Source organism: Streptomyces sp. NPDC002566 (assembly GCF_042889585.1).
GTDB lineage: Bacteria > Actinomycetota > Actinomycetes > Streptomycetales > Streptomycetaceae > Streptomyces.
In genome coordinates this window covers 934,166-977,203 of the sequence record NZ_JBIARD010000003.1, presented here as the reverse complement: position 1 = coordinate 977,203, position 43,038 = coordinate 934,166, and the positions used below count along the sequence as shown (strand labels likewise).

The 43,038-nt window shown below is 72.1% G+C and carries 42 protein-coding genes, 1 tRNA gene and 2 pseudogenes (1 of these 45 running past the window's edge); 24 read left to right on the top strand and 21 right to left on the bottom strand.

The window, feature by feature from the left end:
- Positions 1–133: 133 nt before the first annotated feature.
- Positions 134–277 (bottom strand): annotated as a pseudogene (locus ACFYXA_RS17180) (NUDIX hydrolase); the annotation flags it as partial.
- A 93-nt stretch (positions 278–370) separates the two neighbouring features.
- Here ACFYXA_RS17180 and ACFYXA_RS17175 point away from each other — a divergent pair.
- The 11 genes from ACFYXA_RS17175 to ACFYXA_RS17125 all read left to right on the top strand — a co-directional run bounded on the left by ACFYXA_RS17175 (position 371) and on the right by ACFYXA_RS17125 (position 6,665).
- Positions 371–1,711 (top strand): FtsK/SpoIIIE domain-containing protein, encoded by a 1,341-nt coding sequence (locus tag ACFYXA_RS17175; RefSeq protein ID WP_389033365.1) that lies wholly within the window; start codon positions 371–373, stop codon positions 1,709–1,711.
- A gap of 87 nt (positions 1,712–1,798) precedes the next feature.
- Positions 1,799–1,957 (top strand): hypothetical protein, encoded by a 159-nt coding sequence (locus ACFYXA_RS17170; RefSeq protein WP_351090885.1) that lies wholly within the window; start codon positions 1,799–1,801, stop codon positions 1,955–1,957.
- The gene (locus ACFYXA_RS17165; protein ID WP_389033361.1) at positions 1,957–2,613 is read left to right on the top strand and encodes a DUF2637 domain-containing protein; all 657 of its coding nucleotides are present in this window, start codon (positions 1,957–1,959) and stop codon (positions 2,611–2,613) included. Before ACFYXA_RS17170 ends, ACFYXA_RS17165 begins: the two co-directional genes overlap by 1 nt.
- A complete protein-coding gene (locus ACFYXA_RS17160; RefSeq protein ID WP_389033358.1) occupies positions 2,610–2,825 on the top strand; it encodes a hypothetical protein in 216 nt (71 codons plus the stop codon). The genes ACFYXA_RS17165 and ACFYXA_RS17160 overlap by 4 nt, the downstream gene beginning before the upstream one ends.
- Position 2,826: 1 nt before the next feature.
- Positions 2,827–3,018: a mobile element transfer protein gene (locus tag ACFYXA_RS17155; protein WP_389033355.1), complete on the top strand. Its 192-nt coding sequence runs from the start codon at positions 2,827–2,829 to the stop codon at positions 3,016–3,018.
- Between the two features lie 11 nt (positions 3,019–3,029).
- Positions 3,030–3,188: a hypothetical protein gene (locus ACFYXA_RS17150; RefSeq protein WP_190154412.1), complete on the top strand. Its 159-nt coding sequence runs from the start codon at positions 3,030–3,032 to the stop codon at positions 3,186–3,188.
- 11 nt (positions 3,189–3,199) lie between these two features.
- Entirely contained in the window at positions 3,200–3,517 is a 318-nt protein-coding gene (locus ACFYXA_RS17145; RefSeq protein WP_389033352.1) for a SpdD-like protein, read from the top strand.
- A 91-nt stretch (positions 3,518–3,608) separates the two neighbouring features.
- Complete coding sequence (repSA, locus tag ACFYXA_RS17140) at positions 3,609–5,018, top strand: replication initiator protein RepSA (protein WP_389033349.1); 1,410 nt, start codon at positions 3,609–3,611, stop codon at positions 5,016–5,018.
- Positions 5,015–5,212 (top strand): helix-turn-helix transcriptional regulator, encoded by a 198-nt coding sequence (locus ACFYXA_RS17135; protein WP_389033346.1) that lies wholly within the window; start codon positions 5,015–5,017, stop codon positions 5,210–5,212. Before repSA ends, ACFYXA_RS17135 begins: the two co-directional genes overlap by 4 nt.
- Entirely contained in the window at positions 5,212–5,571 is a 360-nt protein-coding gene (locus ACFYXA_RS17130) for a hypothetical protein (protein WP_389033343.1), read from the top strand. Before ACFYXA_RS17135 ends, ACFYXA_RS17130 begins: the two co-directional genes overlap by 1 nt.
- Positions 5,572–6,110: 539 nt before the next feature.
- Positions 6,111–6,665, top strand: a complete 555-nt coding sequence (locus ACFYXA_RS17125) for a hypothetical protein (RefSeq protein WP_389033340.1) — start codon at positions 6,111–6,113, stop codon at positions 6,663–6,665.
- Positions 6,666–6,843: 178 nt separating this feature from the next.
- On the opposite strand, the gene ACFYXA_RS17120 is transcribed toward ACFYXA_RS17125, so the two are convergent.
- A tRNA-Arg gene (locus tag ACFYXA_RS17120) sits at positions 6,844–6,916 on the bottom strand.
- Between the two features lie 321 nt (positions 6,917–7,237).
- On the opposite strand from ACFYXA_RS17120, the gene ACFYXA_RS17115 reads away from it, so the two are divergent.
- From ACFYXA_RS17115 to ACFYXA_RS17100, 4 genes are all read left to right on the top strand, one after another.
- Positions 7,238–8,848 (top strand): dynamin family protein, encoded by a 1,611-nt coding sequence (locus tag ACFYXA_RS17115; RefSeq protein ID WP_389033337.1) that lies wholly within the window; start codon positions 7,238–7,240, stop codon positions 8,846–8,848.
- 3 nt (positions 8,849–8,851) lie between these two features.
- The gene (locus tag ACFYXA_RS17110; protein ID WP_389033334.1) at positions 8,852–11,305 is read left to right on the top strand and encodes a GTPase; all 2,454 of its coding nucleotides are present in this window, start codon (positions 8,852–8,854) and stop codon (positions 11,303–11,305) included.
- 266 nt (positions 11,306–11,571) lie between these two features.
- Positions 11,572–12,066, top strand: a complete 495-nt coding sequence (locus tag ACFYXA_RS17105; protein ID WP_389033331.1) for a single-stranded DNA-binding protein — start codon at positions 11,572–11,574, stop codon at positions 12,064–12,066.
- A 365-nt stretch (positions 12,067–12,431) separates the two neighbouring features.
- Positions 12,432–13,838 (top strand): Cys-Gln thioester bond-forming surface protein, encoded by a 1,407-nt coding sequence (locus ACFYXA_RS17100; protein ID WP_389033327.1) that lies wholly within the window; start codon positions 12,432–12,434, stop codon positions 13,836–13,838.
- A 21-nt stretch (positions 13,839–13,859) separates the two neighbouring features.
- Here ACFYXA_RS17100 and ACFYXA_RS17095 read toward each other — a convergent pair whose 3' ends face one another.
- The 3 genes from ACFYXA_RS17095 to ACFYXA_RS17085 all read right to left on the bottom strand — a co-directional run bounded on the left by ACFYXA_RS17095 (position 13,860) and on the right by ACFYXA_RS17085 (position 15,746).
- Positions 13,860–14,462, bottom strand: coding sequence for a hypothetical protein (locus ACFYXA_RS17095; RefSeq protein ID WP_389033324.1), 603 nt, complete (start codon positions 14,460–14,462; stop codon positions 13,860–13,862).
- 188 nt (positions 14,463–14,650) lie between these two features.
- The gene (locus tag ACFYXA_RS17090; protein ID WP_352249102.1) at positions 14,651–14,908 is read right to left on the bottom strand and encodes a hypothetical protein; all 258 of its coding nucleotides are present in this window, start codon (positions 14,906–14,908) and stop codon (positions 14,651–14,653) included.
- 229 nt (positions 14,909–15,137) lie between these two features.
- On the bottom strand, positions 15,138–15,746 hold the full coding sequence (locus ACFYXA_RS17085) for a TetR/AcrR family transcriptional regulator (RefSeq protein ID WP_389033321.1): 609 nt from the start codon (positions 15,744–15,746) through the stop codon (positions 15,138–15,140).
- Positions 15,747–15,827: 81 nt separating this feature from the next.
- Between ACFYXA_RS17085 and ACFYXA_RS17080 the strand changes: the two genes are divergently transcribed.
- Positions 15,828–16,604: an SDR family oxidoreductase gene (locus ACFYXA_RS17080; RefSeq protein WP_389033318.1), complete on the top strand. Its 777-nt coding sequence runs from the start codon at positions 15,828–15,830 to the stop codon at positions 16,602–16,604.
- Between the two features lie 186 nt (positions 16,605–16,790).
- On the opposite strand, the gene ACFYXA_RS17075 is transcribed toward ACFYXA_RS17080, so the two are convergent.
- Positions 16,791–17,315, bottom strand: coding sequence for an SMI1/KNR4 family protein (locus tag ACFYXA_RS17075; protein WP_389033315.1), 525 nt, complete (start codon positions 17,313–17,315; stop codon positions 16,791–16,793).
- A gap of 140 nt (positions 17,316–17,455) precedes the next feature.
- Entirely contained in the window at positions 17,456–17,860 is a 405-nt protein-coding gene (locus tag ACFYXA_RS17070) for a helix-turn-helix domain-containing protein (protein ID WP_067253666.1), read from the bottom strand.
- A gap of 144 nt (positions 17,861–18,004) precedes the next feature.
- Between ACFYXA_RS17070 and ACFYXA_RS17065 the strand changes: the two genes are divergently transcribed.
- Positions 18,005–18,877: an SDR family oxidoreductase gene (locus tag ACFYXA_RS17065; protein ID WP_389033311.1), complete on the top strand. Its 873-nt coding sequence runs from the start codon at positions 18,005–18,007 to the stop codon at positions 18,875–18,877.
- A gap of 28 nt (positions 18,878–18,905) precedes the next feature.
- On the opposite strand, the pseudogene ACFYXA_RS17060 reads toward ACFYXA_RS17065, so the two are convergent.
- A pseudogene (locus ACFYXA_RS17060) lies at positions 18,906–19,010 on the bottom strand (IS630 family transposase); the annotation flags it as partial.
- A gap of 320 nt (positions 19,011–19,330) precedes the next feature.
- Between ACFYXA_RS17060 and ettA the strand changes: the two are divergent.
- From ettA to ACFYXA_RS17045, 3 genes are read left to right on the top strand one after another with little or no spacing between them, the layout of a single operon-like run.
- The gene (ettA, locus tag ACFYXA_RS17055) at positions 19,331–20,995 is read left to right on the top strand and encodes an energy-dependent translational throttle protein EttA (protein WP_352249107.1); all 1,665 of its coding nucleotides are present in this window, start codon (positions 19,331–19,333) and stop codon (positions 20,993–20,995) included.
- A gap of 6 nt (positions 20,996–21,001) precedes the next feature.
- Complete coding sequence (locus ACFYXA_RS17050) at positions 21,002–21,412, top strand: thioesterase family protein (protein WP_352249109.1); 411 nt, start codon at positions 21,002–21,004, stop codon at positions 21,410–21,412.
- On the top strand, positions 21,409–22,116 hold the full coding sequence (locus ACFYXA_RS17045) for a hypothetical protein (RefSeq protein WP_389033307.1): 708 nt from the start codon (positions 21,409–21,411) through the stop codon (positions 22,114–22,116). The genes ACFYXA_RS17050 and ACFYXA_RS17045 overlap by 4 nt, the downstream gene beginning before the upstream one ends.
- Before the next feature lie 87 nt (positions 22,117–22,203).
- On the opposite strand, the gene ACFYXA_RS17040 is transcribed toward ACFYXA_RS17045, so the two are convergent.
- Complete coding sequence (locus ACFYXA_RS17040; protein ID WP_389033305.1) at positions 22,204–22,617, bottom strand: globin; 414 nt, start codon at positions 22,615–22,617, stop codon at positions 22,204–22,206.
- 101 nt (positions 22,618–22,718) lie between these two features.
- Between ACFYXA_RS17040 and ACFYXA_RS17035 the strand changes: the two genes are divergently transcribed.
- A complete protein-coding gene (locus ACFYXA_RS17035) occupies positions 22,719–23,813 on the top strand; it encodes a methyltransferase domain-containing protein (RefSeq protein ID WP_389033303.1) in 1,095 nt (364 codons plus the stop codon).
- Here ACFYXA_RS17035 and ACFYXA_RS17030 read toward each other — a convergent pair.
- The 8 genes from ACFYXA_RS17030 to ACFYXA_RS16995 all read right to left on the bottom strand — a co-directional run bounded on the left by ACFYXA_RS17030 (position 23,794) and on the right by ACFYXA_RS16995 (position 36,395).
- Positions 23,794–25,626 carry an FHA domain-containing protein gene (locus ACFYXA_RS17030; RefSeq protein ID WP_389033300.1) on the bottom strand — a complete coding sequence of 611 codons (1,833 nt, stop codon included), beginning with the start codon at positions 25,624–25,626 and terminating at the stop codon, positions 23,794–23,796. The genes ACFYXA_RS17035 and ACFYXA_RS17030 overlap by 20 nt on opposite strands.
- A 48-nt stretch (positions 25,627–25,674) precedes the next feature.
- Positions 25,675–27,021 carry a VWA domain-containing protein gene (locus ACFYXA_RS17025; RefSeq protein ID WP_352249117.1) on the bottom strand — a complete coding sequence of 449 codons (1,347 nt, stop codon included), beginning with the start codon at positions 27,019–27,021 and terminating at the stop codon, positions 25,675–25,677.
- Between the two features lie 141 nt (positions 27,022–27,162).
- Positions 27,163–28,743 carry a protein phosphatase 2C domain-containing protein gene (locus tag ACFYXA_RS17020; RefSeq protein WP_389033296.1) on the bottom strand — a complete coding sequence of 527 codons (1,581 nt, stop codon included), beginning with the start codon at positions 28,741–28,743 and terminating at the stop codon, positions 27,163–27,165.
- 3 nt (positions 28,744–28,746) lie between these two features.
- Positions 28,747–31,218, bottom strand: coding sequence for a tetratricopeptide repeat protein (locus tag ACFYXA_RS17015; RefSeq protein ID WP_389033293.1), 2,472 nt, complete (start codon positions 31,216–31,218; stop codon positions 28,747–28,749).
- A complete protein-coding gene (locus ACFYXA_RS17010) occupies positions 31,215–32,537 on the bottom strand; it encodes a hypothetical protein (RefSeq protein WP_352249123.1) in 1,323 nt (440 codons plus the stop codon). Before ACFYXA_RS17010 ends, ACFYXA_RS17015 begins: the two co-directional genes overlap by 4 nt.
- 57 nt (positions 32,538–32,594) lie before the next feature.
- Positions 32,595–33,626 carry a glutamate ABC transporter substrate-binding protein gene (locus ACFYXA_RS17005; protein ID WP_352249125.1) on the bottom strand — a complete coding sequence of 344 codons (1,032 nt, stop codon included), beginning with the start codon at positions 33,624–33,626 and terminating at the stop codon, positions 32,595–32,597.
- A gap of 14 nt (positions 33,627–33,640) precedes the next feature.
- Positions 33,641–35,044, bottom strand: coding sequence for a hypothetical protein (locus tag ACFYXA_RS17000; protein ID WP_352249180.1), 1,404 nt, complete (start codon positions 35,042–35,044; stop codon positions 33,641–33,643).
- A gap of 247 nt (positions 35,045–35,291) precedes the next feature.
- A complete protein-coding gene (locus ACFYXA_RS16995) occupies positions 35,292–36,395 on the bottom strand; it encodes a mechanosensitive ion channel family protein (RefSeq protein ID WP_352249127.1) in 1,104 nt (367 codons plus the stop codon).
- 314 nt (positions 36,396–36,709) lie between these two features.
- Between ACFYXA_RS16995 and ACFYXA_RS16990 the strand changes: the two genes are divergently transcribed.
- On the top strand, positions 36,710–37,246 hold the full coding sequence (locus ACFYXA_RS16990) for an HNH endonuclease (RefSeq protein WP_130436740.1): 537 nt from the start codon (positions 36,710–36,712) through the stop codon (positions 37,244–37,246).
- 83 nt (positions 37,247–37,329) lie between these two features.
- Here ACFYXA_RS16990 and ACFYXA_RS16985 read toward each other — a convergent pair whose 3' ends face one another.
- From ACFYXA_RS16985 to ACFYXA_RS16970, 4 genes are all read right to left on the bottom strand, one after another.
- Complete coding sequence (locus ACFYXA_RS16985; protein ID WP_130436741.1) at positions 37,330–38,073, bottom strand: ABC transporter ATP-binding protein; 744 nt, start codon at positions 38,071–38,073, stop codon at positions 37,330–37,332.
- Positions 38,070–38,648, bottom strand: a complete 579-nt coding sequence (locus tag ACFYXA_RS16980) for a hypothetical protein (protein WP_389033287.1) — start codon at positions 38,646–38,648, stop codon at positions 38,070–38,072. Before ACFYXA_RS16980 ends, ACFYXA_RS16985 begins: the two co-directional genes overlap by 4 nt.
- Positions 38,645–39,775, bottom strand: a complete 1,131-nt coding sequence (locus ACFYXA_RS16975; RefSeq protein ID WP_389033284.1) for a hypothetical protein — start codon at positions 39,773–39,775, stop codon at positions 38,645–38,647. The genes ACFYXA_RS16980 and ACFYXA_RS16975 overlap by 4 nt, the downstream gene beginning before the upstream one ends.
- Positions 39,776–39,996: 221 nt before the next feature.
- Complete coding sequence (locus ACFYXA_RS16970) at positions 39,997–40,425, bottom strand: hypothetical protein (RefSeq protein WP_130436743.1); 429 nt, start codon at positions 40,423–40,425, stop codon at positions 39,997–39,999.
- A 392-nt stretch (positions 40,426–40,817) separates the two neighbouring features.
- Here ACFYXA_RS16970 and ACFYXA_RS16965 point away from each other — a divergent pair, with 392 nt between their 5' ends.
- Positions 40,818–41,051, top strand: coding sequence for a hypothetical protein (locus ACFYXA_RS16965; RefSeq protein WP_352249136.1), 234 nt, complete (start codon positions 40,818–40,820; stop codon positions 41,049–41,051).
- Positions 41,052–43,038 carry the 5' portion of a 4-alpha-glucanotransferase gene (gene malQ, locus ACFYXA_RS16960; RefSeq protein WP_389033279.1) on the top strand. It continues 128 nt past the right edge of the window, so the window shows 1,987 of its 2,115 coding nt (coding positions 1–1,987); its start codon is at positions 41,052–41,054; its stop codon lies off the right edge, out of view. It abuts the gene before it with no gap.

Below are 43,038 nucleotides of genomic sequence, written 5' to 3'. Positions count from 1 at the left end.
CCACCCGCCCAAGGACACCCGGCCATGAGACACCGCCAAGCGTCTTACGGCGCCATTAGGAGCGCAGGCCCGGCCGGGGGCCGGGCCGCGCGCGGTGAGCGGAGCGAGCCGCCTTGATGATGGAGAGAAAGTCTTATCCCGCTGGGATCAGGTGCTTCCCGTCATGGCTCCGTACATGGGGGCCGTTGCCGTCCAAAGCGTCCAAGAGCCTGATGGCGAAGGCCTCGGACATGCGCTCGCTGACCTCGTCTGGGGTGAGCCACGAGACTGCCGTGGACGGTCAGAAGCGGCATGGCATCCCGTTCCGTGCGGTCGCGGTCACCTCGCTCGCCGACGTCAACGCCGCCGCAGGGCCGAAGGCGGCCTGATCATGACCGGCTTCACGGTCGCTCTGGTGCTGGTCGTCGCCGCCGCGGGTCTCCTGCGGTGGCGGCGTCCCGCCTGGTACTGGCTGGCCTTCGGGGCCGCCCTGGCCACGCTGCGGGTTCTGGTCCGGTACGGCTCCGTCATGGACGCGTGCGGGCTGACCGTACCGCCCGCGAGATGGCGGGTCGCCCTGGCACGGGCCACGAACCGCCCTATGCCGGAGTCCCGTCCGCCGCGCATCATGCGGCTCCGGCCGACTCGCACCGGCCTGGTCTTACGTCTCAAACTGCGCCCCGGACAGGACGCCTTCGACATCGCCGCTGCCTCGGACCGACTGCGGCACTCGTTCTCGATGTACGGCGTCACCTCGCGTGAGCTAGAGGTGCGGATGACCGGCTACGACGTGCTCAAGCGGGTGCAGATGCCCGCCACGACCGAGACCCGGCCCATGCGGGTTCCCGTCGCCCTGCGGCAGGACGGCTCGGTGCACTACCGCGACTACCGGGCGATACCTCACGCCCTCACCCTCGGTGCCACGGAATCCGGCAAATCCGTCTACCAACGCAACCTGGTCGTCGGACTTGCCTCTATGGATGTCGCGCTCGTCGGCATCGACTGCAAACAGGGGGTCGAGCTGTTCCCGCTGGCCCGCCGGTTCTCCGCGCTGGCCGACAACCCCGACACCGCCGCCGAACTGCTCGACGCGCTCGTGACTCGGATGGCGGACGTCTATCAGCTCATCCGCGCCCAGCAGCGGATCACGGTCGACGTGCCGGACGCGGAGATCGCCGCCGACATCTGGGACCTGCCCGACGAACTGCGTCCGACCCCGATCGTGGTCCTGGTCGACGAGGTCGCCGAACTCGCCCTGTTCGCCGGCAAGGAGGAGGAGAAGCGGCGCGACCGCATCATCACCGCCCTGGTCCGCCTCGCCCAGCTCGGCCGCGCGGCCGGCATCTACCTGGAGATCTGCGGACAGCGCTTCGGCTCCGAACTCGGCAAGGGAATCACCATGCTCCGCGCCCAGCTCACCGGCCGCACCGCCCACCGCGTCAACGACGAGACCAGCGCCAACATGGCCTTCGGCGACATCTCCCCGGATGCCGTCCTCGCCGCCATCCAGATCCCGGCCGAGATGCGGGGGATCGCCATTACGGGTGACTCCTCCGGTGGATGGCACCGCATCCGGGCTCCGCACACCTCGCTCCGCCAAGCCGTGAACCTCTGCAACCGGCACGCCGACCGGACGCCGGACCTGCCCGAGCTGGCGCCGTTCCGGCCCGTCCTCGCCGTGCCCGCCGCCGCTCCTGTGCCGTCGGTCAAGCCTTCTCCGGCTACCGCCTGATCTCTCGCTCGCCACATCGGCCGGCGCGACCGCCCTTAGCGCCAAGTCCCTACCTCCGCCATGCCTGATGAAGGGAGAACCCGCTTCATGTGCCCCGACTGTGAGGACTTCGCCCGCACCGTTCTGCTCCTGGGACAGCTCGCCCTCTACGCCGACACCAGCGGCGCTGACCTCGACTTCGTCGACGTCGTCAGCCCGTCCCTGGCCGCCTCGCTTCCCGAGCCGCCGACCGGGGAGGAGCCCTGATGGCCGCCCCTCACGGCCTGCGTGTCGACGCCGTCCTGGTCCAGGCCGTGATTGCCGGGGCCCTGTCCTTCGCCCACCTGCACGACTTGGCCGCAGCTGCCGGACAGGACGGCTGGAAGGCCTGGGCCTACCCGGTCAGCGTGGACCTGCTCCTGGTTGCCGCCTGGCGACGGCTGCGCTCCGACGGCCCGTCCCGGCTGGCCTGGTGCTGGTTCCTCATCGCCCTGTTCGCCTCCCTCGGCGCGAACGTCGCCACCGCCGGATTCCTCGACCTGGCCGACCCGCCCGCCCTGCTCCGCCTCGGCATCGCCGGATGGCCTGCCCTCGCGTTCCTCGGCGGCACCCTCCTCGCGCACTCCGCAGACCACCGGGTCCCGGACGAGCCGGCACCCGCATCGGAAACCGACTCCGTCGCAGATCCCGAGCCGGAAACCGAACCCGTGCCGGGGCCCACCCCGGCCTCGGTCGAGGAACCGCCGGCGCTTCCGCCCGCCGACCCGGCTCCCGCGGTTCCCGCCGTCCTCGTCGACCACGCCCGCAAGGTCGCGGCCGACTACCGCGACCGCACCGGCGCCCCGATCGACACCGACACCTTGCGCGCCCGCCTCGGCGTCCCGCCCCACCTCGCCGACGCCATCGCCGCCCAGCTCACGTGACCGGCAAGAGAGGCAGACCGACCTCTGACCCCGCCGACCTGACCGCCGCCGACTACCTCGACGGCGCCCGCGAGATGACCGCCGCCGATCGGCCCTACCTCGCCCACCTGCTCGCCGCGGAAGCCGCTCAGCGCACCGCCGACCCGGCCACCGCCGCCGGCATCCGCGCCAGCTTCCCCGACCCGACCGCAATCCGAGAGGAGACCGACTGACATGCCTGGCCGCGACAACTTTCACTCCGTCATGCGGATCGGCCCCGTGCAGATCGGCACCCACCGCGACCGCACCGGCCGGACCAAGCACGCCGCCGTCTGCACCGCCGACCGCTGCGGCTGGTCCGCCGACTACTCCAGCGGCACCGCCGCCCAGCTCGCCGCCCGCACCCACCGCTGCCGCGTCCGCTAGGAGACACCGCAATGCAGGTCCCGCTCTGGTTCGCCCTCGCCGCCGTCGGCTACCTCGGCTGCAAGCTCTTCCGCCCGCCGCTCTGGCTGGTCCTGGTGCTGCTCCTCGGCGGCTACCTCATCGCCGACAGCCTCCTCGCCCCCGTCATCGACACCGCCATCACCAAGTAGGGAGCCCTGCCATGCTGCGCCCGAAGATCCCCACCATGCCCACCCCGACCGGGCTCGTCTCCCGGCCCGCCGTCGTCGAGCCGACCACCGTCACCCCGGGCGTTCCGGTACTGCCGTCGACGCCCGTCGCCCCGGTCCCGTCCCGCCCGGTCGTCCAGCTCACCCCCGGCACCAGCCTCGCGCTCGTCGGCGCTGGCACGGCTGTGGTCTTGGTCCTCGGTGCCGTCCTGGTCTCGCTGCTCCTGGCGGTCGCCGTCACCGGCGCGTCCGTCGCCGTCTGCGCCGTCGTCCTGCGCTCCCTGATCACCGCCGACGCCAAGCGTCGCTGACCGGCCCCCGGGCGGCCCTGATACCGCCAAGCATCCGCCGCCCGGGAGCCGTCCTCACCGATCGATCTCGCAACCGGAAGGAACCCTCAGCATGGCCCACCGGGCCTCATCCGCGACACCCAAGGTGCCCACGTCCGCCCACCCACTCGACCCGATCACCCTCGGAGACGTCCTCCGGGTGGCCTCGGCCTCCGACTACACCCGCTGGGAGGACCAGATCCGCCGCACCGGCGGCTGCTCCGACCCGATCCACCTCACCGGCTGGACGCTCACCAAGGACAAGACCACCGGCGAGACGCTGCATCACTACTCCACCGAGAACGAGCCGGGCGGACGCCTCCGCCTCGCCTGCGGGAACCGCCGTGCCTCCCGCTGCCCGTCCTGCGCCTGGGCGTACGCGGGCGACACCTACCACCTCATCCGGGCCGGCCTCGCAGGGGATGACCGCCGGGACATCTCCGCCGCCGTCCGCGATCACCCGCGCGTCTTCGTCACCCTCACGGCCCCGTCGTTCGGCCCTGTCCACAACCGGCCGGATCACGGCGGCCCCTGCCGCTGCGGCGACCGGCACGCGTCCGACGCCCCGGAGCTGGGCACCGCCCTCGACCCGGACGCCTACGACTACGCGGGCGCCGTCCTGTTCAACAACCACGCCGGACAGCTCTGGCAGCGCTTCACCACCCGGCTCCGCCGCGAACTCGCCGCCCGCCGCGGCCTGGCCCGCCGGGAGCTCGCCGATCACCTGCGCGTCTCGTACGGCAAGGTGGCGGAGTTCCAGAAGCGCGGGGCCCTGCACTTCCACGCCGTCGTGCGCCTCGACGGCCCCGAAGGACCGGGCACACCGCCGCCAGCCTGGGCCACAGTCGACGTGCTCACCGACGCGCTCCGGGCCGCAGCCGCGCACTCGTACACGTCCGTCTCGGTTCCGGCCGCCGCCGACCAGCCGGCCCGCACGTTCCGCTGGGGCCGACAGCTCGACGTCCGCCCGGTGAAGGCCTTCGGGGACGGCTCCGACATCACCGAACAGGCCGTCGCCTCGTACGTCGCCAAGTACGCCACCAAGGCCGCCGAGAACACCGGCACCCTCGACCGCCGCATCGGCGAACTCGCCGAACTCGACCGCCACGGCGTTCCCGACCACACCCGGCGGCTCATCACCGCGTGCCGCGACCTCGACGCGCTGTATCCGGACCGACGGCTCTGGGCCTGGGCGCACATGCTCGGCTTCCGCGGGCACTTCTCGTCCAAGTCGCGCGCCTACTCCACCACCCTCGGCGCCCTCCGCCAGGAACGCGCCGACTTCCGCGCCGCGCAGGAGGCGTCGGCCCTCGGCCTCGACGACCGCGAACCGGACACCGTCCTCGTCCTGACCGACTGGCAGTACGCCGGCCACGGCCACACCCCGGGTGAAGTCGCTCTCGCCGCGACCATCGCGCGCGACCTGCACACCAACCGCGAGACCGCCCGTGAGGCGCTCCGAAGCGAAGGGAACACGGAATGACCACGGCCGTCCGGTCGCGCACCATGCTGACCCTCGCGGAGGTCTGCGAAGAACTGGGCGTCTCGCGCTCGACCTTCTACGACTGGCGGGCGAAGCGGCGTGCGCCGCGCTGCATCAAGCTCCCGAACGGCGACCTCCGGATCCGGCGGAGCGATCTCGACCACTGGCTCGACGACCGCGAGGAAGCCGCCTGATGGAAACCACGTACGACGTGAAGGTCTACAAGATCCTCACGTACAAGGGTGCCCGGAAGACCACGTACACCGTGCGCTGGGAGGTCGCGGGCAAGCGCTGGCGTGAGCCCTTCGGCACCGTCGCGCTCGCCGAGGGCTTCCGCTCCGCACTGATCCGGGCCACGGGCAAGGACGAAGCCTTCGTCATCGCGACCGGGCTGCCGGTGTCCCACCGCTCCAAGTCGGCTTCGATGACCTGGTACGCGTTCGCCGTCGGCTACGCACTCAGCCGCGGCCGGCACCGGAGCGATCCGGAGCCGGCCGCGGCTGTGGCAGATCGTGGACGCCCGTTGGGCGGAACTCGGCGGCAACAGCCGTAAGAACACCGCCAAGACCCTGACGGCGGTCACCATTGCGCTGCTGCGTGCCCAGCCGGCCCAGTTCTCCCCGGTGGCTGTGCGGACCGCGCTGCGCGAGTGGGCGTTCAACGCGACCCGCCGTGCGGATGCCCCGCGAGACGTGGTCACCATTCTGAGGTGGGTGGAGCGCAACTCCCTGCCGGTCTCGGTCTGGGAGGAGCAGGAGAGGGTCGACGAGGTCTTGCGAGCCGTCGACACGCGCCTCGACGGGAAGCAGGCGGCGGCTTGGTCCCGAAAGCGCAACCGCCGGATTCTCAACGTCGTGATGAAGCACGCGATCCGGCGGCGCGTCCTGCGGACCAATCCCCTCCCCCAAGGGGAAGGAGGCGACGACTGTCACCAAGACCAGCAACGCCGTGGACAAGCGGTCCTTGATGAACGCGGACCAGGCGGCGGCGCTCCTCGACTGGATCCGGCGTCGGCCACGCGGGGGAAAGCGGCTGCACGCGTTCTTCGCCACGCTGTACTACTGCGCTCTGCGACCGGAGGAGGCGGTCGCCATGCGGGTGCAGGATGTGCGGCTTCCCGGTGGCGACGCCTTGGACCAATGGTGTGAGCTGCTGATCCACACGGCGACTCCGGAGGTCGGCAAGCAGTGGACCGACACCGGGGAGATCCATGAGGAACGTGACCTGAAGGGTCGTGCCGAGGGCGAGACGCGCACCGTGCCGGGGCATCCCGCCCTGACGCGCATCCTGCGGCAGCACATCGAGGACGAGCACCTCAAGCCCGGTGATCTGCTGTTCCCGGGGGAGACGGGCGGCATTCTCGCCGGCTCGGTCATCCGCCGGGCGTGGCGCAGTGCGCGCAAGGCCGTGCTGCCCCCGCACGTCTTCGATTCGCCCACGGGGAGGCGGGTGTACGACAACCGGCACACGCGCCTCACGAAGTGGCTCAATGACGGGATCCCGCCCGCTCAGGTTGCCGAATGGGCCGGGAACAGCGTGCCGGTCCTGCTGGCTACTTATGCACGGTGTGTCGAGGGGCAGCTGCCTGACCTGAAGAGGCGGCTGGAGGCTGCTGGAGATCTCCCCGAGTCGGCCGACGCAGGCTGAGGCTCTCGACGAAAACTTCGACACGTATTCGACACAGCCACCCGCGAAAACCCGGTGACAGCCGGACGGCCCCGGAACCTCCCCATGATCATCGGGGGAGTGTCCGGGGCTTCGGCGTGATGTGTGAAACGTGCTCTGACCAGCAAAAAGCCCTCCCCGAGGGGAGGGCGGAGACTTGCGCCCCCGGCAGGACTCGAACCTGCGGCCAAGCGCTTAGAAGGCGCCTGCTCTATCCACTGAGCTACGGGGGCCGGGTGTGTGGCCGCGTACCCGGTGCCCTGGTGTGGGCTGATCCGTGACGTTGCCGGGGACAAGGATAGGGCTCCCGGTTCCTTGTCCTGAGTGCTTCGCCTCCGTGGCTCGATGTGGAGGTTCAGTGAAGCGGTCCTGATAATCGCAGGCAGGTGCGAATCGTGCATCGCTTTTGGGTCCCTGCGGCCCCGGGTGTTGTGCACTCGTTATGCCTGCGCTGCGCCTCTGTCCCAGTCGCACCTTCCGTCCCTTGTGTCCTATCGGCGCGCAGGCATGTCTATATGCTTCATAAATCCCCCGAAATTGGGCATTCTTCGCATGTGGTGACCTTGGACGTACGGCCTCAGCTGCTCGACGCACTCTCCGCCCTGCGCGACCGTGTCGCCGCCGCACGCTTCCCGCTGCCCCTGGCGGGGGCTCCACGCGCGCGTGCCAACCGCGACGAACTACTGGCCCAGCTGGACGACTACTTGGTGCCCCGGCTGCGGCAACCCGAAGCGCCGTTGCTGGCCGTGGTGGGCGGTTCCACCGGCGCCGGCAAGTCGACGCTCGTCAACTCCCTCGTCGGACGGCGCATCAGCGAGGCGGGCGTGCTGCGGCCGACGACACGGACCCCGGTGCTTGTGTGCCACCCGGAGGACCATCACTGGTTCAGCGGCATGCGGGTGCTGCCCGACCTCACCCGCGTGTGGGTGCCCCATCAGGAGCCGAGCGACGACGACCTGTTGCTCCCCGGGCAGGACAGCAGACGGGTCCTGCGCATCGAGACCGCCGAGACCCTCCCGCCCGGCCTCGCCCTCCTCGACGCGCCCGACATCGACTCCTTCGTCGCTGACAACCGCTTCCTCGCCGCCCAGCTCCTGTGCGCCGCCGACATCTGGGTGATGGTCACCACGGCCGCGCGGTACGCCGACGCCATCCCCTGGCATCTGCTGCGCACGGCCAAGGAGTACGACGCGACGCTCGTGACCGTCCTGGACCGGGTGCCCCACCAGGTCGTCGGCGAGGTGTCCCGCCAGTACGCGGCGCTGCTCACCAAGGCCGGACTCGGCCACCTCCCCCGCTTCACGGTGCCCGAACTGCCCGAGTCCGCCTGGGGCGGAGGCCTGCTCCCCGCCACCGCGGTGGCCCCCCTGCGCACCTGGCTCGTCGAACACGCCCAGGACGCCGCCGCCCGCAACGCGGTGATGGCGCGTACGGCGTACGGCGTCCTCGACTCGCTCAAGTCCCGGATGCCCGAGCTGGCCGGCGCCGCCGCCGCGCAGTACGCGGCCGCGCTGCGGCTCACCTCGGCCGTCGAGGGGGCCTACGACGGCGAGTACACGCGCGTGCGGGGCCGGCTGCAGAACGGGTCCGTCCTCGCCGGCGACGCGCTGAAACGCTGGCGCGCCTTCCCGCTGGACTGCACCGCCGGCGAACTCCTCGACGCCCTCATGGAGAGCCTGGCCGCGCTCCTGGTGTGCGCCGTCACCGCCGCCGACGAACGCGTCGACGAGGCCTGGCGACGCGAACCGGCCGCGGCCGCGCCGGTCCTGCAGGACCGCGACGACTCCCCGGAGACCGCCGAGCACCGCATCGGCATGGCCGTACGACGCTGGAGGCGGGAGCTGGAGGAGTGCGCCGAGGACGAGGTGCGCCAACTGGACCGCAGGGCCGCCTGCGACCCCGAGACGGTCGCCGCCCTCGTCGCCACCGCCCTGCTCGGCGCCCGCAGGGCTCGCACGGCGGGCGAGAGCCTCGCCGAACGACTCGGGGCGCACGGCGCGCTGCGGCTGCGCGACCGGGCCGGACGGCTGCTCTCCGAGTACCTCGACCGAGTGATGCACAACGAACGCGAGCGCCGCCTCGCCCCGCTCGACGGCCTCGACGTCCACGTCGAGCCGCAGGCCGAACTCATCGCCGCGCTGTCCGTACTGCAGAAGGAGAGGTGACCGGTGACCGCCGTCACAGACCAGGACCACACGGGAAACGCCGATCACGGTCCGACGGGGTCCGGCGAAGGCGCCTCCGGCAGGGAAGCCGGAACGAACGGCGCACCCGTGCGGGGCGAGGAAGCGCACGAGGGGGAGGAAGCGGTCTCCGACGGTGACAGCGGCGAGGGCGCTGCGGACGCCGAGGGACCGTCACGGGCGGCCCAGGACGCCTCACCGCCCGCCGACGACCATCCGTCCTCGCGGAAGGACAAGGAGCACACCCGGGGACGGATGAGCGTCGGGTGGGCGCGCTGGCGTGAGGGCGACCGCGCCGCACGGAAGGGCGCGAGCGACCGCAAGGCCCGGACCCCGGCCGCCGACCGCGCGGCGCCGGGAAGCGACCGCCATGAGGAGCGCTCCGCACACGCCCGGGACGACGACGGTTCCGTACGCGCCCAGGACGACGACCGCCACGCACGCGCGCGTGAGGGCGACGGCGACGTACGCATGAAGGATGACAGCGGCGGCGCACACGTGCGGAAAGTCGAAGGCGGCGCCCACGCGCGGGGCGGTGCTTCCTCCTCCCGTGGTCGGAGCGACGAGCGCCCCGCGCGCGTGCGCCAAGGCGGCGGGCGGGTCCCCGCGGCGGTGCAGCCGTCGGCCGGAGACGCCTCCACACCCCAGGACGGCGGCGACTTCTGGGACGACGGACTCATCGCCCGCCGGGTGAACGAGGCCACGGCCGCCGAGCAGACCACCACCGCCACCGCCACAGCCCCCGGCGTCAGCGAGGTCCGTCCCGGCGGCGGCCCCCAGACCGTCCCCCCGCTCGCCTACGACGGCCACCTGCGCTCCCGGCTCGACGCCCTGCGCGAACTCGTCGGGCTCTCCCGCGCCCGGCTCGACAGCAAGACGCTTGCCGAGGCCGGCCGGGTCCTCGACGAGGCGGCGGCGCGCCGCAAGCTGTCCGGGCAGCACACGGTCGTCGCCATCGCCGGAGCCACCGGCAGCGGCAAGTCCCAGCTGTTCAACACGCTCGCCGGGGTGAACATCTCGGAGACGGGCGTCCGCCGGCCGACCACCGCCGCGCCCATCGCGTGCAGCTGGAGCGACGGCGCGGCGAGCCTCATCGACCGGCTGGGCATCCCGGGCCGGCTGCGCAGGCGTCCGGTGCAGAGCGCGGACGCGGAGGCGCAGTTGCAGGGGCTCGTCCTGATCGACCTGCCCGACCACGACTCGGCGGCCGTGCAGCACCGCGAGCAGGTCGACCGGATTCTGGCGCTTGTGGACGCCGTCATCTGGGTCGTCGACCCGGAGAAGTACGCCGACGCCGTCCTCCATGAGCGCTATCTGCGGCCCATGGCGGGTCACGCGGAGGTCATGTTCATCGTCCTCAACCAGATCGACCGGCTGCCCGGCGAGGCCGCCGAGATGGTCCTCGACGACCTGCGGCGGCTGCTCGACGAGGACGGCGTGGCCCTCGGTGAGTACGGCGAGCCGGGCGCGACCGTCCTGGCGCTGTCCGGGCTCACCGGGGACGGCGTCGGCGAACTGCGCGAACTGCTCGGCCAGTTCGTCACCGAGCGAGGCGCGGCGGCACGGCGGATCTCCGCCGACGTGGACGCCGCCGCGGGGGAGCTGCGGCCCGTGTACGTGACCGGGCGGAGCACCGGGCTCAGCGAGGAGGCGCGGGACGAGTTCGCCGCCCGGCTCGCCGACGCGGTGGGCGCGGTCGCCGCCGGTGAGGCGGCCGAACGCGCCTGGCTGCGCAACGCCAACCGGGCTTGCGGCACGCCGTGGCTGCGGCTGTGGCGCTGGTACCAGGACCGGTACGACCCTCCGACCGGCCGGATGCCGTTCCGCGCGCAGGCCGAGGAGGAGGCGACGGCGCGGCAGCGTGTCGAACAGGCGGTGCGCACGGTGTCCGAGCGGGCCTCGTCGGGCCTGCCCGCGCCCTGGGCGCAGGCGGTACGGGAAGCGGCCGTGCGCGGTGCGCAGGGGCTGCCGGAGGCGCTGGACGAGCTCGCGGCGCAGGCCGGGCTGCCGCCGGGGCGGCCGCCGCGGCCGGGGTGGTGGCCGGCGGCGGTGATGGCGCAGGCGTCCATGACCATCCTTCAGGTCATCGGCGGCCTGTGGCTGTTCGGCCAGATCGTCGGGGTCATGTCCCCGAACCTGGGCGTGCCCGTGCTGCTGATGCTGGCCGGGATCATCGGCGGGCCGCTGGTGGAGTGGGGCTGCCGGATGGCGGCGCGCGGCCCGGCGCGCAGATACGGCCAGGACGCGGAACGCAGACTGCGGGAGGCCGCCGCGAGCTGCGGCCGGGCGAGGGTCCTGGACTCCCTCGCCGCCGAGTTGCTGCGGTACCGGGAGGTCCGTGAGCAGTACGGGCGGGTGACAGGAATGACGAGTGCGACGGGCATGACGAGTGCGACGGGCATGACGAGTGCGACGGGGGTGGCTGCCGGGGCGGGGTGACGCCCTCCTCGGCCCCGGGACCTCTGGTTTCACCGCTCGATCCCTCGATCGGGTGAGGGAGTTGTCCACAGGCGGGCGGTGGTCCACAGAGCCCGGCGGGCCCGGCTCGACGGAGGCAGTCTGGTTTCGCGGCGGTCGCGGTGACACGGCCGTCGCGGTGGGTGCGGCAGCCGCGGGAGTGCGGCTGTCGCGGCCGGACGCTTTCCGTACGGGACGGGCCCGTACGTGTGTCGGCCCGGCGTGGGCCGGGCGAGGGAGGGGCTCGAATGAACGAGACGATGGTGTGCGCGGTGGGGAACGTGGCGACGCAGCCGGTGTTCCGGGAGCTGGCGGCGGGGGCGTCGACGAGGTTCCGGCTGGCGGTGACCTCGCGCTACTGGGACCGCGAGAAGAGCGCCTGGACGGACGGGCACACCAACTTCTTCACGGTGTGGGCCAACCGACAGCTCGCCACGAACGCGATGGCCTCGCTGAACGTCGGCGACCCGGTGATCGTGCAGGGCAGGCTGAAGGTGCGCACGGAGGCGCGTGAGGGGCAGCAGAGCTGGACCTCGGCCGACATCGACGCCGTGTCGATCGGCCACGACCTCGCACGGGGGACGGCGGCCTTCCGCCGCACGGTCAGGCCGGATCCGGCGGGCGCGGTGGCAGGGATGCCGGGGCCGGCGGCAGCGCAGCCCGAGCCCGACTGGTTGACACCGGCCGCGGACCACACGGAACGAGACGGCACCCGGCGCCGTGAACCGGCGGCGGTGACGTGAGCCAGTGCAGCTGACCTGAGCCGGCGGCGCTGACTGAGCGGACGGCACTGACGGGAGCGGACGGCGGTGACCTGAGCACGCGGCGGTGACGGGATATCAGCAAGCGCCAGCGTCTGACCGCACACGGGCGAACAGCGGCTTATCGACCGGTCCGTGCCAGCCCGCTCCGGTGGATTTGTCGATAAGTCAGGCCTGTTGACGATCTTCGGGATAACGATTCCGAGTCGGATCGCCCATCGGATGAGCTTGTCGGGAAGGGTGGTGTGCCGCGTCCTTAGGATGCCGAACAAAGCACAAGGGGCTCCTGATTTTGCTGGTGGGACCGTATCCCCCACGACAACCGGTCCTGCTCGAAGGGGAATTGCGTGATTTCATCGTTCGCCGCGCCGTTCACGCGAGGTCGGGGCGCGGTGCGCCTCGCCGCCGGGACACTGGTGTCCGGTGTGGTCGCCGCCGGTGTCGTCGCCACCGCCGCGGGCACGGCGGTCGCCGACGAGACCCCGCAGAGCCAGGGCGGAGCGACGGCGACCATGGGAGGACTCAAGACCTACGGCACCGCCGTCCTCCATGCCGACGGCGGGGACCAGGAGGTCCCGGCGGGGCTGTTCGAGATGTCCGTCGAGGGCGGCGGCATGCTGCAGACGTACTGCGTCGACCTGCACACGCCCACGCAGCGGGATGCCAAGTACGGCGAGACGCCCTGGAGCGGCACCTCGCTCGGCGTCAACAAGGACGCCGGCAAGGTCCGTTGGATCCTGCAGAACTCCTACCCCCAGGTCAACGACCTGGCCACGCTGGCGAAGAAGGCCGGCATCGGCGGTGGCCTCAGCGAGCAGGACGCTGCCGCCGGCACCCAGGTGGCCATCTGGCGCTACTCCGACGGCGCTGACGTGGACGCCGTCGACCCGCAGGCCGAACGGCTCGCGGACTACCTCCAGAAGGCCGCCCGGGACGTGGCGGAACCCAGGGCCTCGCTCACCCTCGAAGGGGCCGCGGTCTCAGGCCGTCCCGGCGCGCCGCTCGGCCCGGTGACCGTGCGGACCGACGCGAGCGCGGTCACCGTCGCGCCGCCGCCGGACGCCGCCATCAGCGGGGTGCGGATCGTCGGCAAGGACGGCAAGGCCGTCACCTCGGCGCAGGACGGCAGCCAGCTCTTCTTCGACGTGCCCGCCGACGCCGCCGCCGGCACGGCCGAGCTGACCGTGCAGGCCTCGACCACCGTCCCCGTCGGCCGCGCCTTCACCTCGGAGAGCCGCAGCCAGACGCAGATACTGGCCGGCTCCAGCGAGTCCACCGTCTCCGCCGGGGCGAGCGCCACCTGGGCCGCCGGCGGTCCGATACCGGCGCTGTCCGCGGCGAAGAACTGCGCCGCGAACGGTGTCGACATCGCGGCGGCCAACCGGGGCGACGCGCCGTTCACCTTCGAGCTGATGGGCTTCGAGTACACGATCCCGGCAGGCGCCTCGCGGACGGTGACGATCCCCCTCCAGGAGGACCAGGCCTACGACTTCACCATCCGCGGCACCCGCTTCACGGGCGTCCTCGACTGCCGGACCAGGTCCGCCGAGACCAGGACGGGCCTCACCACCCAGACCCTGTCCCAGCCCAGCCCCGCCACCGTGGGCGGCGGCTCCATCACCGCCACGAACCTGGCCGAGACGGGCGGCTCCAACGCCACCCCCTACATCGCGGGCACCGCGATAGGCCTGGTGGTGATCGGTGGAGCAGCCCTGGTGCTGGTCGGCCGCAAGGAGAACGAGGCGCGGGACTGAGAGCGTCCTCGCGCCTCGGCGCTACGGGCGGCGTCGGGGTCGCGGTGGGCTCTGCCGGGGCGCCAGGGTCAGGGTGATCTGCCGGACGAGTTGCTGCAGGCACGCCAGGCACGCGAGGGCGGGGAGGGCGGCCGCGGCGACGCCGGTGAAGGTCCTGTCGGCCTGGGCCACGCACAGCATCATCGCGACGGAGGAGAACATCAGCACGATCAACCAGGAGTGCCAGGCGCGGCGTTGGTGCAGGGCGGTGCGCAGAATGGACAGGGAGGCCACCGTCCAGGGCCCGTACACCAAGAGAGGCCACCAGGGAGTGACCCCGCTCTCCGGGTCCGACGTGATGTTCTGCAGCGGTCTGTAGGCGACCACGCCGCAGAAGACGCTGACCGCCGCCGCGATGACGGCGACGAACGCGATGATGACCAGGCTGCCCGTCTGCAGCCACCCGCGCCGGAGCCTGTGCACCCGGACCTTGCGATGTCCGGCGGAGGAACGCCGGATGGGCGGCAGCTGGGCGGTGATGTGCGCCAGGTTCTCCATCGGGTCGGCGCTGTCGCCGCCGGGCGACGACTCGCTGCGCGGTGCCGGCACCGTGGCCGTCTGCTCGGCCGGAACCGCCTCCTGCAAGAGGTAGGCGAGTTCCTCCACCGGGTCCCAGCCCGGGTCGGGAGGGGTGAGGGGAGTGCCCGTGTGCGGCGCATCGACAGGACCGCCGGGCTGTCCGATACCCGGCCCATATGAATATGGGTCGGCATACCATTCATTCCGCAGAAAAGAGGGATCCGCATACTCGTGATTCATGCACATCCGCCCCGTTACACGTGGTCCGCGCGGCAGCCGGGGTTCCCCTGCCTGTTCCACCGCTGATCGAGTTCCTTCTGCGCGGCCTCCAGCAGAGTCATGAACTCGCGCAGCAGCGAATCGGTGACCCGCGGTTCGGTCCGCGCGGCGCTCCCGCGCAGGATGCCGCACGCCTGGAGCGCCGAGCGCGTCACATCGGCGTACGCACGTCTCCCGGCCGCCGCGTCACGGGTCGCGGGCGGATCGCCCTCCCCCACCCCCCGGTGAGGCAAGCCATGGAACCTAGCTTTCGTCATGCCCCGCTAACGCCGCCCGCTCCGCTCCGGATACGTGGCGAATGAGTGACCCTGACGGTGAAAACATTGAGGATGGCGTTTCTTCATGAATGTCAGATTCACCGCCAGTAGGCCCGTCCCGCAGAAAATCCTCACGTATGACACACGCCCGGCGCGGCGCGCTCTGGTGCGCGTACTGCTCGCACGCTTGACGGGATCCGTGTGGTCATGACACGTCGGCAGGCCACGCTGCCATAGCTGTGTCAGCGATTGCTTCCAGCTCGGCACGGGTGGCTCCGTCGCGTGCCTGTTGGGACATGCCCTGCAGCACTGCGGTGCTGTAGTGGGCAAGTGCCCGCGCGGACGTGTTGTCGGGAAGCCGCCCCGCGTCGATATCAGCCTGGATCTTGGCCTCGATGTCCCGGAGGTTGTGGTTGCGGTACCCGCGGAGCCGTTCGGCGATGCCGGCGGATCGAGAGCTGAAGTTGGTCGCGGCTGTGATCACCAGGCAGCCCGGGGGATGACCGGGGTCGGTGTACTCGACGGCAGCTTCGCGCAGCATCCGCCGAACCGCTCGGCGCGCGGTGGGTTCGTCGGTCAAGGCGCGGCGGGCGAAGTCTCCGTAGGTGCGCCCGTAAGTCTGGACGACTTCCTCGAACAAGGACTCCTTGTCGCCGAAGGCCGCGTACAGGCTGGGTGAGGCGAGTCCGGTGGCCTGGGTGAGGTCGGCGAAGGATGTGGTCTCGTACCCGTGCTCCCAGAACTCCCTCAGAACCGCCTGGAGCGCGGCGTCCCGATCGAATCCACGGGGGCGACCCCGCCGTTGTGCAGCCATGCCTCCATTCTATGGCGACCGTTAAATAATCTGATACGGTCCCATTTCTGTAACGGCCTTCACAGAAATGGAGGGGCGGCGATGACCGCATCCACCGCATCCACCGCATCCACGAGGCTCGCCGGCAGGACGGCGCTGGTGACCGGGGCCACCCGCGGCATTGGCCGGGCCATCGCGCAACGGCTTGGCCGTGACGGCGCCAACGTGGTGGTCAACTACCGGGCGACTCGGCAGGGGGCCTCGGACCAGGCGCAGGAGGTGGTCGAGGAGATCGCTCAGGGGGGTGGCCGGGCGGTCGCTGCACCGGGCGAGGTGGGCAAGGCCGCCGACATGCTGGGCCTCTTCGACGCCGCCGAGCGGGCGTTCGGCGGCGTGGACATCCTGGTCAACAATGCGGCGATGTTTGCTGCGGCACCAATCGAGTACCTGCCCGAGGAGGTGTTCGACGCCTTGGTCACCACCAACCTCAAGAGCGTCTACCTTGCCGGGCAGCAGGCAGCCTCTCGGCTGCGCGAGGGCGGCCGCGTCATCAACATCTCCGCCGGCATTCCCAACGGCGGCGTGGCTTTCATGGGGATCTACGGGGCGACCAAGGCCGGTGTGGAGGTGCTGACGCGGTCACTGGCGCACCACCTTGGCTCGCGGCAGATCACCGTCAACGCCATCGCACCCGGCCCGACCGACACCGCGATGCTCGCCGAGGAGGCACGCGCGATGACCGACCAGATCATCGACTCCACTCCGTTGGGCCGCTTAGGCCTGCCGACGGATCTGGCCGACGTTGTCAGCCTGCTGGCTTCTGACGACGCGCACTGGATCACCGGCCAGGTCATCGGGGTCAACGGGGGCTTTGAATGAGCCTGGCCAGGCCCCAGCAGTCCCCGCCTTGACGGCAAGGCACCCGTACTGAAGGGAACCTCTGCGGCACCAGACGAAACGTCCGCACTGCGATCGGGCCCACGCACGAGCGTGCACGTCTCCAGTCGCATGAACTCCTAAAGCGGGTGTCAGCTGCATCCCGAGCCGGGCGGTGCGAGCGTCGCATCAGGCATGGGAGTGGTAACGGGCGTCAAGGGCGGGCCAAGCACGCGCCATGAAGGGTGGTCGGTCGATGCGGTCGAAGCAGCGCACGAGGAAGTCGCAGAAGGTGCCCGCGGTCTCGAACCACTCGTTGCACTCGCTGCTGACGACGATGCGCCACTCATCAGGGTCCGGCTCGATCGCGAGGAAGTAGTACTCGTTGTCATGCTCGTCCGAACCCCAGGGGATGAGGCCGCCAGGATCGGGGTGGAAGGGGTAGGGATACAGGTCCGGGTCGCTGAGGCGCGCCCGGCGGCAGTCCTCCAGCGGCCACAACCGGTCCAGCTCTGTGGTGTCGGCTTCCAGAGGCCGGTGCAGTGACAGGTAGCCGTCGATGCTCCCCGGGCCGTACAGGTCCAGGAACGCCTTGTAGTCCGAGGGCAGCGCGACACCGAGATACTGCTCGGCCGCCGTCCACAGCCGCGGCCTGGCCCAGCCCCAGGTCACCGGCTCACCCAGCAGCGTCCTGAGACGGTCGAGCGACGACATGGTTCCCCCTCTCCTCCCCGTGGGTCGACGGCACTACTGAGGTTGAACTCGTGATGTCGCCGGGTGGCTTAGGTGGGTCTGATTGTCGGGCCGGTCTCGGCGGGGCGGCCGTCTATGACCAGACCGCTGGCCCCCGCTGATTACCTGGTGCGCTCAGTGCGGTCGTCATACTCTTCGCGGGCGGTGATGACTTCTTCGATGTGCAGCACGGACCACTCCGTGAGCGCCTTCAGCGGTTCCCGCAGTGTCTGGCCGAGCGCAGTCAGCTCATACTCCACGTGCGGCGGCACCTCTGGGTAGACGGTCCGGCTGACCAGCCCGTCGCGTTCGAGGGTGCGCAGCGTCTGGGTGAGCATCTTCTCGCTCACGCCCGCCAGCGCCTGGCGGAGATGACCGAACCGGGAGGTCCCGTTCCGGCCGAGTTCGCCCAGCACGAGGACCGCCCACTTGCTGCCGATCTGGTCGAGCAGGTCCCGCGACGGGCAGCCGCGCTCGTACGGATCGAATGACGGCATGGGCCCGGTCACATTCTCGACAGCAGCCATACGGCTCACCTCAATGCTTTCGCTGCGGTAAGTACCCTACCAAGAAGTGGCTACTCCCCAACAGAGAGTGTCCAGGTCATCCTGTGTTCCATCCCGCGGCGGACGGACCGCGGCAGGCGTGCGAGGCACGCGCGGAAGGAAGGAATGACCATCATGCCGATCGTCGTCACCGGAGCCACCGGCCAGCTGGGCAGGCTCACCGTCGAGGCACTGCTGCGGCGCGGGATCCCGGCCGCGGACATCATCGCGACCGGCCGGGACATCGCCGGGATCAAGGATCTGGCCGACCGGGGCATCACGGTACGCCGCGCCGACTTCGCGGACACCGACGGCCTGGCCGAGGCATTCACCGGGGCGGACAGGCTGCTGCTGATCTCGGCCTCGGTCCCCGTGGGTGAGCGGGTCGCCAACCACCGCCGCGTGATCGACGCCGCAGCGTCCGCAGGCGTGTCGTTGGTGGCGTACACGAGCACGACGCACGCGGACACGGCCACCACCGTCATCGGTGCCACGCACAGCGAGACGGAGAAGTATCTACGGGACCGCGGAATCCCCAGCGTGCTGCTGCGCAACGGCTGGTACCTGGAGAACTACACCAGCCAACTGCCGCAGATCCTGCAGAACGGCGCGGTCGTCGGCGCCGCAGGCGAGGGGCGGATCAGCGCCGCATCCCGCGCCGATTACGCCGAGGCCGCAGCGGTCGTCCTCACCGCTGAAGGCCACACCGGCGCCGTGTACGAGCTCGGCGGCGACGAATCCTTCACCCTGACTGAGCTGGCCTCCGCGATCTCCGCTGCAGCCGGAAAGCAGGTTACCTACGCTGACCTCCCGGAGACCGACTTCGCCAAGGTACTGGCCGCCGCGGGCCTACCCGCCGAGCTGGCGGAGGTCCTCGCTGACGCTGACCGCGGCATGACCCGCGGCGAGATGTACACCGACTCTGGCGACTTGCGCCGCCTGATCGGCCGCCCGCCCGTGACCCTGGCCGAGGCACTCGCGGCCGCCCTGCATTACTGAGGTTGAACTCGTGATGTGGCCGGGTTGCTCAGGTGGGTCTGATGGCCAGGCCGGTCTCGGCGAGGCAGCCGTCTATGAGTTCGCTGCGGTACTGGATGTGCCGTAGGCCGCGCCGGATGCGCTGGACGAGGTGTACGTCCTCGAACACCGCCCACCGGGAGATCCTGAGCTAGGCGCTGTACGGCATCGACCGGAGGCGTACCGAGAGCGGGCATTACGAGCTGCGGTCCGTCGTCGACGACCGGCCGAACGGTGATGATCAACCCTGGGTCGCGCGAGGTTGCCCGAGGCCGACCGGCGGTGACCGACAGTGACAGGCGAGCCGCAGCCGCCACCAGCGAAAGTGCCAGCTCACAGCCCCCCACCCGGACGGGTTTCCCCCCAGGGGTGGCCGTCCGGCAAGATGGGGTGTATCTGCCCACTGCCAGATTTCAAGCTGCCGGACGGTTTCTCTTGGCTGAGTACATCTACACCATGCGCAAGACGCGCAAGGCACACGGCGACAAGGTCATCCTTGACGACGTCTCGCTGAACTTCCTGCCCGGCGCGAAGATCGGTGTGGTCGGCCCGAACGGCGCCGGTAAGTCGACCGTTCTGAAGATCATGGCGGGGCTGGAGCAGCCCTCGAACGGTGACGCGTTCATCTCGCCCGGGTACAGCGTCGGCATCCTGATGCAGGAGCCCAAGCTGAACGAGGAGAAGACCGTCCTGGAGAACGTCCAGGAGGGCGTCGCCGAGGTCAAGGGCAAGCTCGACCGGTTCAACGAGATCGCCGAGCTGATGGCGACCGACTACTCCGACGCGCTGCTCGACGAGATGGGCAAGCTCCAGGAGGAACTCGACCACGCCAACGCCTGGGACCTCGACGCCCAGCTCGAGCAGGCCATGGACGCGCTCGGGTGCCCCCCGGGCGACTGGCCGGTCGCCAACCTCTCCGGTGGTGAGAAGCGCCGCGTCGCGCTCTGCAAGCTCCTGCTGGAGCAGCCCGACCTGCTGCTCCTCGACGAGCCCACCAACCACCTCGACGCCGAGTCCGTGAACTGGCTCGAGCAGCACCTCGCCAAGTACCCGGGCACCGTCGTGGCGATCACCCACGACCGGTACTTCCTCGACAACGTCGCCGAGTGGATCCTCGAGCTCGACCGCGGTCGCGCCTACCCCTACGAGGGCAACTACTCCACCTACCTGGAGACCAAGCAGACCCGTCTGAAGGTCGAGGGCCAGAAGGACGCCAAGCGCGCCAAGCGGCTCAAGGAAGAGCTGGAGTGGGTGCGGTCCAACGCCAAGGGGCGTCAGGCCAAGTCCAAGGCGCGTCTCGCCCGCTACGAGGAGATGGCGGCCGAGGCCGAGAAGATGCGGAAGCTGGACTTCGAGGAGATCCAGATCCCGCCGGGCCCGCGCCTGGGCAACGTCGTCGTCGAGGTCAGCAAGCTGAACAAGGCCTTCGGCGAGAAGGTCCTCATCGACGACCTGAGCTTCACCCTGCCTCGCAACGGCATCGTCGGCGTCATCGGCCCGAACGGCGCCGGCAAGACCACGCTGTTCAAGATGATCCAGGGGCTCGAGACGCCCGACGCCGGCGACATCAAGGTCGGCGACACCGTCAAGATCTCCTACGTCGACCAGAGCCGCGAGAACATCGACCCGAAGAAGACCCTCTGGGCGGTCGTCTCCGACGAGCTCGACTACATCAACGTCGGCCAGGTGGAGATGCCGAGCCGCGCCTACGTCTCGGCCTTCGGCTTCAAGGGCCCCGACCAGCAGAAGCCGGCCGGCGTGCTCTCCGGCGGTGAGCGCAACCGCCTCAACCTCGCGCTCACCCTGAAGCAGGGCGGCAACCTGCTGCTCCTCGACGAGCCGACCAACGACCTCGACGTCGAGACGCTGTCCTCGCTGGAGAACGCGCTGCTGGAGTTCCCCGGCTGCGCCGTCGTCGTCTCCCACGACCGCTGGTTCCTCGACCGGGTCGCCACGCACATCCTCGCCTACGAGGGCGACTCCAAGTGGTTCTGGTTCGAGGGCAACTTCGAGTCGTACGAGAAGAACAAGATCGAGCGGCTCGGACCGGACGCCGCGCGTCCGCACCGCGCCACCTACAAGAAGCTGACCCGGGGCTGATCGGTCTTGCGGCACATCTACCGCTGCCCGCTGCGCTGGGCGGACATGGACGCGTACGGCCACGTCAACAACGTGGTCTTCCTCCGCTACCTGGAGGAAGCCCGTATCGACTTCCTGTTCCGCCCGGAGAAGGACTTCCAGCAGGGGTCCGTGGTGGCGCGCCACGAGATCGACTACAAGCGGCAGCTCGTCCACCGGCACACGCCCGTGGACGTCGAGCTGTGGGTCACGGAGGTCAGGGCGGCGTCCTTCACCATCGCCTACGAGGTGAAGGACGGCGACCACGTCTACGTCACCGCCTCGACGGTGATCGTGCCGTTCGACTTCGCGGCACAGCGCCCGCGCCGCATCACGGCAGAGGAACGGGAGTTCCTGGCGGAGTACCGGGACGACGCCGAGGAGGCCGTCGCCGCATGACGGTGCTCCACCTCGCCGACGAGGGGGAGGCGGCGGACCTCGCGGCCTTCCTCTCCCGGCTGCTCCACTACGACCGTTCCGCCGCGGTCCGCCTCCAGGCGGCCGGCACCGCGCTCGCCGTCTTCGGACGGCCGCCGTCCTTCGAGGTGCTGGCGGTGCGCGCGGTGGGGCTGGCGAAGCCGTACGAGAGCGGGCTGGACGTCACGCTCGACGTGACGGTGTCCGCCGGTGAGCTGCTGGAGGGCGTGGCGGAGACGGCGGCGACCGCGGCCGTGCCCATCGCGGTCACCGGACCGCCGTGGGCGGGCGTGCTGCCGCCGCGCGGCGACTGGCGTCCCGAGGCGGGGCTTCCGGCGGCCGGCGAACTGCGGGCGATGGTCGGCGCGGCGGTCGGCGAGTTCCGGCGGCGCACGGAGGAGCTGGCGCCCGAGCGGCGCACCCGGGCCGAACTCGACCGGATCGGCCGCGACATCTGGTCCCGGACGGTCGGCGACACCGGGCTCCCCGTGCGGGCGGTGCACGCCGCCCAGTCCCTCGGCTTCCTGCGGCCGACCGCCGGCCCGGCCGCCGCGGGCGGGACACGGGGCGCTGCGCAGGAGGCGGGACTCTTCTCGTCCGGGGCGTGGCTGCGGCTGCGGACGCCGTACGGGTCGATCGCCGTACGGCGGGCGGGGACCGGGGGACTGGGCCTCAGCGTGCGCTGAAGCGGGCGCCCTGACGGGTCCGTTCAGCCTCGGCCCCAGTCAGGCCAACCCCCCGGCCAAGCCAAGTCCCGGCCGGTCCAGGCCCGTTCACTCCGGGGTGTTCACCATCGAAGCCGCCGCGTACGTCAGGTAGTTCCACAACGTCTGCTCGTGCTCCTCGGAGAGCCCGAGGCTGTCCACCGCGTCCCGCATGTGCTTCAGCCAGGCGTCGTGCGCCGCCCGGTTGACGGTGAACGGGGCGTGGCGCATCCGAAGCCGCGGATGGCCGCGGTTCTCGCTGTACGTCGTCGGGCCGCCCCAGTACTGCATCAGGAACAGCACCAGGCGCTCCTCCGCCGGGCCCAGGTCCTCCTCGGGGTACATGGGCCGCAGAAGCGGGTCCTCGGCCACTCCCTCGTAGAAACGGTGGACCAGCCGGCGGAAGGTCTCCTCCCCGCCGACCTGCTCGTAGAAGGTCTGCTCCTGAAGCGTGCCGCGCCGAATCTCTTTCACGCCCTCCATGCTCTCAGACGCGCCGACCGAGGTCTCCGGGCCTAGGACCCGGCGGTCCTGAGCGAGCCGCGGTGTTCGCGCGAGGCCTTCCGCCGCAGGACAGTGGAGGCATGGGCATGGACGCGCTCGGCGGTGACGGCGGGGAGTTCGCGGTGCTCGCCGCGTCGGAGCGGGCGGCGATGGTGCGGCGGATCGAAGCCGACGGGGCCTTCGCCGCCGACCCGGGGTGGACGGAGGCCTTCGCGGTCGTGCCGCGCCACCTCTTCGTGCCGTACTACTACGTGAGCGGCCCCCGCGGCTACGAGCGGCGGTGGGCCGGGAGCCCGGACCCGCGCAGCCGTGAGCGCTGGCTGCGGGGCGCGTACGAGGACGTCCCGCTGGCCACCCGGGTGCGTGACGGCGAGCTGCTCTCCTCCAGCAGCCAGCCCTCCCTGATGGCGCTGATGCTGGCCGCGCTGCGGATCGGGGAGGGCGACCGGGTGCTGGAGATCGGCGCCGGCACCGGCTACAACGCGGCGCTGCTGTCGTACCGGCTCGGCGAGGAGAACGTGACCACCGTCGACCTGGACCCGGAGATCACCGAGTCGGCGCGACGGCATCTCGCCGAGGCCGGCCACCATCCGGTCGTCGTCACCGGTGACGGGGCGCGCGGGGTGCCGGAGCGGGCGCCCTTCGACCGGATCATCGCGACCTGCACCTTGACGACGATCCCGCGCGCGTGGACGGCCCAGTGCCGTCCGGGCGGGCTCGTGCTCGCGCCGCTGGCCACCGGCCTGGTCGCGCTCACGGTCCACGACGCCGCGCACGCCGAGGGGCGGTTCTTGCACACCCCGGCCTACTTCGTGCCGTTGCGCGGGGGCGGGCGGCCCGAGCCGGAACCGGTGCCGCTGGGCGGGGTGCCGCAGCGGGCCCGGGAGAGCGACCTGTTCCGGTTCCTGCTGACCCTGACCCGGGGTGCCCTCGACCCGCAGGCGGCGTACGCGCTGTGGGAACGCGAGGACAGGCCCGGGCGGGAGCGGTACGGCGTCACGGTCGGCGGCGAGCACGTGTGGGCGTGGCTCGACGCCCCCGACGGGCCGTACGCCTGGGCCCTCCCGGAACCGCTCGCGCCGGAACCGCTCGCGCCGGAACCGGTCGCGGCGCAGGGGTCGGACCCCGGCGAGGGACCCGACCCCGGAAAGGGACCTAACCCCGGCGGACCGTGATCGTCGTCCACGCGCCGACGTGCACGCGGTCGCCGTCCCGCAGCGGCACCGGCACGAACGGCTGGATGGGCTCCTCGCCGCCGTTGACCGTCGTGCCGTTCGTCGAGTTCTGGTCGACGACCGCCCAGCTGCCGTCCGGCTGCTGCACCAGCACCGCGTGCTGGTGGGAGACGCCCGGGTCCTCCGGCGGCACCGACAGGTCGATGTCGGGGGTCTCGCCGGTGGAGTGGCGCCGGCGGCCGATGGTGATCTGGTTGCCGGTGAGCGTGCGCTGCTGCTCGGGGGAGTACGCGGGCAGGTTCAGGCCGGCGGCCTCGGGACCCGAGCGGTGCATCATCGCCATGAAGTACTCGCGGTCGGGGCCTATCGTCGCCGTCCACGTCGCCGGCTGCTGCGGGAACGCCGGGCCGGACGGGGGCGGGGCCTGCGTCGCGCCGGTCTGGGGGTAGCCGTAGCCGCCGCCCTGCGCGCCGCCGGGACCACCGGGTCCGCCGGGACCACCGGGTCCGCCGGGACCACCGGGTCCGCTCGGGCCGGTGTGCGACGGCGGGGAGAGCACCCAGTCGTCGTCACCGCCGCCGAAGGGCTGCCCGGGGGGAGCGGACGGACCGCCGCCCGGCTGCGTCCGGCCGGTCTCCTGCGGGAAGCCGGACGGCTGGTAGGCCTGCGGAATGCCGGGACCGCCGGGACCGGCACCCGGGCCGCCCGAACCGCCCGGGCCACCGGGACCGCCGAAGCCGGACGGACCGCCGGGGCCGCCACCGGGACCGGAGGGACCCGCGCCGGGCGGACCCGGAGGACGGCCGCCCGGGCCGGACGGCTCACGCGAGAAGAGGTCGCCGGACGGGCCGCCCGAGGGCTCCCGCCGGAACGGGTCACCGGGAGAGGTGGCGGAGGGATCGCGCCGGAACGGGTCACCGGGAGAGGTGGCGGAGGGATCGCGCCGGAACGGATCGCCGCCCGGACCGCCGGAGGGCTCCCGCCCGAAGGGGTCGCCGGAGGGGCCGGAAGGACCGCCCGGGCCGGCGGGGCCGCGCCTGAAGGGGTCGCCGCCCGAGCCGGCGGGCTCGCGGCCGAACGGGGGCTGTCCGCCGCCCGGGCCGCCCTGGCCCTGCGGACGCGACGGCTCGCCGCCGAACGACGGGCCCGGCGGGATCGGCTCGGCGGGACGGTTCACCTGGGAGGGACGGGAGCTCTGGTACTCGAAGGAGTCGCTGCCGCCGAACGACGGGGGCGGCGGCTGGAACCGCTCACCCGGACCACCGCCGGGACCACCGGGACGCCCGGGCCCACCGGGACCGCCAGGCCCACCGGGACCGCCAGGCCCACCGGGCCCACCAGGACCGCCGAAGCCGGGGCCACCGGGCCCGCCGGGGCCGGCCCCCGGAGCGCCGAAGCCCCCGCCGGGACCCCCGCCGGGCCCGCCCGGACCCGCGGGGCCACCGCGACCGCCAGGCCCACCCGGACCACCCGCGCCCCCAGGACCACCCACACCACCGGGCCCGCCCGGACGCGGCGCGGCCGGGGTGTACGAGGTCGCCGTGTTGGTCAGGAAGTTCCAGCGGCACTCCTCGCAGAACGGCGCACCGCCCTCACGCGGCGTGCGGCACTGCGGGCACAGCTCGGGCTCGGTGTTCGGCACACCGGGCTGCTGACGGCCGCCGGGGCCGGGCGGGGCCGGCGGGAAGCCGTACCCCCCGCCGGTCGGAGGGGGCGGGGGAGGAGGAGGGGGTACGGCACCGGCCATGCGGTGACCGCAGACCTCGCACCAGTCGTCGGAACCCGACTGGTGTCCGTTCGGGCAGGTCGGCATGTCGGCGCGTCCCCCTTCCTTCCTGCGTCCCACTGGCGTCGGACCAGGTCACTTCTTCACACGGACAGTCTTGGTGGACCGGGTTTCGAGCGTCATCTCGTCGGCCTCCGCGACCTTCGTCTTCAGTCGCACAGTACCTGTCGTGGCATCGACCACGTCCACCACCTTCGCAAGCAGTTTCGCAGTATCCGCGTTGCCCGACGCGCTCGCGAGCTGGACCGCCCTGCCCAGTTTGGCCGTCGCTCCGTCCATATCACCCGCTTTGCGCAGGTCCAGGCCCTGCTGGATCGCCTGGGCCAGTTCCGCCTGGCCCGTGTAGTGCGCGACCTGCGGGTTGATCGAGGTGGAGGCGGCCATGTCGTCGGTCCACACGGCTCTCACGAGGCCCTGCGCGCCCAGGCTCTGCGCCGCCCCTTCCGGCTGCGGGATGACCAGGGAGACCCGTGCGGCCAGCATCTCCTGGCCGATGTGGGCGGCCGGTACCTCGACGCACACGTGGTAGTCGCGGGACTCGTCGCCCCAGGAGCCGGTGGGGTAGTCCCCGGAGCGCGGACCGGACTCGGTGCGGCGGTCGGTCAACTCCGCGACCGTCGGGGCGACTTGCTTGACGAACTTGATCGTGGTGCCGACCGGGGTCCACAGCCGCAGGGCGACGTCCGCGACCTCCTTGCCCATCGCCGTCTCCATCATCTGCGTGAAGTCGGCGGCGAGGCCGGCCGGGTCGGCGACGATGTCGGCGGTGCCGAGCAGGGCGGAGGCGATCCCTGTGACTTCTTTCACTTCCCAGTCGGTGCCCACGCCGCGGGCGTCACACGTGAAGCGGCCGGCGCAGGAGTCCAGGGCCGCCTTGAGGTCCTTCGGCGACTCGTGCTCGTTGCGGCCGTCGGTGAGCAGGATGCCGTGCCGGATGGCGACGTCGGCGGTGGACAGCAGCCGGTCGGCCAGCCGCAGCCAGGTGCCGATCGCGGTGCCGCCCCCCGCGCTCAGCCGGCGCAGGGCCTTCTTGGCCTCCTCGCGGGTGCGGGCGTCGGCGACCGCGAGACGCCCGCCGCCCGGGTACACCTCCTTGGCCACGTGCGTGCCGCCGATCACCGCGAAGTGCACGCCGTCGCGCAGGGTGTCGACGGCGGCGGCCGTGGCATCCCGGGCGTTGCGCATCTTGGTGGGCGGGTAGTCCATCGATCCCGAGCAGTCGACCATGATCGCCACGGCGGCGGACGGGCCCTCGCCGGGCGAGTACAGGTGCGGTGCGGAGACAGCGGTGCCGATCGTGCCGCCGCCGGTGGCGCTGACCGTCACGATCGCGTTGACCTCGCGGCCGCCCTCCGGCAGGTACTCGTTCTGGTAGACGTCCACCGAGAACTGCGGCACGTTCGACTTCGAGAAATTGGCCATGCCTACTCACATCCCCCTTGCGAACCCCACGGCCGTGGAGTGACGACTGTGGGCGGACCGGTCCCCTCCGGTCCGCCCGGCTTCCCCGTGTCATGAGCCAGGTGTACGGCTGTGCGCGCCGAGTGCGTCCAGCGCGCGGCCTCAGGCCGATCCTGCCCCCTGGGCGGGGGCGGGGAACGGGACGACGGCCACTGTTACGTTGTCGTGCCCGCCCCCGTCGAGCGCGTGTCCGACCAGGACGCGGGCGCTGTGCAGCGGCCGTACCGAGGCGTCGAGGGGCAGTGCCTCGGCCATCTCCTCGGCGGCCTCCGCGTAGTTCCACAGGCCGTCGGTGCACACGACGACCACACCGGGCCGGTCGGGCTTGAACGCGGCCGTGTGCGGCTCCAGTTCGTAGGCGTCCGCGCCCAGCCAGCCGGTGATCGCGTGGGCGCGGTCGTCGGCGTACGCCTCGGCCTCGTTCATCAGGCCCGCGGCGACCATCTGGGCGGCCCAGGAGTCGTCCTCGGTGAGCCGGGCCGGGGCCGAACTGCGGTCCGCCGGCACCCAGTAGACGCGGCTGTCGCCGACCCAGCCGACGACCAGCAGGCCCGCGGTGACGATCGCGCCGACGATGGTGCAGGCGGGGGCGTTCTGGTGCGGGGCGTGCTCGCGGGCGGTGGCCGGTTCCTGGGCGAGGGCGTTGACGGCGTGGGAGGCGGCGACGATCGCCTCGTGCATGGCCTGCTGCGGGTGCGTGCCCTGCGGCAGGGCGGCCAGCACCGAGCGGCTGGCCGCCTGGGAGGCCGCGAGCGAGGCGTCGTCCGGGCGGGTCGCGGAGGACACGCCGTCGCAGACGATCGCGACGAGCGCGGGGGCGCCGTCGGGCAGCGCGGTCCGGCCGATGCCGAAGGCGTCCTCGTTGCGGTGGTGGCGCAGGCCGCGGTCGCTGACGGCGGCGACCGGGCCCGCCTCCTGCTCCATGTGGTCGCGCTCGCGGGGCTGGGCGTGGCCGCAGTTCTCGCAGTAGCCGTCATCGTCCACCCGGCCCGCCCGGCAGGCCACGCACACCTTGACGGCCTCGGCGGCCACCCGGGGGTCGGGGGCCTGGAGCGGATACTCCTCGGGCTCGGCCGGCCGGTCGAACCGCACCCCGGCGCCCTGTCCCGCGGCCGGCGCGGCGGGGACGCCGTCCGCCCCCGGTGACACCTGCCCGCCGTGCGGCACGGCACCGCCGGGAGGCGTGTGCGGCCCCGGCCCGGTCTGCCCGCCGGCCGGCGCCGGGGGACCGGGCGGCATCGGCGCCCCGCCCTGGGGTGACCCGCCTCCCGGCGCGCCCGCTCCCGACGACGGCTCCCCGTTCCCGCCCGCATCCGACTGAGCCAAGCCACTCACCTCCGACCCTGCCGACGGCGCACGGGTGGACCCCGCTCCCGCCGCGTTGTGGGACACGTCCCGAAGTTCCGCCCGCGCCGCCGGCACGCCCCGGACCTGGAACTCCGCGCCCGCGCCCGGCGGTTGCGGGAGACCGGTCCCCGGCGACGGGGTCCCGGTGTACGGCGCCCCGTCGAACCCTCTGCCCGCTCCCCGCCCGCTCATGGTCAGCGTGGGACTGTCGACCGCGTGCGGTGGCGGGGAGGACAGGTCGAAGCCGCAGGCGCCGCAGAAGCGGTCGGTCGCTTCGAGCGGCTCCGTGCAGCTCGGACAGGTCGGCAGGGCGGCCTGCCGGGGCATCTGGGACATCAACTACACCCACGTCCGGGGGCGGTAACGGTTGGCACGTTCCACCAGGTCGATTCTCTCCTCACCGCCGGTCGCCAGCCGGGCCAGCGTGCGGTACGAGCGCTCCAGGCCGAAGCGGAGCCCCCGCTCGTCCAGGTCGCTGCCGAGCAGCACCCGCCGGGCGCCGGGGCCGCCCTGGCCACCGGAGAGTATCCAGTCCAGGGCCGAACCGAGCACCTCGGCCGACAGCTGCTCGCGCCGCGTCGCGTCCAGCCCGTACGCGTCCAGCGCCTCGACCTGTGCCGCGGCGGCGGTGAGGTCTTCCAGGAAGGGTACGTCGGACGCGGCCGCCGTCCGCTGCCGGAGGCGGGCCCGCACGGCCGCGACCCGGGCGGCGGTGTAGTGGATGGACGACTCCGGCACCGACTCCAACGTCCTTACGGCGCGCCCGCGGTCGCCCGCCGCGAGCTGCACGCGGGCCAGCCCGAACGCCGCGCTCACATAGCTCGGGTCGGTCGACCAGACGAGGCCGTAGTACTCGGCGGCGTTGTCCAGCTGGCCCAGCACCTCCGCGCACAGCCCGAGCGCCAGCTTGGGCGCGGGCTCGCCCGGGAAGGCGTCGTAGATCGCGTCGAAGGCGAGCGCGGCGCCCTCGTGGTCGCCGGTGACCAGACAGGCCACGCCGCGGTACCACACCACCCGCCAGTCGTCGGGCCGTTCGCCCTCCAGCTGGGTCAGGGCGGCGACGGCGGCATCGAAGTCGCCGTTCTCCAGCCGCGCGCGGACCTGCCGCAGCCGGGTCTCCACGGACGGCGCCGGCGCGGCCGCGAGAGCCGTGATCAGCTCACCCGGCGCGGAGGTCAACAGACCTGCCAGGAAACCGGCGTTGGGGTCGGACGGGTCGACGTGCGGGACGGGCAGCGCGAGCGCGGCGGCGGGCGCGTCCACGGCCCGGACCAGGGACGGCACTGCGGCGGGGGCGGCACCGGGCCCGACGGGGGACGTCTTCGCGCGCGCCCCCAGCCGGCTCACCTCCGTGTCCAGCCGCGGGAACAACTCGGTGTCGGTGGCCCTGATCTCGGACCCGAACAGCGTGGACAGCGCGGGCCTGGCCCGCCCGGTCTGCAGCGAGACGACCTCGCGCAGCACGCCCGTCAGCTGCTCGGCCATCTCCTGCGCGGAGGCGAACCGGCGGGCCGGGTCGGGGTCGGTGGCGCGGACCAGCAGCCGGTAGAACGACTCGTACCGGCGGAACACCTCGATGCTGTCCGGGTCGGGCAGCGAGTCGGCGTAGGCGGTGGTGTAGCCCTGGAAGTCGAAGGTGAGGACGGCGAGCGTACGGCCGACGGTGTACAGGTCGCTGGCGACGGAGGGGCCGACGTCGGCGACCTCGGGCGCCTGGTAGCCGACCGTGCCGTAGATCGCCGACTCGTCGTCGTCCATGCGGCGCACCGCGCCCATGTCGATCAGCTTGAGCTGGTCCTCGGTCTGGATGGCGTTGTCGACCTTGAAGTCGCAGTACAGCAGGTTGCGGCTGTGCAGATGACCGAGCGCCTCCAGGGCCTCGATGCCGTAGGCGCACGCCTGCTCCACCGGCAGCGGGTCGCGCTTGCCGTCCGCCGTGCGGCGGGCGTTGGCGATCTCCTTGAGGGACTTGCCGCCGACGTACTCCATGACGATGTAGCCGTCGAGCGAGCCGGTGCGCTGGTCGAGGTGCTCGACGAAGTTGTAGATCCGCACGATGTTGGCGTGCTCGATCTCGGCGAGGAAGCGCCGCTCCGAGATGGCGGCGGCCATCGCGTCCTGGTCGCCGGTGTCCAGCAGGCCCTTGAGCACCACCCAGCGGTCGGAGACCGCGCGGTCCACGGCGAGGTAGATCCAGCCCAGACCGCCGTGCGCGAGACAGCCCACGACCTCGTACTGGCCGTGCACGACGTCGCCGGCCTTCAACTTCGGCACGAAGGAGTACGGGTGGCCGCACTTGGTGCAGAAGCCCTCCGTGCGCCCCGGCCGCTCACCGCGCGAACGGCCCACCGGGGCACCGCAGTCGGAGCGCGAGCAGAACCGCTTGCGCTCGGGAACCTCGGGGTTGTCGAGGACCATCGCGCGCGGGTCAGGCCTCGGCACCTGCGGCACCGCGACCAGCCCGACGCCCAGCCGGGCCCGCCCCGAGGAGCCCGCCGTGGAGCCGGAGCTGCGCACCGACACCGAGCGGCCCGTCGAGGCCCCCGACAGCGAGCGGGAGAGCCGCCCGGACACCGAGCGGCGCGACTTCGACGACTGCGAGGACGTACGCGAGCTGCGGGCGCTGCGCGCGCTGGAGCGCGAACTGCCGCTCCCCGCGCCGCCCTTGCCACCGCCCGCCGAGGACGCCGGCGAGCCGGCCGAGACGACGGGGGCCAGACCGCAGGTGTCGCAGTACAGCTCGCCGCCGCCCACGTCGTCGTACGACCCGTCGCAGCCCGGCCGCTGGCATGTCTGGCCTGCCTGACTCATGACCTCGCCCCCCTGTGGTCCTCGGGCTCGCCCTGCTCCGGCACTCTCGGCGCGGCGAGCAGTTCGGCGGCCGCCTGCTGGTAGCGCAGCACGGCCTGTTCGGCGACGCGCAGATCGCAGGGCGCGCTCCACAGCATCCGCCGGGCCGCGTCGTAGCGCTCGATGAGGAACGGGTCCTCCGCGAGGCCGTGCCGGGCGACCTTCGCCTTGTACGCGTCGAGACGGCCGCGCAGCTCCGCGCGGACCGCCAGCGGCGCGGTGACCGCGGTCAGCGACTCGCGGGCGCGCAGCAGTTCGTCGTCCGCCTTCTCCTCCAGCGACTCCAGCAGCGGGGACAGCCGGTTCCACTGGGCCTGCCTGCGGTACTCGGCGGCCGTCGCCAGCTGCTCCTGGAGCGCGGTCGGCGGGCCGCTGACCACCGGCACCTCCGTCGCCGCGATCTTCGCCAGCACCTCGCCGCGCGCGGTCCGCGCCTCCGCGAGCGTGCGGTCCGCGCGTGAGAGGACGTCCCGCAGCCGCACCAGCCGCTTCTCCGCGTCCTGGCGGACCGTCAGCACGGCGTCGATCTCCCGGCGTACGTCCTCCAGCGCCCGCGCCTGACGGTCGTAGACCGTGGTGTCGGGGCGGCCTCCGCCGGGCGCCGAACTGCCCTGCGCCGGCGTCCAGTAGGCCAGCGGGTCGCTGATCACCTGCTCCCGCAGCTGCGTCAGGGTGCCGGTGATGCGCTCCAGGTCGTCGCCCGCCGGATGCTCGCCCGGGCGCACCCCGACGGAGTGCGCGAGCTGCCGGGTGCGCTGGAGCTCCGCGGCCAGCAGATCGATCCGGGCGGGCAGCGCCGACCACACCGCGTCGGCGGCGACGACCATGTCGAGGGAGGAGGCGTACAGCTCGTTCATCCGCTCGACGAGCGCGGCCAGCGAGAAGCTCTGGCTGAGCCGGCCCGTGCCGTGGAGCGTGGGCGCGGAGGCCAGCGCCGACCCCGCCACGGTGACGGACTCGCCGCGCAGCAGCTCGGTCAGCTCCACCAGGTCCTCACGGCTGGACCAGCGGCGCCGCGCGCGGATCTCCCGGGCGGAGCGCAACGCGTCCGAGTACGCGTCGAAGTAGGCCCACAGCAGCGTGATCGACGCCTCCGCGGCCGTCCAGCGCTCCTCGGTGACGCCGGTCAGGCGCGCGCCTTCGAGGAGCCTGCGGCCCGCGTGGTCCTGCAGGGCGAGGAGGGAGGTCTCGATCGCCTCGTGCTCCGCGCCGAGCCGCGCCAGCGCACGGTCGACCTCGTCCCGGTCCATCACCGGCCCGGGGGGTCCCGTGACGCCCATCGATCACCTCTCGCTGCTGAGTCGGTCGTTCACTCGGTCCGTGCCGCGGCCGGCCGGTCAGCCGGTGCGCAGGTACTGCGTCGGCGCGGGCGGCGTCGACGTCGCCGCGTTCGCCCCCAGTGTCGCCGAGAGCCACTTGTCGTACGACGCCTGCCAGCCGTCGGCCCGGTACCGCTCGAGGATCTGGTTGACCCGGCGCACCAGGTCGTCGGCGTCCTTCTTCATCGCCACCCCGTAGTACTCGGCTGTGAACGGGCCGCCCTTGAGCTCCACCGTCGGATCCTGCGCGGCCTGGCTCGCGGCGAGCGCGCCGTCGGTGACCACCGCGTCCACCTCGCCGAGCTGCAACCGCACCAGGCAGTCGAGCTGGTTGGGGACGGTGGTGGAGATGTCGGCGCTCGCCGCCAGCCGGCCCGCCCGGCGGTCGTCGGTGAGCTTGGTGTTGGCGGTCGAACCGGCCGCGGTGCAGATCCGCTTCCTCGCCAGCGAGGCGTCGTAGCCGGTGACCGTCGAGGACTTGGGGGCGAGGACCTGCTGCCCCGTCCTGAAGTACGGCGCGGAGAACGCGACGTCCTTGATGCGGGCGCAGCTGATCGTCATGGTGCGCACGACCATGTCGACCCGGCCCTCCTGGATCGCGGGGATGCGCTGGTTGGTCGGGATCGCCTTGAACTGGACGGCGTCCGGGTCGCCGAGGACGTCCTGGGCGATGCGGCGCACCAGGTCGATGTCGAAACCCTCCAGCGCCGCACCGGAGTTGTTCGGGTCGCGGTAACCCCACCGGTAGCTGTTCTGGTCGACGCCGACGACCAGCTTGCGCTTCTCGCCCTGCCGGGCCTTGATCGCGCTGATCGTCGGTCCGTCCGCGGCCGACGGCGCGAGGGTCTGCTTCTCCGGGTCCTTGCAGGCCGCGTCGGCCGCCGGGCCGGCCTCGGCCAGGCCCCGCCCGCCCGCCCCGGCGGCGGCGCCGCCCTGGGACTGGGCCCACGGCAGAAGCAGCGCGAAGGCCAGCGCCAGGGCGCACACGATCGCCATCGCGCCTACTCCGCCCCAGCCCTTCAGGCCGGCCCGCATTCGTCGCACATGCATCGTCACGCCCCCTTTCACCGGTACTCCGACAGCCGGCGGCCGATGCCGAGGACGGCGCCCGCCGCGCCCAGGACGGCGAGGACGGCCGCGCCCAGCGGCAGACCGCCCATCGCGTCCCTGCCGTCGCCGGCCGCCTGCCTGAACTCGTTCTGCTCGTGGGTGAGCGCCCTCGCCAGGTTGGCGTCCACGCTGTCGAAGCACTCGCCGGTCGCGCCCTTGGCGCCGATCACGAGGGCGAGCGCCTGTTCGTAGTTGCCGTTGTCGTCCTGGGCGCGGGCCGCGGTGTGACGCTTGCGCCACTCCGCCATGTTGCCCTCGGCCGAGGTGACCGGCTTCCCGCCCGCCTGATCGTCGGCGAGTCTCGCCGCGGCGGCGAGGCCCTTGCCGAGGGCGGCGATGTTCTCGGTGAAGCCGTGGTCGTAGGCGTCGAGCGTCAACTCCTTGCCGTCCGCGGTCACCTTGACGGTCTCGGCGCCGCGGGCCACCAGGGTGAGGTTCTCGTCGCCGCGCGCCTTGAGGGAGGCGATGCGGGCGTCGTGCAGGACGTTCAGGGAGCGCACGCCGTGCTCGTAGGAGTCGTTCAGGCCCGCGCGGGCCAGGCTGTGGCCGACGACCAGCCACAGCAGCACGACGGTGGCGGTCGCGGTGGCGGCGACCAGGCCGTGGTTGAACACCCGGTTGGTACGGCGGTAGGTGCGGTGCTGCATCCACGCCAGCGCGGCCAGCGCCAGGACGCCCAGCGTGATCGCCGCCCACGGGTAGGGCCTGGCGTCGGCGTAGTCGTCCTGGAGGCGCTGGTTCTCCTTCTTGTAGAGGTCCTCGGCCGCCGGGAGCATCTCCTGCTGCATCTTCTGGTTGGCGTAGCGCAGGTAGGCGCCGCCGACGGGGAAGCCCTGCCGGTTGTAGGTGCGGGCGCGCTCGACCAGGCCCTTGTACTCCGGGAGGAGCTTGTTCAGCTTGGTGATCGCTGCGGTGGAGGGGGAGCCGGGGTCGGCGTTGCTCGCGGCGGTGACGAGCCCCGCGGCGGCCGTGTCGATGTCGTCCTCGTAGCGCTTGCGGGACTCGGCGCTCTCCTGACCGCCCGCCAGGAAGCCGCCGGATGCGGTGGTGTTGGCGTCGGCGAGGGAGCGGTAGATGGAGGCGGCCGCCGAGGTCAGCGGCTGGCTCTTGTTCAGCACGTCGTCGGCGGCGGCCGCGCGCTCCGTCATCTGCCAGGCGGTGACGGCGCCGAACGCGACGACGAGGACGGCGAGCACGGCGCCGATGATCCGCAGCCGGCCCGGCTCGGTCGTTGCCGCGGCGCGCACCCGGTCGACGCCCTCGGCGAAGGCGGTACGGCGCGCGGGCGTCCCCGGCGGCCGGGCGGTGACGGGTGTGAGGGGCTCGCTGGGCCCCGGCTGGGGCGGGACGGCCGGCATGGTGGGCATGACGGATCCCGGTGGCGCCGTGCTGCTCTTCGGCGGGTGTGTCACTGGCTGACCTCCCCCATGGTCATGTGTCGCCGCAAGTATCGCCACAAAGCACGGCAGCGCGCACCGGGCTTGGCTGGATCTTGATCAGATCGCAAGTCACCGCTGAGGGTGAACACGCGGTGAGCGGCTGTCCGGTTCCGGGCGCGGGGGAGGGGCGCCGGTGCGAGAGCCCGAACGAGCGTGCTGTTTCAGGTCACTTCATGGGGGCCGCCGCTCCCGGCTGGGCGATCGGGGTGGCCGCCTGGGCCTGCGCGGAGGCGGTGTTGGCGTACACCGAGGGGGCCGCCACGGCGGCGGTCGGGTCGGCGTCCGGGTCGGCCTCCGGGGGGACGGTCGCGCCGCCGACGATGCGGATGTCGGCCGCGTCGAAGGCCCGCTTGATCCGCCAGCGCAGCTCGCGCTCGACGGTGAGGGACTTGCCGGGCATCGTCTTGGCGGAGACCCGGACCACCATCGAGTCCAGCAGCACGCTGTCCAGGCCGAGCACCTCGATCGGGCTCCACAGGAGCTCGTTCCAGGGTTCTTCCTTGCTCATCTTCTCGGCGACCTCGTCCAGCGTGGCCTTGACCCGGTCGAGGTCCTCGTTCGCCTTCACCGTGACGTCGACGCCGGCCGTCGCCCAGCCCTGCGAGAGGTTGCCGATGCGCTTGACCTCGCCGTTGCGGACGTACCAGATCTCGCCGCTGTCGCCGCGCAGCTTGGTCACCCGGAGGCCCACCTCGATGACCTCTCCGGTGGCGACGCCCGCGTCGATCTGGTCGCCGACGCCGTACTGGTCCTCCAGGATCATGAACACGCCGGAGAGGAAGTCGGTGACCAGGTTGCGGGCGCCGAAGCCGATGGCCACACCCGCGACGCCGGCCGACGCCAGCAGCGGCGCCAGGTTGATCTCGAACGTGCCGAGGACCATCAGCCCGGCCGTGCCGAGGATCAGGAAGCTCGCCACCGAGCGCAGCACGGAGCCGATCGCCTGGGAGCGCTGGCGGCGCCGCTCGGCGTTGACCAGCAGCCCCCCGAGGGCCGTGCCGTCGACCGCCTGGACCGTGCGGTTCATCCGGTCGATCAGCTTGGTGATCGACCGCCGCACCACCACTCTCAGGATCCCGGCGATGACGACGATCAGCAGGACCCGCAGACCGATCGCGAGCCACGTCGACCAGTTCTGCTCGACCCAGCTCGCGGCGTTCGTCGCGCTCTCCTGGGCGTCCTGGAGCGTCGGGACCGTCACCGTCGGCGACTGCGAGGGAGTCGGCGACGGTGACGGGCCGGCGGCCAGTAGGACGGCGGACAAGGACACGGCAGGTACCTCCAGGTGCTGCACTGCTCCGTTCGGCGCGGCGGTCATGGTGGTCTAGGTCACGAAAAGGTCACCGAGCGGGCAGGGTCACCACACTAACGGGGCATTGTGTGTGCATCGCCCGAATGCTCGAAGGAGAGACCGTGTTCACGCGCGCTTGAACAGGTCGTCGAGCTGGGGATGTATCTGGTGTGGTCGAAAACACTCCCAGCCCGTTACCGGGAGATGGTGGCGCGTCCACCGGCCATGAGGGGAGACTGGCTGCAGATCGTCCCGGCGCGAGCCACGCGCCGCCGACGCCCGAGGAGGCATCCGTGCCGCATGTCCTGGTCCTGAACGCGTCGTACGAGCCGCTCGGCGTCGTACCGCTCCGCCGCGCGCTCGTCCTCGTCCTGGAGAACAAGGCCGTCTCCCTCGAGGAATCCGGCGCCTTCATGCACAGCGCGACCGTCACAGTCCCCGCCCCCAGCGTGGTCCGTCTCAAGCGATTCGTCCGGGTCCCCTATCGGGGGCCCGTTCCTCTCACCCGGCGGGCGCTGTTCGCGCGGGACGGCGGCCGGTGCATGTACTGCGGTGGCGTCGCGACCAGCGTCGACCACGTCGTCCCCCGCAGCCGCGGGGGCCAGCACGTGTGGGACAACGTCGTGGCGTCCTGCCGGCGCTGCAACCACGTCAAGGCCGACCGGCATCTTGTCGAGATCGGCTGGCGGCTGCGCCACAAACCGGCCCCGCCCACCGGTCTGGCCTGGCGCATCATCGGGACCGGCCACAGGGACCCGCGCTGGCTGCCCTACTTGCAGCCGTTCGGCGCGGACGACGCCATGGCCCGGATCGACGGCATATCGGCCTGACGATCCGGGCCTTCGTGCAGGTGCGGACAGGACCCCGGGGCCGGCCCTGACGCCGTCGGCCCCGCCGGCACGCCGCGGGAGCGTCAGGAAGCGACGTCGTGGCTTCTCAGCAGGGCGGTGTACGCGGCTTCGGCGGCGCGTCCCTCGAGGGTCCCGGGCGGGGTGTGGGCGAGGAACGTGCCGGTGTCCCCGTGCTGAAGGACCTTTCCCCCGTACATCACCGTGACGTGGTCCGCCTCCTCCGCGAGGTCGGCCACGTCGTGCGTGGACAGCAGGACCCGCACGTCGTCGGTCAGCCCGCGCAGGATGTCGCGGAAGACACGGCGCTGGTAGGGGTCCATGCCCGCGGTGGGCTCGTCCAGCAGCAGGACCCGGGCGCCGTGGACGAGCGCCCCGGCGACGCCGACCCGGCGCAGCTGCCCGCCCGAGAGCTGGCTGGTGCGGGCGTCGGCCTTGTCGGTCAGCTCCACCCGGGTGAGGGCCTTGCGGGCCTGCTTCCAGGCTTCCGCGCGGTTCATGCCCTTGAGCCAGCCGACGTAGGCGACGTACTCGCGCGCGGTGAGCGTGGGCATGGGCACGATGTCCTGCGGCATCCAGGCCACCGCCTGCCGGTACGCCGCGGTGCCCGCCGGCGCCCCGTCCAGGGACACGCGCCCCTTCTGCGGCCTGGTCACCGAAGCCGCGAGCTTCAGCAGGGTCGACTTGCCGGCGCCGTTCGGGCCGAGCAGGACGGTGAGGCCCTCCGGCAGGGTGTAGGAGAAGTCCCGCAGGACCGGCGGCTTCCAGCGGCGGTAGCCGTAGGTGCAGTTGCTGAGTTCGAGTGTCACGCTGGTTTCCTCGACGAGCGGGTCTGGGCGGCGAGGCCGAGGGCGAACACCACCAGGGAGGCGGCCGCCGCGAACAGGTCGTCCGCGGGGAGCGCGATGACGGTCCAGGACCGGGGGACGTTCCCGCGGAACCCGATGACGGCGACGGTGACCAGCCACCCCACGGGGAGCATCACCGCTCCCTGTCCGGCCCAGGCGCGGCCGAGCAGCATCAGGCCGGTCAGGAACAGGGCGTTGCGGCCCCCGGTCGTGGCCGTCGCGGTGCCCTGGAGGGCGGCGACGGCCACGCTGCACACCGCCGCGGCCGCCATGACCGCGGTGACGAGCGCGCTGTCGAGCCGTGCCACGGACCGGACGCCGGAGGCCTCCGCCGCGGGAAGCCGGCATTCCAGCATCGCCATCAGCATCGCGAACAGCGGCACGGGGACGAACAGGGAGAGCGCGACGCGCGGGCTGCCGGTGATGGCCGGCAGCAGCACCGTGTGATCCTGCACCGCGTAGAGGGCGGCGGTGAAGACGGCGAGAGCGGCCGGCAGCAGCGTGTGCCCCCGGCGCACCTTGAACCACCACATCACGAGGCCTTCGCCTCACAGCCCTGGAGCGTCCGCCTGATCCACGCCGTCTGCTCGGCCGGCGATTCCTTCAGCACCCGGGCGACGTCGGCCGTGACCTGCCGCTCCAGCTCCCGGGCCGTGGGGTCCAGGCCCTCCTGCTCGCGGCGCATCCGGTACGCCTTCTCCTGGCCGGTCTTCATGGCGCCCCACAGCCAGGCGGAGTGGGCGGTACGGACGTCCACCTCCTCGCAGCGGAACTTCAGCGCCCGCACCACGATCTGGTACACCGCGTCACCGCGGGGCACCTGGTCGGTGAGCAGGATGTGCCACTCGGTGTCCGTGGAGGTCTTCTGGCGGCGGCCGTCGACGTAGCCGTCGGTGATCAGCCGCGGCTGTGCCGAGGTCGCCCCGGCCTTCCGCAGCACGTTCAGCGCCTCGGCGGTGTCGCGCTGCACCTGCGGCAGGTAGCGCGCGTTGAACTCCGGCACGCACATGCGCGGCGCGCTGCCCGTGCACGTCATCGCCACGTTCCCGGTGGTGATCGGCGGGGTGGCCGACCAGTTCGCGGCTGTGCGCTGGGCGCCGAGCACGCCTGCCACGGCGACGACGGCCGCGAGGGCGATCCGCACCGCACGCCAGCCGAAGGGCAGCCAGAGGATCGTCAGCCCGACGGCGACGCCTCCCGCCAGCATCAGCGGTACGGCGGCCGTGACGAACTGCGGCACCTCGCCGAAACCGACGCTGCCGAACTGACCGGAGACGTGCCGGGGCCAGTAGGGGAGCATCGCCCTGGTGAAGGCGACGAGAAGCCAGTCGCCCACGGCCAGGATCGGGGTGGCGATGACCCGGGGGACGCGGAAGCCGACGGCGAACCCGAGAACGGCGTGTGCGACGCAGATCACCATCGCCGCGAGCGGCAGGCGCAGGCTGTCGAGGCTCGGGAGGGTCGCCGAACGGGCGAGCGAGACCGCCGCGGGCAGGAGCAGAACCAGCCATGAGAGCGCGATCACCGGGGCCAGGACGTTCGCTGCGATGCGGTAGCGCGAACGGGCCGGCGCCAATGCCCATATTCGTGCGCTGTTGAGCCGCCCGCTTTCCCAGCAGGCGAGCCCGGCGGCCGTCGCGTACGCCAGCGCATAAAGCGTCATCAACGGCTCGGCGACAATGGTCGGAGCGTAATGGTGATAACTGGAGAGCGGGGCCTTCTGGCCTACGACATAATAAAGGAATGTCAGCAGGAGAATAATGGGGGCAGCCCACCGCACACTACCGCTGCGCAGAGTGGTGCTGAATTTCATGCAGTCTCACCGAACCACTTGTCGGCCTGAGAGGGGCGCCCCGTGCGGGGCGCCCCTCAGGGGCTGGTCTGTCAGCCGTCGGCCTTGGTGGTGTCCACCGACACGGTGCTCACGCTCAGCTGCGGGCCGAAGGTGGAGCCCGCGATCTTCGCGAGCTTGAAGTAGTAGTCACGCTTGCCGGACGGCAGGTCGGTCCACTCGCCGTTGCTGGTGCCGCCGCCGAAGCAGGCGGTGAACGTCTTGTTGTCGTAGGCCTCGTCGGGCTGGAGCGAGATGTCGGCCCATATGCGGACGTCCGTGCTCTGCGTGGCGAGCGCGTCGGTCCTGCAGTTGGTGAACTTCACCTGCGAGTACAGCTCGTCCGTCCAGCGCCGCGACTCGAAGCCCACGCTGGCGGCGGTGATGGAGCTGCTCCAGTTGGCCTCGGCGACGGGCGCCAGCGCCAGAGTGATCACCGCGGCCGTGCCGACGACGGTGGAAATACGCGAACCGCGCTTCATTTTCTCCCCTGTTCCTGTTGCGCGAAGCACGGGATCAGGAACTCGTGAGATACTTGTGAAACTGAATACACAAAACCCCCACACCCCCCGTCCCCCGTGCGGCTGAGTACCTTTCAGCCGTGACGTGAAGCTAGCAGTCCGCTTCGTAAAGCGTCAACTTTCCAATAACGCCGGGCCGTTGACGGTATTCAGTTCCCGTGTGCCTTTTTTGGGCTTTCGGCGGCGATATTGCCTCGGGGGTCCGTATTGGTCCGGTTGATCTTGGTGCGGGGTGGTGGTCCAGCCCGCGGAGGCGGCTCCGCGGGGGACGGGGCGATCGAAGATGTGAGTCCTCGGATCCGCTGGGTAGGGCTCAAGTAACCCGTCCGAATCTCGACGACAAGGAGGCCACCGTGGTCGCAACGACGTACCCCCTGCTCCCGGCCGCCCGTTCCAAACGCCCGGCGGATGTTTCCGCCGTCCTGGAAGAGCCCCGCGTGTGCGTGTTCAGCGCGGAGGGAACCTGCGCCGAGGCCCCGCTGACCAGCGAGCCGCCGCTGCCCTACGCCGAACCGCTGACCAGCGAACCGCCCCTCACCAGCGAGCCGCCCCTCGCCGCCGTGGACCCCGACTTCATGAGGCCGTAGATGACCGCACCCCGGCCGGCCGAACCCTGCGACGAAGACCTGGCCCGCCTCGCCGGACTGCACGGCGTGGCGACCTCCTACCGGCCCTCGCCGGACCGCACGGTGACGGCCTCGGCCGCCGCGGTCGTCCGCGTCCTGGCCGCCCTGGGCGTCGACGCGGGCACCCCGCAGGCCGCCCGCGCCGCGCTCGCCGCCCGGGAGGAAGAACTCGCGGGACGACTGCTGCCGCCGACCGTGGTGCTGTGGAGCGAGGGCGGGGACGGCGGGACGACCGCGGTCCCCGCCGCCGTCGCCTCACTCCCCGAGGGGACCCGGCTGGACGTCGGGACCGAACAAGGGGAGAGCCGGGCGTCGACCGACCCGCGGGACGCCCTCGGCGGACTGCCGCCCGGCGTCCACACCCTCACCGCCGTCGCACCCGACGGACGCACCGCAGGAGCCCACCTCGTCGTGGCCCCGCCCCGGCTCCCCACGCCCGCCGGACGCTCCCACGGCCTGCTCGTCCAGCTCTACTCCCTCCTCTCCCACCGCTCCTGGGGCATGGGCGACCTCGGCGACCTCGCCGAGCTGACCGCCTGGGCCGGCCGGACGCTCGGCACGGGCTTCGTGCAGGTCAACCCGCTGCACGCGGCCGTGCCCGGCGCCCCCACCGACCCCTCCCCGTACCGGCCCTCCTCCCGCCGCTTCCCCGACCCGGTCCACCTGCGCGTCGAGGACGTGCCAGAGTTCGGCCACCTCGACGCGCCCGAGAAGATGCGGGCACTGCGCGAGCGGGCCGGGCGGCTGCGGGAGAGCGTGCTCGACGAGGGCGCGCTGATCGACCGCGACGCCGTCTGGGAGCTCAAGCGCGAGGCCCTCGCACTCGTCGCCGGAGTCCCGCTCGGCCCCGGCCGGCGCGCCGCCTACTGCGACTTCCTCGCCGAGGAGGGCCAGGCGCTGGAGGACCACGCCACCTGGTACGCCCTCGCCGAGGTCCACGGCCCCGACTGGCACCGCTGGCCCGCCGCCCTGCGCGACCCCCGCTCCCGGGAGACCGCCCGAGCCCGTACCGAACTGAGGGAACGCGTCGACTTCCACTCCTGGCTGGCCTGGCTCACCGACACCCAGCTCACCGCCGCCCAGCGCACCGCGCGCGAGGCGGGCATGCCGCTCGGGGTGGTGCACGACCTGGCCGTCGGAGTGCACCCCGGCGGCGCCGACGCCTGGGCCCAGCAGGAGTACTTCGCGGCCGGCATGTCGGTCGGCGCGCCCCCCGACGCCTTCAACGCGCGCGGCCAGGACTGGGGCCTGCCGCCCTGGCGCCCCGACCGGCTGGCCGCCTCCGGCTACGAGCCGTTCCGACGGCTGCTGCGCGCCCTGTTCCGCTACGCCGGCGCGCTGCGCATCGACCACGTCATGGGCCTGTTCCGGCTCTGGTGGGTCCCCCAGGGCGAGCCGCCCACCGAGGGCGCCTACGTCCGCTACGACGCCGAGGCCATGCTCGCCGTGCTGGTGCTGGAGGCCTCGCGGGCGGGCGCGGTGGTCATCGGCGAGGACCTCGGCACCGTCGAGCCGGGCGTGCGGGAGGCGCTGCGCGAACGCGGGGTGCTCGGCACGTCCGTCCTGTGGTTCGAGCGCGACTGGGACGGCGACGGACGCCCGCTGCCGCCCGAGGACTGGCGCGCCGACTGCCTGGCCACCGCCACCACGCACGACCTGCCGTCCACGGCCGCCCGGCTCACCGGGGAGCACGTCGAACTCCGCGACCGCCTCGGGCTGCTGACCCGCCCGCTGGAGGTGGAGCGCGCGGAGGCCGCCGCCGACACCGCTGAGTGGCTGGAGGCGCTCACCCGGCTCGGCCTGCTCCACGGCGCGGGAGGAGGCGGCGACACCTCCTCGGAGGAGGCCGGGATCCAGGCCGTCCACCGCTTCCTGCTGCGCACCCCCGCCCGGATGATCGGCGTCTGGCTCCCGGACGGCGTCGGCGACCGCCGCCCGCAGAACCTCC

Coding starts and splice junctions, on each gene's coding strand:
- ACFYXA_RS17085 (WP_389033321.1), bottom strand. CDS start 15,746: ATGGCTGCACAACGGCGGGGTCGCCCCCGTGGATTCGATCGGGACGCC.
- ACFYXA_RS17045 (WP_389033307.1), top strand. CDS start 21,409: ATGACGGTGCTCCACCTCGCCGACGAGGGGGAGGCGGCGGACCTCGCG.
- ACFYXA_RS17130 (WP_389033343.1), top strand. CDS start 5,212: ATGGAAACCACGTACGACGTGAAGGTCTACAAGATCCTCACGTACAAG.
- ACFYXA_RS17155 (WP_389033355.1), top strand. CDS start 2,827: ATGCCTGGCCGCGACAACTTTCACTCCGTCATGCGGATCGGCCCCGTG.
- ACFYXA_RS17125 (WP_389033340.1), top strand. CDS start 6,111: ATGCGGGTGCAGGATGTGCGGCTTCCCGGTGGCGACGCCTTGGACCAA.
- ACFYXA_RS17165 (WP_389033361.1), top strand. CDS start 1,957: ATGGCCGCCCCTCACGGCCTGCGTGTCGACGCCGTCCTGGTCCAGGCC.
- ACFYXA_RS17010 (WP_352249123.1), bottom strand. CDS start 32,537: ATGGGCGTCACGGGACCCCCCGGGCCGGTGATGGACCGGGACGAGGTC.
- ACFYXA_RS17075 (WP_389033315.1), bottom strand. CDS start 17,315: ATGTCGTCGCTCGACCGTCTCAGGACGCTGCTGGGTGAGCCGGTGACC.
- repSA (WP_389033349.1), top strand. CDS start 3,609: ATGGCCCACCGGGCCTCATCCGCGACACCCAAGGTGCCCACGTCCGCC.
- ACFYXA_RS17000 (WP_352249180.1), bottom strand. CDS start 35,044: ATGCCGGCCGTCCCGCCCCAGCCGGGGCCCAGCGAGCCCCTCACACCC.
- ACFYXA_RS17015 (WP_389033293.1), bottom strand. CDS start 31,218: ATGAGTCAGGCAGGCCAGACATGCCAGCGGCCGGGCTGCGACGGGTCG.
- ACFYXA_RS17030 (WP_389033300.1), bottom strand. CDS start 25,626: ATGCCGACCTGCCCGAACGGACACCAGTCGGGTTCCGACGACTGGTGC.
- ACFYXA_RS17135 (WP_389033346.1), top strand. CDS start 5,015: ATGACCACGGCCGTCCGGTCGCGCACCATGCTGACCCTCGCGGAGGTC.
- ACFYXA_RS17035 (WP_389033303.1), top strand. CDS start 22,719: ATGGGCATGGACGCGCTCGGCGGTGACGGCGGGGAGTTCGCGGTGCTC.
- ACFYXA_RS17065 (WP_389033311.1), top strand. CDS start 18,005: ATGACCATCATGCCGATCGTCGTCACCGGAGCCACCGGCCAGCTGGGC.
- ACFYXA_RS17145 (WP_389033352.1), top strand. CDS start 3,200: ATGCTGCGCCCGAAGATCCCCACCATGCCCACCCCGACCGGGCTCGTC.
- ACFYXA_RS17005 (WP_352249125.1), bottom strand. CDS start 33,626: ATGCATGTGCGACGAATGCGGGCCGGCCTGAAGGGCTGGGGCGGAGTA.
- ACFYXA_RS17025 (WP_352249117.1), bottom strand. CDS start 27,021: ATGGCCAATTTCTCGAAGTCGAACGTGCCGCAGTTCTCGGTGGACGTC.
- ACFYXA_RS16975 (WP_389033284.1), bottom strand. CDS start 39,775: ATGACGCTTTATGCGCTGGCGTACGCGACGGCCGCCGGGCTCGCCTGC.
- ACFYXA_RS17070 (WP_067253666.1), bottom strand. CDS start 17,860: ATGGCTGCTGTCGAGAATGTGACCGGGCCCATGCCGTCATTCGATCCG.
- ACFYXA_RS17175 (WP_389033365.1), top strand. CDS start 371: ATGACCGGCTTCACGGTCGCTCTGGTGCTGGTCGTCGCCGCCGCGGGT.
- ACFYXA_RS17020 (WP_389033296.1), bottom strand. CDS start 28,743: ATGTCCCAGATGCCCCGGCAGGCCGCCCTGCCGACCTGTCCGAGCTGC.
- ACFYXA_RS17040 (WP_389033305.1), bottom strand. CDS start 22,617: ATGGAGGGCGTGAAAGAGATTCGGCGCGGCACGCTTCAGGAGCAGACC.
- ACFYXA_RS17105 (WP_389033331.1), top strand. CDS start 11,572: ATGAACGAGACGATGGTGTGCGCGGTGGGGAACGTGGCGACGCAGCCG.
- ACFYXA_RS17170 (WP_351090885.1), top strand. CDS start 1,799: ATGTGCCCCGACTGTGAGGACTTCGCCCGCACCGTTCTGCTCCTGGGA.
- ACFYXA_RS17150 (WP_190154412.1), top strand. CDS start 3,030: ATGCAGGTCCCGCTCTGGTTCGCCCTCGCCGCCGTCGGCTACCTCGGC.
- ACFYXA_RS17080 (WP_389033318.1), top strand. CDS start 15,828: ATGACCGCATCCACCGCATCCACCGCATCCACGAGGCTCGCCGGCAGG.
- ACFYXA_RS16970 (WP_130436743.1), bottom strand. CDS start 40,425: ATGAAGCGCGGTTCGCGTATTTCCACCGTCGTCGGCACGGCCGCGGTG.